Origin of the sequence: Hoeflea algicola (genome assembly GCF_026619415.1) — a bacterium.
Taxonomy (GTDB): domain Bacteria; phylum Pseudomonadota; class Alphaproteobacteria; order Rhizobiales; family Rhizobiaceae; genus Hoeflea; species Hoeflea algicola.
The window spans coordinates 2768523-2824189 of record NZ_JAOVZR010000001.1 but is presented as its reverse complement, the minus strand read 5'-3'; the positions used below and the strand labels follow the sequence as shown (position 1 = coordinate 2824189).

Genomic DNA, 55667 nt, shown 5'->3' with positions numbered 1-55667 from the left:
TGCGGGCCATGGTCAGGTGAATGTGGTAGAGCGTCATATTGGTCTCCAGTCGATTGGCTTTTTCCGGGTCAGGTCTATCGTGTGCCGACCGTGATCGATCCGCATTGATCTGGCGCAAGTTATGCTAGCGGGTTGCGCGCAGCGCCGGTTATGGTGTTGAACGTGGCATGAAACGAGGCCGCAATTGGGGCGGCGCAGGAGAGCTTATGAAGTTTGAAGGCACAGCGGCCTATGTTGCCGAAAAGGACCTTACCATCGCGGTCAATGCGGCGATCCGGCTGGAACGACCGCTTCTGGTCAAGGGCGAGCCAGGAACCGGCAAGACCGAATTGGCCCACCAGGTGGCGCAATCGCTCGGGCTCGACCTGATCGAATGGTCGATAAAATCGACCACCAAGGCGCAGCAGGGGCTTTACGAGTATGACGCGGTCAGCCGTTTGCGGGATAGCCAACTCGGAGACGAACGAGTCAACGATGTCGCCAACTACATCCGCCGCGGCAAATTGTGGGATGCGTTTGCGGCCGACAAGAAGACGGTGTTGCTGATTGACGAGATCGATAAGGCCGATATCGAATTCCCGAACGATCTGCTGCAGGAACTCGATCGGATGGAGTTCTTTGTCTACGAGACCGGCGAGACGATTCGCGCCCGGCAGCGGCCGATCGTGATCATTACTTCCAACAACGAAAAAGAGCTTCCCGACGCGTTTTTGCGACGTTGCTTTTTCCATTATATCCGGTTTCCGGAAATGGAAACGCTGCAGCGCATCGTCGATGTGCACTATCCCGGCATCAAGCAGACGCTGGTGCGCGAGGCGTTGACCCAGTTTTATGCGATCCGCGAAACCGGCGGGCTGAAGAAGAAACCCTCCACATCCGAGGCGCTGGATTGGATCCGATTGCTGGTCGCCGATGACGTGACACCCGAGACGCTGCGAGGCGACGCCAGAAATGCACTGCCGAAACTGCACGGCGCGCTACTCAAGAACGAGCAGGATGTGCACCTGTTCGAGCGGTTGGCATTTCTGGCGCGCCAGCGAGGAAATTAGGCTTCCGGCCAATTTTCTTGGTGCAGGTAATCAAATAGCGACTTTTTGCTGCCATCCTGTTCGGGAAGCGAAATAGCGAAAGGTCAGCCTGTTGCCATATGCCGACGTGTCATATCAATGGCTTGGACCTGGAATATTTATTTCCATGGCAGCGGCATTTCTGTTGTTGTTCCTGCATGACCGCAAACGCACAGCTGCCTTGCACTTCTCCGGGGCGTTTTTTTGCGCCACCGTGGGATATACGCAGATCCTGCTGATTGATGGAGACTTGAGGCGGGCCAGCGTGCTGGTGACGATGCTGACGGCATTTGGCAGCTATGTCTTGTTGCTGAAGGGGATGTCGCGGCTGCACAAGCGCCCGTTTCCGTTGCTGTTATTCCTGCTGCCATGCGTGGTCGCCGTCGGCTTTTTTGCGGCATCCAAATCCGATCCGGCTGTGTTGGGGCTAAGGATTGCGGGGGTTTACGGGTTCATGGTGGTTGTTGACATCATGTGCGGGGTTATTGCCTGGCGCAGTGCGGCCCACCACATCGACAGGGTCATCGCCGTGATCTTTCTGTGCCAGGCGGCTGTTATCAGTCTGCTCGTCGGCCAATTGCTTATGCCCGGGGCGGAAAAGTTGAATATGGCAACGTTTGGAGCCTCGCATTTTGCCATTACCATGCGAACCGCCAATGCGCTGTTCGGTATCGCGCTCGGGATCGGGTTGTTTGTCCGGTTCGGCGTAATCGAAGTCGAGCGACTGACGCGGCTGGCAGGCACCGACCCGCTGACCGGGCTTCTCAACCGGCGGGCTTTTGAAACAGCGGCGCAAACGCTCCGATCGGTTTCAGAGCCACTGCCAACCGGCCTGATTGTCTGCGATATCGATCACTTCAAGCGCATCAATGATAATTACGGGCACGAAGTGGGTGACCGGACGCTCATGGCTTTCGCCAAGCTGTTGGTCGAGGAGGCTCCTGATACAGCGATCTGCACGCGGCTCGGCGGCGAGGAGTTTTGCGTCTTGCTGACGGGGGCAACCGCCGAAATGACTCAGTTGGTCGCCACGCGGTTGCGAGTGGCGATCGAGCAGATGCAACTGGGTGTAGAGACTGGCCAGTTGACGCTGACGGCTAGTTTTGGTTGGTGTGAACTGGCGCCGGCAGACGATCTGCGCGCGGCGATGGCCAATGCCGATGCCGCTGTGTACCAGGCCAAGAATGACGGCCGTAATCTGGTGCGCATGGCCGGGTGACAGGCAGTGGCGGATCGTCGGCTGCCGCTTTTTCTTGACCCGCCCCGGGCAAGCCGCTAATTTTTACGTCGTGGTGATTTGGCCGGCCGGCTTGCAGCCACGTAAAACAACTCGCTAAATGGCCGACGGGACCACCTCCCTCCGGACCGGCAGCGTATTCCCGCAGGCCGGTTTTTTGTTGGAGGTCAGTGCGTCATGCCGATCCGTATTCCCGATGGTCTTCCCGCCCGCAAGGTGCTGGTCAAGGAAGGCGTGCAAATTCTGGATGAATCGATTGCCGTCAGGCAGGATATTCGCCCGCTGCATATCGGGCTGCTGAACCTGATGCCCAACAAGATCGCCACCGAAACGCAGATCGCCCGGCTGGTCGGGGCCTCGCCGCTGCAGGTCGAACTGACCCTGGTGCGAATTGGCTCGCATGCCGCAAAGAACACCTCGGAAGATCATCTGATCAATTTCTACCATACTTGGGAGGAAGTGAAGCACCGCAAGTTTGATGGCTTCATCATCACCGGTGCGCCGATCGAGACATTGCCGTTCGACGATGTGACCTATTGGGAAGAACTCAAGGAAATCCTCGACTGGACGACGACCCATGTGCATTCAAGTTTCTTCGTCTGCTGGGGGGCGATGGCTGCTGCCTGGCATTTCCACCGGGTGCCCAAGCGGGCGCTTGAGCAAAAAGCATTCGGCATCTATCGGCACCGCAATCTCAACCCGGCCTCGCCCTATCTGATGGGATTTTCCGATGATTTCCAGGTGTCCGTGTCGCGCTGGACCGAGGTGCGGCGCGAGGATTTGACGCCGGACTTCGAAGTGCTGATGGAAAGCGACCAGACCGGACTTTGCCTGTTGCACGAGGCGTTCGCCAATCGGCTCTATATCTTCAATCACATCGAGTATGATTCCGGCACGCTGGCGGAAGAATATTTCCGCGACACCAAGGCGGGAACGCCGGTGGCGTTGCCGCACAACTATTTTCCGGATAATGATCCTGGAAAAAAGCCGCAGAACCGCTGGCGCAGCCATGCGTTCCTGCTGTTTGGCAACTGGATCAATCAGGTTTACCAGACCACGCCTTTCAATATTGAAGACATCGGTGAAGATCGTTCGTTGGCGCAGGCGGGGGAGTGAATTGATGGCAGCGAAGCTGGAAATTCGACCGATTGCCGCTGACGATGCCGTGGCATGGCGCGCCCTGTGGAAGGCTTATCTCGAGTTTTACGAATCAAGCGTGCCCGACGAGGTCTACCAGACCACATTCTCACGGCTTGTTTCGGATCATGCGGCGGGGGACGCTTCGTTTTACGAACCCCGCGGATTGTTGGCGCTGCTCGATGGAAAGCAGGTAGGTCTGGTGCATTATTTCTATCACCGTCATTGCTGGCGTATCGAACAGGTTTGTTACCTGCAGGATCTGTTTGCTGCGCCGGACGTGCGCGGTACGGGTGTCGGACGTGCGCTGATCGAGGCTGTCTATGCCCAGGCAGATGCGGACGGGTGCCCCAATGTCTACTGGATGACCCAGGAATTCAACGCGCAGGCGCGCAAGCTCTATGACCGCATCGCCACGCTGACCCCGTTTGTCAAATACAGCCGGTAACGATGAGCCGTCATGGCTGCATCAGGGGAAGCCGGCCATGGCCGTTTTCGAGTTCTTTCCCCCGTCTGGCCTGATGCCTGCAGATATGAGAAACTGCGGGCAAGGTGTTTCTTCAATGATGACCCGTTGATGGGGTGCTTTTACGGTGGATTGCGTCGGGAGCGACGGACATGGCCGTGCGCGAAGACAGGACGTTTGAAAAAGTCGTCATCGGCTTGATCGCCATCGCCGGTGTGCTGTTTGCTTATGGCTGGGCCACGCGCGACGATCCGGCGGAAAAACCTTACCTCAAGATCGCCGGCGGCGGGTTTGTCTACAATTATAGGGTTGCCGATGTGTTTTACGGCTTCACCGCCTACGTGATGAAGCCGCTGCCGATCGGATCCTGGCTGATCGCCGAATTCGAGGATCCCGACGGCGGACCGCCGATGAGTGTCGAAACGCGGTTGCATGCGCGCAGCGTCCGCTACGGGGTTCGTTCGCCGAGCATTCGTGGTGTCATGGCAGGCAAGCCCTATCATGTCTCGATCGGGCTCTATAACCGCACCCGAACCAAGTTGTTGTGGGCGGGCGAGAAGGATTTTGTCAGCCAGCTCGACGACACGGTGGTGCCCGACAAGCCGCTCGTTATCGGCCCCGGCTATCACCCGAATCCGGAATTGGGTGGTAGCTGATTTGTGCGTCTAAAAGCTCTGAAGCGGTTGGCATTCAGCACTCGATGCGGTTAATGTCGCGCCCATGTTTCTGCCATTTTTTCTAGAACTCAAAGCCGCCAAGATCCCGGTTTCGTTGCGCGAGTACCTCACGCTGGTTGAGGCACTGGAGACCGGGCTGGCGCGTTTCGACGTCGAGGAGTTCTACTATCTGGCGCGCGCCAGCCTGGTGAAGGACGAGCGTCACATTGATCGTTTCGACCAGGTGTTCTCGCATTATTTCCGTGGTGTGGAAGCGGTTTCAGGCGAGGCCGGGATTGATGCCCGCAATCTGCCGGAGGAATGGCTGCGGCGGATGGCGGAAAAGCATCTGAGCGATGATGAAAAGAAGCTGATCGACTCGCTTGGCGGTTTCGACAAGCTGATGGAAACCCTCAAGCAGAGACTTGAAGAGCAGCAGAAGCGGCATCAGGGCGGTTCGAAATGGATCGGCACCGCCGGCACCTCGCCGTTCGGCGCCTATGGCTATAATCCCGAGGGTGTGCGTATCGGCCAGGACGAAAGCCGGCATCGACGTGCGGTCAAGGTCTGGGACAAGCGCGAGTTCCGAAATCTCGACGACACGGTGGAGCTGGGAACGCGCAACATCAAGGTGGCGCTGAGACGATTGAGACGCTGGGTGCGCGAAGGGGCGGCCGACGAATTCGACCTGCCCGGCACGATCCAGGCGACAGCCGAGCATGGCTGGCTTGATGTCAAGACCCGGCCCGAACGGCGCAACGCGATCAAGCTTTTGATGTTTTTCGATGTTGGCGGTTCGATGGACGACCACATCAAGGTGGTGGAGGAGCTGTTTTCCGCCGCCAAGTCGGAATTCCGGCACATGCAGTATTTCTACTTTCACAATTGCCTCTATGAGGGTGTCTGGCGTGACAACCAGCGGCGTCGGCAGGAACTGCTGTCAACCGAGGAACTGCTGCGCACCTACGGATCCGATTACCGTGTGATCTTTGTCGGTGATGCGGCGATGAGCCCTTACGAGATTGTCACCGCAGGCGGCTCCGTCGAGCATTGGAACGAGGAACCGGGACAGGTCTGGCTGACGCGGGTCCTTGATCATTTCCACAAGGTCGCCTGGCTCAATCCGGTCCCGGAAGCACATTGGGGCTACACCCATTCCACAGCGCTGATCAGGCAGTTGTTCTCCGACCGGATGTTTCCGATGACGCTGTCGGGCCTGGAGACGGCGACAAGACAGCTGACACGTTGATGATGACCGCGCCTCCTACGGGGTGGTGCTTGCGCGCCGGAGCGTTTCGGACCATGCCCTATTTCTCAAGAATTCCGATCCAGCTGATGGGAGACGCACCATGGCGGTAGAAGCCTTTGGACAAATGCAGAATGGCGAAACCGTGCATCGAGTGACGCTTGAAGGCGGTGGTTTGACTGCGAAAATCATGACCTGGGGGGCGACACTGCAGGACCTCAGGTTTGAGGGTCATGCTGCGCCACTGACGCTGGGATTTCCGGATTTTGCCAGTTACCCGGCGCATTCGCCCTATTTCGGGCAGACGCCGGGGCGGCACGCCAACCGTATCGCCGGCGGGCGGTTTTCGCTTGATGGCGTCGCCTATCAGCTTGAGTGCAACGAGCGTGGCATCAATCATTTGCACGGCGGCAGCGCTGGCACCGGCACCCGATTGTGGACACTTGACAGCTATGGGCCGGATTTCGCGGTGTTCTCGATTGTCGATCCCGACGGCCAATGCGGCTATCCCGGCACCATGAAGATCGAGGCGCGGTATGAGCTCAGGCCCGGTGGCTGCATGGCGATCACCTATACCAGCGTGACCGACCGGCCGACGCTCGCCAACATCGCCCATCACAGCTATTTCAATCTTGATGGATCTACTGATATTCTCGACCACGACATGATGATTGCCGCCGATCATTACCTGCCGGTCGATGCCACCCAGATTCCAACCGGCGAGATCGCCTCGGTAGAGGGCACCGATTTCGATTTTCGGGAGATGCGGCCGATCCGCCGCGAGAATGCTGCCGGGCAGGTGGAATATGACCATAATTTCTGCGTGGCTGACGCGCGCGGCCCGGTGCAGACCATCGCGCTGGCGCGGTCGATGCGCTCGGGGGTGGCCATGGAGCTACGTTCGACGGAAGCCGGCGTTCAGTTTTATACCGGTTTCAAGATCAGCCCGTCGGTGCCCGGCCTTTCGGGCAGCCCCTATCAGCCGCATGCCGGTTTCTGCCTTGAAACACAAAGCTGGCCCGACAGCCCCAACCAACCGGGCTTTGCCGGCGCGGTGCTGCGGCCCGGAGAAAAATGCGTTCAGCACACCGAGCATGTGTTTATGCGCGATTGAACCTCCGCGCTCACAGAAAAGATACAGTCTTGATAAAGGCGGCGGCGTCGGGCCGCTGACAGTTCATTCAGCCACCCATAAAGTGGCCGCGTTCTCACCGGCGGATGCGAGTGTTCGGCAAAGCTACGGTGATTTCGGCTGATGCGGCTGCCGGGTTTAGTCGAGCAGCAACCGGTTGACGACGCGCGGTATACCGCCGGGCGTGGCCGCCGGGGCGATGATCACTGCTTCGCCGACGCGCGGCATGGTTCCTGAAATGGCCCGGATCAGTTCCGGATGGGTGACCATCAGCTGGTTGCCCGCGCCATAAAATTCTTCTACCGCGGTGATCAGTTCAGGAGGAATGTCATTGGGGTCGGCGCCGCCGACAATGGAATTGAGATAGGCTTTGGTTTCTACCCGCGACTTGCCAAAACCCAGTTGCGCGGTCTGCAGCGCGCGGCAGAATTCGCCGGAATAGACCGCGTCGACGGAGACCGCGCGGGCAGCAAAGCGCATGCCGATGCGGCGGGCTTCCTGGATGCCGCGATCGGTCAGGCTTTTGCGCTTGTCGCAATCGCCGATATCCGGACGCAGCGGTTCACCCCCGGGCGAGCGCGCAAAACCGAGCAGGATTGTGTAGCCGCCCTGGTTGAGACGTGCCCAGGCAGCTTCGGTGGCGGAGCCTTTGGTGATGGGGGCAATGGCAGTAAGCGCCAAGGCGAGAATAACGGCCAAGGGCCAACGTCTTGCAAACAGGTTCATGCCAGCAATCTAGTGTTTTTAAGCGATGATGTAAGGGGGCATGGTCATGTCCGGTGAAACTGTGACAATTGGCGTGGTGCCGCCGGGGCAAACGAGGCTTGATGTGGTCATGCCGAAACGCCGGTGATCAAGATCTCCGCCAGCCAGCTTACGGTCCGGACCATGGGCGAACATGTCGATCTTGATGTCTCGGGGATCTTACGCCGCGAGATGACCATTGACGAGGCCGGGGACGCGCTGATCGAGATGATTATCCGTACCTGCAATGGCCGCAATACTGCTGCCGAAGCGCTCGGACATCGTGAATTTTCGATGACAAAGCTCTATGTTCGGCATAATTTTCCAACGTTCAACGCAGAGAGTTGTCATGGCTGACATCGTTATCACCGAATTTATGGATGAGGCCGCGGTTGCCCGCCTCGCTCACACCCACGATACGCTCTATGATTCCGGTCTCGCCGATGACTTGGCGGCCCTGCATGACCATCTCGCCGCGGCACGGGTGCTGATCGTGCGTAACCGTACCCAGGTGGATGAGACTTTGCTGAGCATGGGGCCGAGGCTCAAGGTTGTCGGCAGGCTCGGCGTCGGACTCGATAATATTGACGTGGTGGCCTGCAAGGCGCGCTCGATCAAGGTGATTCCAGCCACCGGTGCCAACAATCTTTCCGTGGCTGAATATGTGATCACTGCGGCACTGATGCTGTTGCGCGGCGCCTGGATGGGTTCTTCCGAGGTGGCTGATGGGCACTGGCCGCGGCAATCGATGATGGGGCGCGAACTGGCCGGCAAGACCATGGCCTTGGTGGGCTTTGGCGAGATTGCTCAGGAAGTGGCTTGGCGGGCGCATATGATGGGCATGCAGATCGTTGCTTACGACCCCTATCTCGCCGCCGATCATCCGGGCTGGCAGATCGCCCGCAACGTATCGCTCGATGCGGCGCTGGAACTGGGCGATGTGGTGTCGCTGCATACGCCGCTGACGGAGGCGACGCGGCACATGATAAACGCGACGACGTTGTCGAGCATGAAGTCGGACGCGGTGCTGATCAACGCAGCCCGTGGCGGTATTGTCGACGAGACTGCACTGGCCGCGGCTTTGGCTGCCAGACGGCTAGGTGGGGCGGCGCTGGACGTGTTCGAGATCGAGCCGCTGAGTGCGGAGGCAGGCGCCAGGTTTAAAGGGCTCGCCAATACCATTCTCACGCCGCATATCGCCGGGGTGACCGGCGAATCCAACCGGCGCGTCAGCGAGCTGATTGCCGACAAGGTGCTGGAAGTGCTCGGTGGCCGAGCATGAGTGCGGCCAGTATTATGACGCCGGTACTACTGTTAGCGCATTGCCGGTCAGTACAAGAGCCGGACCGCGACCAGGGTAATGGCCGGGAACATGGTCAGGATGGCCACGCGGATGACATCGGTGAGCACGAACGGAAACACCCCGCGATAGGTGGCTGACAGCGGTGTGTCCTTGGCCATCGCGTTGATGACGAACAGGTTCATGCCTACAGGTGGCGTTATCAATCCTACCTCGACGACGATCAGCACGATAATGCCGAACCAGAGGGCGAATTCCTCAGGCGTCAGGCCGAAATCCAGCGCCGACATGATCGGGAAGAAGATCGGCACGGTGAGCAGGATCATCGACAGCGAATCCATCACGCAGCCGAAAACGAGATAGAGCAGCAGCACGCACACCATCACGAGCCAGGGATTGAAGCCCTGGCTGCCGACATAGGCGGCTGCGGTCTGAGGCAACTGGCTGAGCGCCAGAAAGGCGTTGTAGACGCCGGCGCCGAAGACGATCAGGAAGATCATCCCGGTGGCACTGGCAGTGGTCAGGATCGACAGTTTCAGTGAGGATCGGGTCAGTCCTCCATTCATCAGCGCGATCACCCCGGTGCCGAAGGCGCCGATGGCGGCGGCCTCGGTGGGAGTAAAGATACCGCCATAGATGCCGCCGACGACGGCGATGAAGACGATCAATACCGGCCAGACCGCAAGCAGGCTCTGAAAGCGTTCGGGGTAGCTTGCGCGCTCGCGCTGTCCCGCCGAGCCCGGCTTGAGCCGGACATAGATGGCAATGGCGATCATGTAGCCGATCGCGGCCAGCACGCCCGGGATGAAGGCGGCAACGAACAGCTTGGCGATGTTCTGCTCGGTGAGAATGGCGTAGATGACGAGGATCACCGAAGGCGGGATCAGGATGCCCAGCGTGCCGCCGGCAGCCAGCGCCCCGGTTGCCAGCTCGCCGGAATAGCCATAGCGGCGAAGCTCGGGCAGGGCGACCTGTCCCATGGTGGCGGCGGTGGCCAGCGAGGAGCCGCAAATTGCGCCAAAGCCGGCGCAGGCGCCGACCGCGGCCATGGCAACTCCGCCCTTTCTGTGCCCGAGCCAGGTTTCTGCGGCTTTGAACAGCGACTGGGACATTCCGCCGAGCGTGGCGAACTGACCCATTATCAGGAACAACGGAATGATCGACAGCGAGTAGCCTGAAAACGTGCCCCATGTGAGGTTCTTCAATTGCGCGAAGATCATCAGGAACGAGCCGTTGATGAAATAGCTGCCGCCGATGCCGGTGATCAGCATGGCGAGACCGATCGGGATGCGCAGAAAGATCAACGCAAGCAGGACCGGAAACGACAGAAGCGCGATATCGATGTTGGTCAATGCACGATCTCCCCGTGAACCTGGTCACGCCCGGTGACAAATGCACGGATACTGAGGATCACGCACCAGAAACTGATCAATACGAAGCCGAAAGCGCCAACAAGGCCGGACGCATAGGCCCACCAGAGCGGATACTGGATGACGAAAGTGGTTTCACCATAGGCGAGCTTGTCGAGGGTGCCTTGCCAGTGCTTCCATGCCAGCAGCACGGCGATCGCAAACATCAATCCGTCGCCGACGAGATCAATCAGCCGGTTGATGACGCCGCCCATGTGCATGGTCAGGATTTCCACCGAGGCATGCTGGCGGTTGATCTGGGTCCAGGGCAGGAAGGCGAACACCGCGAAGCCGGTGCCAAGTTCTACAAGTTCGAAATCGCCACGGATCGGGCCGAGGCCGATGAAGAGCAACGCCCGGCCGCTGACGGAAGCGACGGTGGAGAGGATGACCGCGATCAGCGCGATGCCTCCGAGAATTGCCATCACGGCAGCGAGCCAACGGATCAGCCGGTCAATCCGCTCAAACATCGGACCTGCCTGCAATGGCAGCAGCGCGGTCGCCGGGAGAAATCAGCGGCGGACGGGAATTCAGCGTTTCGCGGTCGAACCCTGCCAGCGCCTTGTAGCGGGCGGCGTGATCTTCCAGTTCGCGAGCGCTGATTACATCGGTAATGGTGTCAAACATGCCTTGGCATTTCTCCTCGACCACCTGCATGATCTGGTCCGGTCCGTTGCCGCGATTGGCGGCGACGATACGACTGGTTGCGGGACGACGCTGTTCTTCATAGGTGATGAGGGCGGTTTCCGACAGCCCCCGGGCGACGATGCATTGGCCGAGCACCCTGGCATCGAGAATAGCTTGGGAGGCACCGTTGGAGCCGATCGGATACATTGGGTGCGCGGCATCGCCGATCAGGGTGGCACGGCCCTGGCGCCAATTGTCGAGTGGATCGCGGTCAACCATCGGATATTCATAGATTGTCTCGGCACTCCTGATCAGCGCCGGAACATCGAGCCAGTCAAAACGCCAGGTTTCGAAGGAGGGCAGGAAGTCGGCCAGCTTGCCGGGGCGGTTCCAGTCTTCCCGGTTCCACAACGCGTCCGGTTTTTTCTTCAGCTCGGCCACCCAGTTGATCTCGGCGAGACCGGTTTCCGGATCTGGCGCGGAAATCGGGTAGGTCACGAATTTCTGCCATTCATGGCCGGCCATCGCCATCGAGGCACCGGTCAGGAAGGTTTTGGCGTGGCTAGTGGCGCGCCACAGCACCGCGCCGCCCCAGATTGGCGGACCTTCGTCGGGGTTCATCTGCGCCCGGATCGCCGAGTGAATGCCGTCGGCGGCAATCAGCAAATGGCCGTGCTCGGTACGCGTGTCGCCCTCGCGATTTTTCAGATGCAGCGACACCTGGTCGCCATCCTGCGAGAAGCCACCGGCCTTCCAGCCGGTCTGAAGCGCGTCGGGGCCGAGTCGTTGCTGCACGGCGCGTGTGAGCATCAGTTGCAATTTGCCGCGGTGAACCGAGAATTGCGGCCAGTCGTAGCCTGCGTCGAGGCCGCGGACTTCCGACCAGATCAGATGACCATGCTTGGAAAAATAGGCGACTTCGCGGGTGCGGATGCCGATTGCCTCAAGCTCGTCGGTGAGGCCGAGTTCCACCAGTTCACGAACGGCGTGGGGCTGAAGGTTGATGCCGACGCCCAGAGGGCGGATTTCACTGACCTGTTCGAACAGTCTGGCGGTGACGCCAATCTGATGGCAGGTCAGGGCGAAAGTCAGTCCGGCGATGCCCGCACCGGCAACAAGAATGGTCATGACGGAACTCACCGATTGGGTCGAACGGAACCCGCCTCCAGGTGCAGGCTCCGTTGCAACTTTTTCAAGGCGATCGACCTATTTGGTGTATTTGGTGATCAGTTCCTGGGCCTTGGCGCGGAGCGCCTTGCCGTCGATACCCTTGGCTTCCATTTCGCCATACCAGTTGTCGACTACCTTGTCGGCGACTTCGTGCCAGCGGGCGACTTCGGCTTCATCGAGAATGACGATGTCATTGTCGGTGGCTTCGGCGATCTTGCGGCTGGGCGCATCGAAGGCGGCCTGGGTCTTGCCGGCAAAGGCAGAGAATTCGGCGCCGGTATTGTCGTCGATGACTTTCTTGAGATCATCGGGCAAGCTATCGTACTTGGCCTGGTTCATCGCCAGAACGAAGGCTGCGGTGTAAAGCGCGGTATCACCCGAGAATTCGGTGTGGGTGTTGACCAGTTCGGCGATTCTGAGCGCCGGGGTCACTTCCCACGGGATCACGGTGCCGTCGATCACGCCCTTGGAGAGCGCTTCAGGGATGGCCGGAACCGGCATGCCGATCGGCTCCGCGCCGAGCTCGGCGAGCAGCCCGTTGATGACACGGGTGGGGCCGCGCAACTTCTTGCCCTGCATGTCCTCGAGCTTGCGTACGCCTTCGCCCTTGGCGTGAATCACGCCGGGGCCATGGACCCAGGTGGCAAGGATCTTGATGCCCTTGAAATCCTGCATTTCCATGTCGGACTTGAACAGATCCCAATAGGCGCGCGAGGTGGCTTCCGCGTTGGTCATCATGAAGGGAAGCTCGAACACTTCGGCGCGCGGGAAGCGGCCGGGTGTGTAGCCGGGAAGGGTCCAGACGATATCGACCACACCATCACGGGCCTGATCCATCAACTGCGGCGGGGTGCCGCCGAGCGACATTGCGGAGAACACCTCGACCTTGATGCGGCCTCCTGATTCAGTGCCGATCTTCTCGGCCCAGGGGATCAGAACCCCGGCTGGAACATTGGCCTGCGGCGGCAGAAACTGGTGCATGCGCAGCGTGACTTCCTGCGCCATGGCGCCAGCGGATGACAGGCCAAGAGCGGAAACCGCCAATGCCGCGGCTGCGGCAGACTTCAGGAAATTGCGTTTTTTCATAGTATCCTCCCAGATTGACTACGCGGTTTTCATTCCGCGGTTCCCCCGAAACTAGGGGCTATTTTTGTAACTGCCTAGAGCCCGACCCATCCGCCGGCCTCACGGTGTCTTGCGGTGCCATTCGGAGCCCGCCGATATGAGACCATGCCCGTTCAGGACGCGACAGGGAAGGCGGAAAACAACGACCAACTGCCACATGCGGCGCCATCAGGTTTACCGCATGCCATTCCAGAACCTCCTCCCGGATGGCACGCGCAATCCAATTGACCGACCGCCCGGTCAGTTTATAGGGGCAATAACCTGCAGTCACAAGATTTTTATTTTTTGCCGGATCGTCACCAGTCAGAATCCACTGCGGCAGATCGATGCAACGGCTGCGGATGGCGGCTGTAGGCATTTGGGGTTCGACCATGAGGTTGGTCGGGTGTGACCGGCCGCGGGCAGGGATTGGGTGCAAATCCTGATCTTAATGGTTGATCCTTTTGGAAAAAAGGAAAATGATGCAGCCTTGGGTAATTGAGGATTGTACCCCAAGGGAGGAATTTCATGGCGAATGTATCGATGACCGTGAACGGAAGATCCGTTTCCGGCCACTGCGAAGACCGGACATTGTTGGTCCAGTTTATCCGCGAGAATCTCGGCCTGACGGGAACCCATGTCGGATGCGACACATCCCAGTGCGGTGCTTGCGTTGTCCATGTCGATGGCAAGGCAGTGAAGTCCTGCACCATGCTTGCGGCGCAAGCCAATGGCTCGGAAGTGGTTACCATAGAAGGCCTGGCCTCGGGCGGGGAGTTGCACCCGGTGCAGGTGGCATTTCGCGAAAATCACGGACTTCAGTGCGGCTTCTGCACACCGGGAATGATCATGTCCACGGTTGATATGATCAAGCGGCATGGAGGCCAGCTCGACGAGAAGACAGTTCGCGCCGAGCTTGAAGGCAATATCTGCCGCTGCACCGGTTATCACAACATCGTCAAAGCCGTTCTCGATGCCGCCTCGAAAATGGGTGACAGCGCGAAAGTGGCCGCCGAGTAGGCAACGCCGTAACAGGCGAGGGCTTGCGGTGGTGACCCGGAGTGACATCGGAAGATGGGAACCGTGACAACACGATGAGGGCAGCAAAGCGCGACAGAACGGCGCAGCAGCCTTACGGTTCCTGACATTGGTGATGAGACGCCGGATTGGCCCCGACTTTTTCGCCTGCACTCAATCGGAGGAGTTTGAGATATGGGAATTGAAGGCATTGGCGCCCGCGTGGAGCGCAAGGAAGACAAAAGATTTATTACAGGCAAGGGTCGCTATACCGACGATATGGTGGTGCAGGGTATGCGGCATGCTCATTTCGTGCGGTCGCCGCACGCGCATGCCAAGATCAAGAGCATCGACACCTCGGAAGCTGAAAAAATGCCAGGTGTCATCGGCATCCTCAACGGCGCCCAGCTTACAGAGGACGGCATTGGCAACATTATTTGCGGCTGGATGATCCACTCCAAGGACGGCTCGCCGATGAACATGGGGGCCTGGCGACCACTGGCGCGGGATACGGTGCGCTATGTCGGCGACGCGGTTGCCATCGTGGTGGCCGATACCAAGGCGCAGGCGCGCGACGCTGCGGAAGCCGTGGTCGTTGATTACGAGACGTTGCCAGTGGTGGTTTCTGCTGTTGACGCCTTGAAAGATGGCGCACCGCAGCTTCACCCCGAAGCCAAGGGTAACCTAATTTTCGATTGGGAGATCGGCGACAGCGCCGCCACCGATGCGGCGATTGCCTCGGCCGCCCATGTCACCGAGATGAGGATCGTCAACAACCGTCTGGTGCCCAACCCGATGGAGCCGCGCGCGGCACTTGGCGTCTATGACGAGGGCGAGGATCACTACACGCTGTGGACCACTTCGCAGAACCCGCATGTGGCGCGGCTGGTGCTCAGCGCGTTCTACAATGTGGCGCCTGAAAACAAGCTTCGGGTGATCGCGCCCGATGTTGGCGGTGGCTTCGGCTCGAAGATCTATATCTATCCCGAGGAGATCGTCTGCCTGTGGGCCTCCAAGCGCACCGGTGTTCCGGTCAAGTGGAATTGCGACCGGACGGAAGCCTTTTTAACCGACGCCCATGGCCGCGACCATGTCTCGACCATCAAGATGGCGTTTGACGCCGACAACAAGGTGACCGGGTTCAAGGTCGATACGATTGCCAATCTGGGCGCCTATATGTCGTTGTTTTCGAGCTCGGTTCCGACCTATCTCTACGCGACGTTGTTGTCGGGCCAGTATGCGATCCCGGCGATCCACGCCAATGTGCGCACAGTCTACACCAACACCGTGCCGGTCGACGCCTATCGCGGCGCCGGGCGACCCGAGGCCTGTTTCCTGGTCGAGCGGGTGATGGAAACCGCAGCTCGAGAGTTGGGTGTTACGCCCGCTGAGTTGCGGCGCAAGAACTTTGTCCGCGAGTTTCCATACCAGACCCCGGTGATCATGAATTATGACGCCGGCGACTTCGATGCCTCGCTCGACGCGGCGATGAAGGCGGTTGACTATGACGGCTTCGCCGCGCGCAGGGCGGAAGCCGAGGGGCGCGGCAAGAAACGCGGCATCGGCATGAGCTGCTATATCGAAGCCTGCGGCATCGCGCCGTCGGCTGCGGTGGGGTCGCTCGGGGCCGGCGTCGGCCTTTGGGAATCTGCTGAAGTGCGGGTCAATGCAGTGGGCACGGTTGAAGTTCTGACCGGTTCGCACAGCCACGGGCAAGGCCACGAGACGACGTTCTCGCAACTGGTCGCCGAGCGCTTCGGCGTCGGCATCGACAGTGTTTCGGTGGTTCACGGCGATACCGACAAGGTACAGATGGGCATGGGCACCTACGGCTCGCGTTCGGGTGCTGTCGGCATGTCGGCGGTGGTCAAGGCGCTTGACAAGGTCGAGGCCAAGGCCAAGAAAATCGCCGCTCATCTGATGGAAGCGGACGAAAGCGACATCGTCATCGAGAACGGTGAACTCAAGGTCGCCGGCACCGACAAGAGCGTGCCGTGGTTCCAGATGGCGCTGGCGGCCTATACCGCGCACAATCTGCCGGGCGGAATGGAGCCGGGTCTGAAGGAGGGCGCGTTCTATGACCCGGCCAACTTCACCTTCCCGGCCGGCTGCTACATCTGCGAAGTCGAAGTCGATCCGGAGACGGGCAAGACTGAGATTGTGCAGTTCGTGGCGGCTGATGATTTCGGCAATATCATCAACCCGATGATCGTCGAAGGCCAGGTGCATGGCGGGGTCGCGCAAGGCATTGGCCAGGCGCTGCTGGAAGCCGCGCATTACGATCCCGAGACCGGTCAATTGCTGACGGCGAGCTACATGGATTACACCATGCCCCGCGCAGACGACCTGCCATTTTACAAGGTCTCGACCACGGCAACGCCAAGCCCGTCCAATCCGCTTGGTCTCAAGGGCTGTGGAGAAGCCGGAGCGATCGGTTCGCCACCGGCAGTCATCAACGCCATCACCGATGCAATCGGCAACAATGACCTGGCAATGCCTGCGACCCCCGAACGGGTCTGGGCGGCGCTGCGGTCGGCACAGTAGGAAAGGGAGGCAGACATCATGTATGCAACCAATTATCACCGCGCCTCCTCGGTGGAGGAAGCCGTCAAACTGGTCTCGGGCTCGGACGAAGCCAAGTATCTGTCGGGCGGGCAAACTCTGCTTCCGACGATGAAGCAACGGCTGGCCGCGCCTTCGGACTTGGTCGACCTGCGTCATGTCAGCGACATGAAGGGCATTTCGGTCAACGGCAATTCCATCCGTATCGGTGCGGGGACGACCCATGCCGAAGTGGCGGGATCGTCAGAGATCGCGAACGCCTGTCCGGCGCTTGTGCATCTGGCAGCCCATATCGGCGACCCGCATGTGCGGCACATGGGCACGATCGGCGGGTCGATCGCCAACAACGATCCGGCGGCGGATTATCCGGCGGGTCTGCTGGCGCTCAATGCCACCATCGTCACCAGTAAGCGCTCACTGACGGCCGGTGATTTTTTCACCGGTATGTTCGACACGGCGCTTGACGAGGGCGAACTTATCGTTGCTGTGGAAATCACCGCACCTGCCAAGAGCGGTTATTCGAAGTTCCCCAATCCGGCGTCACGTTACGCCATGGCCGGCGTGTTCGTGGCCAAGGCGGGTGACGGGTCGGTGCGGGTGGCTGTCACCGGCGCAGGCTCGGATGGCGTATTCCGCCATGCGGGCATGGAACAGGCGCTGACGTCAGATTTCTCTGCTGCGGCGCTTGATGGTGTCGAGGTCGATGATTCTGATTTGATGTCAGACATGCATGCCTCGTCGGTGTATCGCGCCAGCCTGGTCAAGGTAATGGCCAAGCGGGCGGTGGCTGCGGCCGGATAAGGCTGTTTCGAAGCGTTTTCGGTTTGAGCCCGAATTAACTATTATTGAGGGCGGATCATCGCGATCCGCCCTTTACATTTCAAGAAATTGCGCGGGTCCCGGTGAATACGAAAGGAAACGAGCTTGCATTGAAATGACGTTTGGCGTTTGATCGCGTCCAAGCTGGGGGGCTTGGTTACTCGGTCCCCGGTGAAAACACAAAAACAATGCGTACAACCATAGGGGATGCGCCATGAAAAGAATAAGCTCACTTCTGGCCACGACGGTTCTTGCGACCATGCTGGTCTCGACCGCTCAGGCCAAGACGCTGGTTTATTGCTCGGAAGGATCGCCGGAAGGCTTCGACCCCGCGCTCTACACATCAGGCACCACCTTCGACGCCTCGTCGAAAAACATCTACAACCGTCTGGTCGAATTCAACATCGGCACCACCGAGACCAAGCCCGGCCTGGCCGAGAGCTATGAAGTCTCCGAGGATGGCCTTGAATACACCTTCAAGCTTCGCCCCGGTGTGAAGTTTCACACAAGCGATTTCTTCACACCGACGCGAGATCTCAATGCAGACGACGTGATCTTCTCGTTCGAGCGCCAGCTCAAGGAAGACAATCCCTTCAACAAGTATGTCGAAGGCGCGAGCTGGGAATATTTCAACGGCATGTCGATGCCGGACCTGCTGAAGTCGATCGACAAGGTTGACGACATGACGGTCAAGTTCGTACTCAATCGCCCGGAAGCACCGTTTATCGCCAACATGGCGATGGATTTCGCGTCGATCATGTCGAAGGAATATGCCGACAAGCTCGAAGCTGAAGGCAAGGCCTCTGACCTCAACCAGAAGCCGATCGGCACCGGTCCGTTCCAGTTCGTGGCCTATCAGCCCGACGCCGTGATCCGCTTCAAGGCACATCCGGACTACTGGGCCGGCAAGGAGAAGATCGACGATCTGGTATTTGCCATCACCACCGACGCATCCGTGCGCCAGCAGAAGCTGATGGCTGGTGAGTGCCACGTGGCACCTTACCCGAACCCTGCCGATCTGGATGCGCTCAAGGCCAATGCAGATCTTGAGGTGATGGAACAGGAAGGCCTGAATGTTGGCTACCTGGCCTATAACGCGCTTGTGCCGCCGTTCGATAACGCCAAGGTCCGCAAGGCGCTCAACATGGCGATCAACAAGCAGGCCATTCTGGACGCCGTGTTCCAGGGCTCCGGCCAGGCCGCCAAGAACCCGATCCCGCCGACCATGTGGTCCTACAACAAGGCCATTGAAGACGACGCCTTTGACCCCGAAGCCGCCAAGGCAATGCTTGAGGCAGAGGGCGTGAAGGATCTGTCGATGAAGATCTGGGCGATGCCGGTACAGCGTCCCTACAACCCGAATGCCCGTCGTATGGCAGAGGTGATGCAGGAAGACTTCTCGAAGATCGGCGTCAATGTGGAAATCGTCTCCTATGAATGGGGCGAGTATCTCGACAAGTCGAAGGCCAAGGACCGTGACGGCGCAGTGCTGCTCGGCTGGACCGGCGACAATGGCGATCCGGACAACTTCCTGGCTGTGCTGCTTGGTTGTGACGGTGTTGGCGGTTCGAACCGTGCACAATGGTGCAACGACGAGTTCGAAGCGTTGATCCAGAAGGCCAAGACCGTTTCCGACAAGGCCGAACGGACCAAGCTCTATGAAGAAGCACAGGTTGTCTTCAAGCGTGAAGCGCCGTGGGCCACCATCGCTCATTCCGTGGTCTTCATGCCGATGAGCAAGAAGGTTAGCGGCTACGTGATGGATCCTCTCGGTGGCCATTGGTTTACCGGCGTCGATATCGCCGAATAACCTCAAAGGGAAAGACGGGGGCGTTGTTCAGACGCCCCCGTTGCTATTGATCATATGCTGCGTTTTTTCCTTACACGTGTGGGCCTGCTGATCCCGACCTTCATCGGGGTTTCGATCGTGGCCTTCGCCTTCATCCGGTTGCTGCCGGGCGACCCGATCATGCTGCTTGCTGGCGAGCGCGGCGTTGACCCCGCGCGCTATGCGGAACTGCAGGCAATGCTCGGTTTCGACAAGTCGATCCCGGTCCAGTACTACAATTATCTCGTCGATATTTTGCAGGGCGATTTCGGCACCTCGATCGTCACCAAGCGACCGGTGCTTGATGAATTCCTGACGCTTTTCCCGGCGACCATTGAACTGGCGCTGTGCGCGATCATCCTGGCGACGCTGATTGGCATTCCCGCCGGTGTGGTTGCTGCCGTGAAGCGCGGCTCGTGGCTCGATCAGGGCCTGATGGGCACCGCGCTGGTTGGTTATTCGATGCCGATTTTCTGGTGGGGACTTTTGCTGATCATCCTGTTTTCAGGCATTTTGCAATGGACCCCGGTGTCGGGGCGGATCTCGCTGATCTATTTCTTTCCGCAGGTGACCGGCTTCATGCTGATCGACAGCCTGCTGTCGGGCCAGTCCGGCGCCTTCAAATCGGCGCTGAGCCACCTTGTGCTGCCGACCATCGTGCTGGCAACGATTCCGCTGGCGGTGATTGCACGGCAGACGCGTTCGGCAATGCTGGAGGTTCTGGGCGAGGATTATGTCCGCACCGCCCGCGCCAAGGGGCTGCCGCCACGGCGGGTGATCGGGGTGCATGCGCTGCGCAATGCGCTGATCCCGGTGATCACCACGATCGGTCTTCAGGTCGGCGTTCTGCTTGCCGGCGCCATTCTCACCGAAACGATCTTTTCCTGGCCGGGCATCGGCAAGTGGATGGTCGATCTCGGTGTTCAAGCGCGATTATTCGGTGGTGCAGGGCGGCCTGCTGTTGATCGCCGGCGTCATCATGATCGTCAATCTCATTGTTGATTTGCTGTATGGGCTGATCAATCCACGCATCAGACATTGAGGGTGGGCCATGACTGACACAACAGTTGCTTCTCCTGACCAGACGCCGCTGCGCCGCGGCCGGTTTTCCGAGTTCTGGTATTATTTCAGCCAGAACCACGGTGCCGTGCTTGGTCTGGTGGTGTTCTCCATCATCGTTTTTGTCGCGATTTTTGCCCCTCTTATCGCGCCGCATTCGCCGAGCGTGCAGAACCGCGAAGCCTTCCTGCTGCCGCCATTCTGGCAGGAGGGGGGTAACATGAGCTACCTGCTGGGAACCGATGCCGTGGGCCGTGATATTCTATCGCGGCTGATGTACGGATCGCGGTTTTCGTTGTTCATCGGTCTGTTCGTGGTGGTGCTTTCGGTTTCCAGTGGCGTGATGATCGGTCTTATCGCCGGTTATTTCCGTGGCTGGGTCGACACCGTGATCATGCGCATCATGGATGTGATCCTGGCGTTCCCGTCGCTGCTGCTGGCGTTGGTGCTGGTGGCCATTCTGGGCCCGGGCCTGCTTAACGCGATGATTGCCATCGCGCTGATCCTGCAGCCGCATTTCGTTCGGCTGACGCGGGCATCGGTGATGTCGGAGCGTGACCGGGAATATGTCATCGCTTCGCGGGTGGCGGGCGCCGGCAAGATGCGGCTGATGTTCCTGACCATCCTTCCCAATTGCCTGGCACCGTTGATCGTGCAGGCAACGCTGTCGTTTTCGTCGGCCATTCTCGACGCTGCGGCGCTCGGCTTCCTGGGCATGGGCGCACAGCCGCCAACGCCCGAATGGGGCACGATGCTGGCCGAGGCGCGCGAATTCATCCTGCGGGCCTGGTGGGTGGTTACCTTCCCCGGTGTCGCGATCCTGGTCACAGTGCTGGCGATCAATCTGATGGGCGACGGTCTGCGCGACGCGCTCGATCCGAAACTGAAGAAAAGCTGATGTCCCTGCTCGAAATCAAGAACCTGACCGTGAGCTTCGACACTGCGTCCGGACCGTTCCGCGCCGTGGACGGGGTGGACTTGAATGTCGATGGTCGCGAAATCCTGTCGATCGCCGGTGAATCCGGATCCGGGAAATCGGTGGCGATGCTGGCGCTGATGGGGTTGTTGCCCGACACCGCATCGGTAACAGCCGATGTCATGCGGTTTGACGGCAAGGACCTGCTGACCATGTCCGCACGGGACAAGCGCAGCATCATCGGCCGCGATATCGCCATGATCTTCCAGGAACCGATGTCGAGCCTCAATCCGTGCTTCACGGTTGGCTTCCAGATTGGCGAGATGCTCAAGCGCCATACCGAGCTTGGCCGCGCCGAGCGCAAGGGGCGGGCAATCGAGCTGATGCGGGCGGTGGGTATTCCTTCGCCTGAGCAGCGGCTGTCAGCGTTTCCGCACCAATTGTCAGGCGGCATGAGCCAGCGGGTGATGATCGCCATGGCGGCCTCGTGCCGGCCGAAACTGCTGATTGCGGACGAACCGACAACGGCGCTGGATGTGACCATTCAGGCGCAGATCCTCGATCTGCTGCGGGATTTGTGCGCCGAGTTCGACATGGCGCTGGTGCTGATCACCCACGACATGGGCGTGGTCGCGCAGATGGCGCACCGGGTGCAGGTGCAATATGCCGGCCAGAAGGTCGAGGAGCAGAAGGTGGAGGAGCTGTTTGCCGATCCGCATCATCCCTATACTGCGGCACTGCTGTCGGCTCTGCCGGAACGGGCCACCGGACGCGGGCACCTGCCTTCGATCCCGGGTGTGGTTCCCGGCCAGTTCGACCGGCCGCCGGGTTGCCTGTTCGAGCCGCGGTGTACGTTTGCCACCGACAGTTGCCGCGCCGGCGCGGTGCGGCAGGGACAGGAGATGGGGCTCGCCTTGTGCAATCACCCGCTTGCAAACGGCGTTCCTGTCGATGGCACTCCGACGCGGGAGGTGCTGGCATGAGTATCGTTCTTCACGCCACTGACCTGACTCGCAATTATGAAGTCAAGCGCGGCATGTTCGGCAAGCCTGCGCTGGTGCGCGCGCTCAATGGTGTGAGCTTTAACCTAAGTTCCGGCAAGACGCTTGCCGTGGTGGGTGAATCGGGTTGCGGAAAGTCGACGCTGGCGCGCCTCGTCACCATGATCGAGGAACCAAGTTCGGGCGCGCTGACGATCGATGGCAAACCGGCGGCGCTCACCGACAAGAGCCTTCGGCGCACCGTTCAAATCGTGTTCCAGAACCCTTATGGCTCGCTCAATCCGCGCCAGAAGGTCGGCGCCATTCTGGAGGAACCGCTCAAGGTCAACACCAGGGATGATGCTGCGACGCGGCAGGAAAAGGCCCGCGCCATGATGCAGCGGGTGGGGCTAAGGCCGGAGCATTACGACCGTTACCCGCACATGTTTTCGGGCGGCCAGCGGCAACGCATTGCCATCGCCCGGGCGCTGATGCTCAATCCGAAGATCCTGGTGCTGGATGAACCGGTGTCGGCGTTGGACCTGTCGATTCAGGCGCAGGTACTGAATCTGTTGATCGACCTGCAGAAAGAATTCGGGCTTGCCTATCTGTTCATCAGCCACGATCTTTCGGTGGTCAAGCACATCGCTGATGATGTGATGGTGATGTATCTCGGTCGTCCGGTGGAATCGGGTTCCGCAGAAACGGTGTTTGCTGCCCCGAAGCACCCCTATACTCAGGCGCTGCTGTCGGCGACGCCGGTTGCTGATCCGACCAAGAAGCGGGAACGGGTGCAGCTGGAAGGCGAATTGCCGTCACCGCTCGATATCCCCAGCGGCTGCGCATTCCATCCGCGCTGTCCGATCGCGGTGTCAAAATGCGCTGAAGCGATCCCGCCGGAACGCCTTGTCGCCGGCCGTCAGGTGGCCTGCATTCTGGCCGAATGATACCGGCAAAGACTGTGGAGCAGATCAGGCAACCCGGTTTTTGATTACGCCCTTCAGGCCGATTTGCGCATCATGGACGCGGCAATCTGGCGGGCCTCGCTGTCAGCCGCGTAGACATCCTCGATGCTGTTGGCGCCGCGGCCATCATCGAGCTGGTCCATCACCCTGGCGACCACATCAGCCATGTCGAGAAAGCCGATGTGACCCGAGATGAAGGCATCGAGCGCTGCCTCCTTGGCGCCATTGAGCGCGGCGCCCTGCAGGCCACCGCGCTGCATGGCGATGCGGGCCAGGGCCAGCGCCGGAAACCGCGTCTCGTCGGGGGCAATGAAATCGAGACGGGCGAGTTTAGCCAGATCCAGCCGTTCGACCGGCAGGCTGGCGCGGCGGGGATGGGAGATGGCATAGCCGATGGCGGTGCGCATGTCGGGCGCGCCAAGCTGCGCCAGCACCGATCCATCGCTGTAGCCGACCATCGAATGAACCACCGATTGCGGATGAACGATCACCTCGATCTGCTCGGGGCGCATGTTGAACAGGTGCCGAGCCTCGATCATTTCCAGCGCCTTGTTGAACATCGAGGCGCTGTCGATGGAGATCTTCAGGCCCATCGACCAGTTCGGGTGATCGGCGGCCGATTCCGGCGTGACCCGCGCCATCTGCTCGCGCGTGTGATTGCGGAACGGTCCGCCCGAGGCTGTCAGAATGATGCGCTCGACAGCGTGCCGCTGATGTTGATCGAGAACCTGAAAAATGGCGTTGTGCTCGCTGTCGACAGGCAACAGCTTGCCGCCGCCCCGGGCCATGGCCGCGCCGAACAGGTCGCCGGCAGAAACCAGGCATTCCTTGTTGGCAAGCGCGATATCGGCGCCTTTTGCGACCGCAGCCAAAGTCGGCGCCAGTCCGGCAATGCCGACAATGCCGGCCATCAAGAGGTCGGTATCGCGTTCAGCCGCCTCGATCAGCGCCGATGGCCCGGCGCCGATTTCGATGCTTGAGCCCGAAAGTGCCGATTTGAGATCGTTGTAGCGGCGCTCGTCGGCGGTGACGGCGAAACCCGCGCCGGTTGCGCGGGCCTGCTCGGCGAGCAATTCGATGTTGCCCATGCCGGTGATGGCCGGGACCTCGAAGGTTGTGCTGCCGCCAAGATGAGCCATCACATCAAGGGTATTGCAGCCAATCGAGCCGGTGGAGCCCAGGATGGTTATACGGCGTCGTTGCGGGGCGGTTGCATTGCTCATTTTCTCATGCCGATGGCTTGCGGTTTCTGATCAGCCAAAGTCAACGGCCGGTCCGGTTATTAAGATCTAGCAGTTCCAGATACAAGGCGGAATGATCCAGATCGGCGCCTGCCAGCGGGCCGACAAGGCGCGCAAACCGGTCCCGCACCGCCGTGACAAGCGGCAGCCGGATGCCGAATTCTTCTGCTTCCAGCAGAATGTTGTCGAGATCCTTCAGCTGCACTGAAGCGCGGCCCCGCGGCGCGAAATCGTCGGTCTGCATGCGCTGGCCGTGCAATTGCAGAATTGTTGAATCGGCAAAGCCGCCGCTGAGCGCAGCGCGGAAGGCGTCGAGATCGCCACCACCTTCGCTGACCAGCAGCGTTGCCTCGGCGACAGCGCCGATGGCGATGCCGACTATCGCCTGGTTTGCGAGTTTGGCAAGCTGGCCGGAGCCGGAAGGGCCGACCCGAATGGCACGGCCCAGTGGCTCGAAAACGGCACTAGCGCTGTCGAAAACGGTTTGATCGCCGCCGACCATAATCGCCAGCGTACCCGCTTCCGCCCCCTTGGTGCCGCCGCTGACCGGTGCATCGAGATGGGCGACGCCCTGTTTGGCCAGCCGCGTGGCGTGGTCACGCGCCTGGGAAGGCCGGATCGAACTCATGTCGATGACGGCGACCCCCGAGTGCAGCGCTTCGGCGACGCCTGATTCGAACAGCACTTTCTTGACCACCGTCCCCTCGGTAAGCATGGTGATGACGTGGGATGCGGCCCGGACAGCATCGGCGGGTGTATCAGCGACATGGGCGCCTTCGGCTGCCAGGACCTCCGCCTTGGCGCGATCGCGGTTCCACACGGTAAGGTCGTGGCCCGCAGCCAACAGCCGTCTGGCCATTGGCAGGCCCATCAGCCCGACGCCCAGCAGCGCTATTGATTTTGTCATGAATGGCCCTCTCGATTCGTCGCGTATTGTCTACCTGAAACCAGGCGGGCATATCGTATGTTTACATTGCTTCGCACCCAGCGCACTCCAAGGCTACACTTTTTGTGCGTAGGGCAAAGCATTTCAATGTCATTTTTCGGAGGCAGGAGGGCGCGCGCATGGCCTGCGATAAGTCAGTACCGGGTAGCAGATGGCAGCGCATTTGAGGCTGCGGCGGGCGCTGTGAATTCGAAAGCAGCGAAAACTCGCTAGGGGCTTGCAGATTTGATCGTGCCGGTTGTACGTAGGATGGTGCATCCAACAGCGTGATGATGATGACTGGTTCCGATATTCTTGACGGTCGCTATTCCTGGACCAGGCTCGCGGTGACGCTGGCGATCGCCGTCACCGGCAATGTCGGGATGTGGTCGATTATTGTCATCATGCCGGCGGTGCAGGCGGAATTTGCTGTCGCCCGGGCGGATGCATCGCTCCCCTACACCTTGACGATGATTGGTTTTGCGCTGGGCAATCTGGTGATCGGGCGGGCTGTCGACCGGTTTGGCGTGACCATCGCATTGATCTTATCGGCGATTACCATGGCAACGGGCTTTGCGCTTGCGGCGGCAAGCGGGTCAGTTGTGATGCTGTCGGTGATGCAGTTCATCATCGGATTTGGCACGGCGGTCGGCTTCGGACCGCTGATTGCTGATATCTCGCACTGGTTCTATCGGCGGCGCGGCATAGCCGTGGCGGTGGCAGCAAGCGGAAATTACCTGTCGGGTGCGATCTGGCCACTTCTGTTGAGCGGCGTCCTGAGTGAGTATGGCTGGCGCACTGCCTATGTGGTGCTGGCGATCGTGCCGGTGGTGCTGATTATTCCGCTTTCGCTTCTGCTCAGACGCCGGGTTCCCGAAGAGGCAACGGCACATGCCAACAGGCTGTCGCTGGCCAATGCGCGGTCAGTGCGGTTTTCGCCGACCGCGCTGCAATGGATGCTCGGCTTGGCCGGCATCGGCTGTTGCGTGGCGATGTCGATGCCTCAGGTTCATATCGTGTCTTACTGCACAGACCTTGGCTATGGCCCCACCGTCGGTGCGGAAATGCTGTCGCTGATGCTGATGGGTGGTGTCGTGTCGCGGCTGGTGTCCGGGCTGGTTGCCGACAGGCTGGGCGGGGTGATGACGCTGCTGATAGGTTCAACGCTTCAATGTATCGCGCTGTTTTTGTATCTGCCGTTTGACGCGATGGTGCCGCTTTATATCGTCAGCCTGATCTTCGGTTTGTCACAGGGCGGCATTGTTCCAAGCTATGCGCTGATCGTGCGCGAATACCTTCCGGCGAAGGAAGCCGGTCAAAGGGTCGGATTCGTCATCATGGCGACCATCATCGGCATGGCCTTGGGCGGCTGGATGTCGGGCTGGATCTACGATCTGACCGGATCCTACCAGGCCGCCTTCCTCAACGGGATCGCCTGGAACTTCCTCAATATCGGCATTATGGTGCTGATATTGCTCAAGTCGCGGGCAAGACGGGGGAGGCCGTGCTGGCCTGAGGGGCTGTCGTGGAGCGGGTCTGTTTTCGGAATGGACTTAAGCAGGGTGGTGATCCCGGAAGGATTCGAACCTTCGACCCCAGGATTAGGAATCCTGTGCTCTATCCCCTGAGCTACGGGACCACGCGCGAATGTGCATACAGAAAACCGCAACGTTCCACAATATGCGAACGACGCCATTGCGCCGCGCCGGTATCTGCCGGAGCGATGGTGGCGGTGTGGAGGTTTTGCACTGCCGACAGGTGCGGTCTGCCGGTATCAGGGAGAGGTGGCGGCAGGGCGGTCATGCGCCCTCCTACCTGAAAAATCCTGTCAGGCAGCCAGTGCCTTTTCGGCGAGATTGACCCAATAGGAAACGCCGTGCGGGATCGCTTGATCGTTGAAATCATAGGCGGGGTGATGAAGGTTGGCGGTGTCGCCATTGCCGACCCAGATAAAGGCGCCGGGACGGGCCTCGAGCATGAACGAGAAGTCCTCGCCACCCATGGACGGCGCCACGGAACGGTCGACCTTGCCGGGGCCGGCAGTCTGTTCGGCCACATCGGCGGCGAAATCGGTTTCATCGGCGTGATTGAAGGTTACCGGGTAATTGCGCAGGTACTCCAGTTTCGCCTCGGCGCCATGTGCGATCGCGACGCCGCGAATAATGTCGCCGATCCGGGCTTCGGCCATGTCACGCATTTCGGGTGACAGCGTGCGCACGGTACCAGCCATTTCAACGGTTTCGGGAATGACATTGTAGGCGGAGCCGCCGATAAATTTGGTGATCGAGACGACTAACGGCTCCAGCGGATTGGCCTGGCGCGAGGCGATCGATTGCAGCGAGGAGACGATGGCGGCGCCGGCGACGATCGGATCGACGGTCTGGTGCGGCATGGCAGCGTGGCCGCCGCGCCCGGTAATGGTCACGTCGAAGATGTCGGTTGCCGCCATGATCGGACCCTTGCAGATGGCAAACTGACCGACAGGCAAGCCTGGCAAATTGTGCATGCCGAACACTTTTGTGATGCCGAAACGCTCCATCATGCCGTCATTGACCATTTCGCGGCCACCGCCGCCGCCTTCTTCGGCGGGCTGGAAAATCACCGCCACAGAGCCGGTGAAATTGCGGGTTGCGGCCAGATGCCTTGCCGCGCCCAGCAGCATGGCGGTGTGGCCGTCATGGCCGCAGGCATGCATCTTGCCGGGCGTGCGCGAAGTCCAGGGTGCGCCGGTCACTTCCTCGATCGGCAAGGCGTCCATGTCGGCGCGCAGGCCGATTGCCGGACCGTTGCCGCCGGGGCGACCGTGGATGATCCCGACCACGCCGGTGCGGCCGATACCGGTGACGACTTCATCGCATCCGAAGGCCTTGAGCTTGTCGGCAACAAAAGCGGCCGTGTTATGTACATCGAACAGCAATTCGGGAGCGGCATGAAGCGCGCGGCGCCACTCGGCAATTTCGTCCTTGTTGGCAACAACGCCATCAACCAGTTGCATTCTCCACCCCTATGGTTGTTGTATCGGTGTTCCTGCGGCAAAGGCTGCACCCTTGATATCGCCTTTTGCCATCTATCTGCCATATAGGCTAAGTAGGCGCAGTTGACGAGAGTAAAGCGTCGGGTGGAACGGCCTTGAAGGTGCGTGGATTCACCAGGCGGCGACAGGAAATCACTGAAAAATCATGGAAAACCGGAAGTCCAGAATGAACTTGTTGTCGCAAATGCGCCGAACTGTTGCCGGATTGACCTTGCTGGCGTTGGCGTTGCTGCCGGCGCTTCAGGCCTCGGCCGAGCCGAAAATTGTCGTCGATGCCGGTTCGGGCCGTGTGATCGAGCATGAAGAGGCATTCCAGCGCTGGTACCCTGCCTCGCTGACCAAGATCATGACCGCCTATGTCACCTTCCGTGCCGTCAAATCCGGCCAGATGACGCTCGATACGCCGATCACGATGTCAGTTCGGGCGGCTAAGGAAAAGCCGAGCAAGATGTATTTCAAGCCGGGGGAACGGTTTCCGCTGGATTCGGCGTTGAAATTCCTGCTGGTCAAATCGGCCAATGATGTTGCCGTGGCGCTCGCTGAAGCGGTGTCGGGCTCGGAAGAGGCGTTTGTTGCTGAAATGAATGCGACGGCGCTGCGGCTGGGCATGCGATCGACCCGGTTCATCAATCCCAATGGGATGCCGGGCGAGGGCCAGTACACGACCGCGCATGATCTCGCGTTGCTGGCCGTTGCCGTACGCCGCGACTTCCCTGAATTCGCACGCTATTTCGGCTATGAAGGCTTTGCCGTCGGCAAAAAGGCCGTCACGAACTACAATTTGCTGATCGGTCGGTTTGACGGCGCCAATGGCATGAAGACCGGTTTTATCTGCGCCTCCGGCTTCAACCAGGTCTCTTCGGCGACGCGGAATGGCAAGACCGTGATCTCGGTGGTGCTGGGAGCGCCGTCGCAGGAGGCCCGTGCAGATGAATCCGCACGGTTGCTGCAGGAGGCGCTGACTGCGCCCGTTCTGGGTAGCCCGACGCTGTCGACCCTTGCACCCTACGGTGAAGGGCGTGACGTGGTAGCCGATATTTCCGGCGAGATCTGCACGGCGGAGGCGCGCGCGAAGCGTTATGACGGCCGCGATGTCGATGGGAAAATTGTCTTCAAATCACCCTATATCGTGACGATGACCCGCGAGCCGAGATTGGCTCAAGCCCAGATGAGTCCGGCACTGAAGCCTTCTGAATTGGCGCTCGCTCGAATCCCGATCCCGGTTCCGCGTCCTCGGGACACGCTGGCGGGAAGCGAAGCGCCGTTTTCGGCCTCCGCCTTCACAACGCCGGCCGCGGCTGCGGAAACCATGCCGTTACGCCCCGCCAAGACAGTGCCGGTTCCGGTTCCGCGGCCTGAAATCTGATTGCGCAAAAAGGCCTGACAATGACCAGCGATACGTCAACCGCCCCGTCATGGAGCGCACCCCGCGCCGTTCCGGTGTCGATCCTCACCGGGTTTCTTGGCGCCGGCAAGACCACCCTGCTCAACCGGCTGATCGGCGATCCCTGGCTCAGTGACGCGGCGCTGATCATCAACGAGTTCGGCGACGTCGGCATTGACCATCTGCTGGTCGAGCGGTCGGCGGACGGGGTTATCGAACTCTCCGATGGCTGCCTGTGCTGCACGGTGCGCGGCGAACTGGTCGACACCCTGGCGGATCTGATGGACCGCATGCAGACCGGCCGAATTCGCCCGTTCTCGCGGGTGGTGATCGAGACCACCGGCCTGGCCGATCCGGTGCCGGTGATGCAATCGGTGATCGGTCATCCGGCGTTGGGGCAGTCCTATCGGCTTGAAGGTCTGGTAAGCGTGGTCGACGCCGTCAATGGCCTGGCAACGCTTGATGCGCACGAGGAAGCGCGCCGGCAGGTGGCGGTGGCCGATACGCTGGTGATTTCAAAGATCAGTCTTGCGGCCAACACCGAGGCTTTGCGGGCCCGGCTTTCAGCGCTCAATCCGCTGGCGCGGGTGGTGGACGCCGAAGATCCCGATCTCGACGCCAAAAGCCTGTTTGACAGCGGTGTGTATGATCCGGCGACACGCTCGATGGATGTGACGCGCTGGCTTGCAAGCGAGAGCGGCGCTCATCACCATTCCCATGAGGGGCATGAGCACGGGCACCACCATGATGTGAACCGGCACGATTCGCATATCCGTGCCGATACGTTTGTCAGTGAGCAGGCGATCTCGCCGGAAACACTGGCGATGTTTCTCGACCTGCTGCGCTCGGCGCATGGACCCAATCTGTTGCGGATGAAGGCGATCGTTCGGTTGTCGGACGATCCATCGCGGCCGTTGCTGCTGCATGCGGTTCAGAGCCTGATGTCGGAACCGCAACGGCTATCGGCCTGGCCCGAAGGGGCAGAAGAGAAAACCCGGCTGGTGGTGATCACGCGGGACATGCCGGAGGGATTTGTCGCTGAATTGTTTGCTGGCTTTGCCGGAGATCCGGGCATCGGCCGTGCCGACCGGGCGGCGCTGGTTGAAAACCCGCTGGCGATTCCCGGAGCGCCTGTGCGGCGTTGATCTGGCCTCAGGTCTTGGTGATCACGAAGATGTGACCGCCGTCAACTGGCCCGGCACTGATGAGGGTGTGGCCTTCCTCGCGGCAAAAATGCGGGATGTCGATTACTGCAAGCGGATCGGTGGTTTCAACCCGGATGCGGGCACCACTCTTCAAGCCGCGCAGATACTTGCGGGCGCGCAGCACCGGCAGTGGGCATTTCAAACCGCGCAAGTCGAGTTCGTCGTCTTCGTTGCCGCTCAATTGCGGCTCCATATTTTCCAGAGCGGCTTTTTCGGTTGCGAATCCGCGGTGGCACCAACTACCGGCGCGGGTGCCAGCGGGTTTGCCGCCGGTACCGGCACGTCAGCCGCCACGGCCATCTGATCAGCCGGCATGGTGGTTTCTGCAGCGACAGGTGCCGCAGGTGCTGCGCTTTGGGGAGCAGGCGTGGGTTGAGCCGCCAGCGCCTTCAACGGGTTGCCGGTTGAAAACAGGCTCAGAACCGCGGGAGCGGACTGCCCACCATTGGCGGCGATTTTTGCTTCCCGTGCGGCTTCGCGTTCGGCGCGCTTTTGTTCAGCTTCGGCTTTGGCCTGAGCGGCAGCGAGTTGCTTGGCATCATCATTCTCATATTTGGCAACCGCCTTGGCAAAGTTCTGGTTCCAGGTCTTCTCATAGCCGGAATAGGCCGAGGCCAAGCTTGGCGGCAGGCTTGCCGGCGGGCAGGCTTCGGTTGACCGGAACGCTGCATTCTCGATCTGCGGCACCTGGTTGAAGACGTAGCGCCGCTCGCAGACTTCGACCTTGGCGGGCCGCTTGGTGAGTTCGAACTGGTCGTAGCCGGCCTTCAGCATCTTCCAGAATTCGAAATGTTCGTTGTCGCGGTGGCGGGCCATGTTCTCCGGTGTCATTCGGAACGGGAAGGCTTCGACCATGAAGTATTCCTGGCCGCCCTTGAAGGCGTCGCGGGCAAAGCCGTAAATTTCGAGCACCTGTTCATCGGTCATGGAGTAGCACCCGGCTGAAGAGCAGGCGCCATGGACCATCAGATTGCTTCCGTTGCGGCCATGGGCCCGGTCATAGCTGTTGGGGTAGCCCATGTTGAAGGAGAGGTAGTAGCTCGATCGCGGGTTCATCTGCGACGGGTAGATCCGGTAATAGCCTTCCGGTGCCTGGCGGTCGCCTTCCTTGAACTTGGGGCCGAGCTTGCCCGACCATTTGCAAATTTCGTAGGAGGCGATCAGGTCGAAGCGGCCATTGCCCTTCTGCTTCCAGATCTCAAGCGTGCCTTCCTCCTTGAAGATGCGCATCATGATCGGCGAGCGCGTGCTCATGTCGTTCGCCTTCATCTTGTTGACGAGCTTGGCAGGCAGCGGGTGCTCAACCTTGTTGGCAACCGAATCCAGCGCATCCTGACAGCCGGTCAGCCCCAGCAAGAGGAGGGGAACAAAGCGCAATGTTCTGATCGACATCATCGGAGCTCTCGGATTTTGCAATATGCCATTGCTGTTGCGGATTGACGGCCCTGCCGGTGCCACCGGGCCTGAGAAATCAACGCAATATTATAACCAACATGGTTCATGAAGCCTTACCACCACAGCCTGCCCCGAGGGAAGACCATTTCAAGCGGCTACAAATGGCTTGGAAATTGTGGCCCGAATGCGGCGCCGATCAACCGATCTGGCGTCCGATCTTGAGAAATTTCTCACGGCGGTCGGTGCGCACCTCGTCACCCGACAGACTTGCGAGTTCTTCGAGCGCTGCGAAAATCGTCTCGCCGGTGCGCGCAATGACGCTGTCGCGGTCGCGGTGCGCCCCGCCGACCGGTTCGGGGATGATGCCGTCAATGATGCCAAGGCCGCGCAAATCTTCCGCGGTAATCTTCATCGAGGTGGCAGCATCGCGGGCACGGGTGGAATCGCGCCACAGGATCGAAGCTGCGCCCTCGGGTGAGATAACCGAATAGATCGCGTGTTCAAGCATGTAGACGCGGTTGCCGGTGGCAATCGCGATGGCGCCACCGGAGCCGCCTTCGCCGATCACGATCGATACCAGCGGGACACGAAGGTTGAGACAGGTTTCGGTCGAGCGGGCGATGGCCTCGGCCTGGCCGCGTTCCTCGGCGCCAATGCCGGGATAGGCGCCAGCGGTGTCGACCAGGGTCACCACCGGGATGGCGAACCGGTCGGCAAGTTCCATCACGCGGATTGCCTTGCGGTATCCTTCGGGGCGGGCTGAGCCGAAATTGTGACGGATACGGGTCTTGGTATCATGGCCCTTTTCCTGGCCGATGACAGCCACAGGCTGGCCGCGGAACCGCGCAAAACCAGCCTGGATGGCAGGGTCCTCGGCGAATTTGCGGTCGCCGGCCAGCGGTGTGAAGTCCTCGAAAAGCGCCTTGGCGTAATCCTTGAAATGGGGTCGGTCGGGATGCCGGGCAACCTGGGTTTTCTGCCAGGGATTAAGCTTGCTGTAGATCTCGGCCATGGCGTCGCGCGCCCTGGTTTCCAGCCGCGTGATCTCGTCACCGGTGTCGATGCTCTCGTCCTCGGCGGCCAGCTTCCTCAACTCGAGGATCTTGCCATCCAGATCGGAGATGGATTTTTCGAAATCAAGGTAATTATGCATTGAGTTCTTTTCCGAGCGGGTATCCGCAATTTCGTTCGCTGCACACAGTCAAGCGCAGTTAAGTGCATCTGTCACGTAGTGATCGATATGTCGCGAGCGGGCTTAATCGCGATTCTTTGTGGCATTTGCAAGGGGGTGATGCTGATTGACGAGCTGCTTGAGCCGTTCATCGAGCACATGGGTGTAGATTTGGGTGGTTGAAATGTCGGCATGGCCCAGCAATTCCTGAACCGCACGCAGGTCGGCACCGCCGGCGAGAAGATGGCTTGCGAAAGCATGCCGCAGCACATGCGGAGATATTTTGGCGACAGGAAGGCCGGCGCGGGCGGCGGCATCCTTGAGCTCGCGGGCAAACACCTGCCGCGACAAATGGCCCTCGCTGGAATTGGCCGGAAACAGAAACCCCGATTGCTCTGCGGTCTCGCCGATCTGGGCCAGCCAGGTCTCGAGAGCGGCACGTGCCGGGCGCGACATCGGCACCATGCGCTCCTTGGCGCCCTTGCCGCGGACAATCAGAAACCGGCCACCATCGGCGAGCACCCGGTAGGGCAGGCCTACCAGTTCGCTTACCCGCATGCCGGTGGCGTATAGCAATTCCAGCAGGGCGCGAAAGCGAATGCGCTGCAGCCGTTCGGGATCATTCTGTGCCAGGGCAATGTCGGTCTCGGCCTGGCCAAGAAGCCGGGTGACTTCATCGATGCTGAGGATCTTTGGCAGAGATCGCGATTTGCGCGGGGAATCAACCACGCCGGTCGGGTCGTCTTCGCGCAGGCCTTCGGCGTGCAGGAACTTGTAGAACTGCCGCAGGGCGGAAAGCCGCCTCGCCTGAGAGGCAGGTGAGAAGCCACGGTTGGCGAGATCGCCGATGAAGGCCCGGATGTCAGCGGCCTGCGCACGCCCCAATGTGGTTCCCAGCCCGGCAAGCACCATGGAGGCGTCATCGAGATCGCGCCGATAGGCATCGAGCGTGTTGACTGCCGCGCCGCGCTCGGCGCTCATCATTTCGAGGAATGCTTCGGCATGGGCGGCGCTGAGATCGCGCATTGTGTGGGGTGGCCCCGGCTAGTTGTTGAGTCTGTCGGTGGGGACGCGGATGGTCACGTCACGCTCCACCGGTTCGACATAAATGATCAAGGCAAACATGGCGCCGTAAACAAGCCCGGCAAGCACGGCGCACAAGACTAGAAATCGAAACAGGGATGGCATGGAGACTCCGGCGAACTGATATCCACGCTGTTATGCGGCAGTGCGGCCGCCGTTTCAAGGCAATGTGGCAGGGGAGGCAAGCTTGACGCGCCGCCGGACATGGCCAATAGAAGGCCCGACCATGGACCAGAAGCCGGGGGAGCCAGGTGACGGAAGAGCAGACAAGCGCGCTGGAGCAGGATATCGCCAAGGCGCGGCGTGTGCTTGGCCGCCGCAATCTGGTATTTGTAGGCCTGATGGGCGCAGGCAAATCCGTCATTGGCAGGCTGGTTGCGCAGATGCTCGATATTCCCTTTGTCGATTCCGATCACGAGATCGAACGGGTATCGCGGATGACCATAGAGGAATTGTTCCAGACCTATGGCGAACCGGAATTCCGGGCACTGGAGGCGCGGGTGATCAAGCGGCTCTTGAAAAGCGGGCCGCGGGTTCTTTCCACCGGTGGCGGCGCCTTCATGAACGACGCCACACGGACCATGGTGCTGAGCAGCGGTCTGTCGGTATGGCTGAAGGCGGATCTGGAGATATTGTGGGCGCGGGTTTCCAAACGCGACACGCGGCCGTTGCTGAAGACGGCAAACCCGAAGCAGACTCTGTCGATTTTGCTCGATCAGCGCTATCCTGTCTATGCGCAGGCCCGGCTTACGGTACAGTCGCGGGACGAGCCCAAGGAAATCATCGCCGCTGAAGCCATTGCCGCCATCGCGCTGCTGGATTGCGGTCAGAACACGGTAGCAACGCCATGAACCAAACCACCCCCTCGCAAACTGTCCGCGTCGATCTGGCAGACCGCAGCTATGACATCGTCATCGGCTCCGGTCTGATTGCCGGCGCCGGCGCCGAGATTGCCGCGCGTGAGCCCGGCATACGTTGCGCGGTGGTGACGGACAGGAATTTGGCGGCGGTTCATCTCGATAGTCTGCTCGAAAGCCTTGCCGGCGCAGGCATTGATGCGGCACCGCTGGTGCTGGAGCCAGGCGAGAAAACCAAACGCTTCGAGGAATTGATCCATGTCTGCGATCACGTGCTCGGGGCGAAGCTCGAACGCGGCGACGCGGTGATCGCGCTTGGCGGCGGAGTGATTGGTGATCTGACAGGCTTTGCCGCCGGAATCGTCCGGCGCGGCATGAAATTTATCCAGATTCCGACCAGCCTGCTGGCCCAGGTGGATTCTGTCGGTGGGCGGCAAGACCGGGATCAATGCGAGCCAGGGCAAGAACCTTATCGGGGTGTTTCACCAACCCGACCTGGTGCTGGCCGACAGCGACGTGCTCGACACATTGCCAATTCGCGAGTTTCGCGCAGGCTATGCGGAAATGGCAAAATACGGCCTGATCGACCGGTCGGAATTCTTCGACTGGCTCGAAGCCAATTGGCGTGAGGTGTTCGCCGGTGGTCCTGCACGGATACGGGCGATCGCCACCAGCTGCCAGGCAAAGGCCGAGGTGGTTGCCGCCGATGAACGCGAACACGGCGCACGAGCGCTACTCAATCTCGGTCACACATTCGGCCACGCGCTGGAGGCTGCGACCGATTATGACGGCCGGCGACTGGTGCATGGCGAGGGGGTGGCGATCGGGATGGTGCTGGCGCATGAGTTCTCGGCCCGGATGAACCTCGCAAGCCCGGATGATGCGGCGCGGGTCGAGCACCATCTCAGAGAGGTTGGTCTGCCAACCCGAATGCAGGATATTGAAGGTTCGCTGCCGGCAACCGATATACTGATGAAACACATCGCGCAGGACAAGAAGGTCCAGCGCGGTGCGCTGACCTTCATCCTGACCCGCGGCATTGGCCAGTCCTTCATCGCCAATGATGTGCCGCAGGATGAGGTTTTTCGATTCTTGGAAGACAAGCGAGCATGATGATGCTGGAATATGCAGGCGAATTGCTGATTGAGCACGGGCTGACGATCCTGGCGATCATCGTGCTGATTGCCCTGTCGGGGTTTTTCTCCGGCTCGGAAACCGCGTTGACGGCGGCTTCGCGGGCGCGGATGCATTCGCTGGAAACCAGCGGCGAGGTTCGTGCGGCCACGGTAAATGGGCTGATCGAACGCAAGGATCGGCTGATCGGGGCCCTGTTGATCGGCAACAATCTGGTCAACATCCTGGCTTCGGCGCTGGCCACCAGCGTGCTGCTGTCGATATTCGGCGATTCCGGTGTTGCCGTGGCGACGCTGACGATGACGCTGCTTTTGGTGATTTTTGCCGAGGTGCTGCCCAAGAGTTGGGCGATCTCGCGCCCTGACCGGTTCGCCATGGCGGTTGCGCCGATGGTCAAGGCCTTTGTCGTGGTGGTCGGTCCGATGTCGAGTTTCGTCAACTGGATCGTCCGCCACATCATGTCGCTATTCGGCGTCACCTTCGCCTCGGAAACCTCGATGCTGTCGGCGCACGAAGAAATTCGCGGCGCTGTCGACCTGCTGCATCGCGAGGGGGCAGTGGTCAAGGCCGACCGGGACCGCCTCGGCGGGGTGCTCGACCTGGGTGAGCTTGAAGTTTCCGATGTGATGATTCACCGCACCTCGATGCGCATGCTCAACGCTGACGAACCCCCGGAAGTCAATGTTCGGGCGGTGCTGGAAAGCTCCTACACGCGGATGCCGATCTGGCGCGGGTCGATGGACAACATCATCGGCATCGTCCACGCCAAGGATGTGCTGCGGGCGCTGGCGGACGCCTCCAATGATCCGCAGCGGATCGATATCGTCAAAATCGCGCAAAAGCCGTGGTTCGTACCCGATACCACCAGCGTGCCGGATCAGCTCAACGCCTTTCTCCGCCGCAAGGCGCATTTCGCCATCGTCGTTGATGAATATGGCGAGGTCGAAGGCCTGGTGACGCTTGAGGATATTCTGGAAGAGATCGTCGGCGAGATTGCCGATGAGCATGATACCGAAGTGCAGGGTGTTCACCAGGAGGCTGACGGATCGGTTGTGGTAGATGGCTCGGTGCCAATTCGCGATATCAACCGGGCGCTTGACTGGTCGCTGCCCGATGACGAGGCCACCACGGTGGCCGGATTGGTGATTCACGAATCCCAGACGATCCCGGAGGAAAAACAGGCATTCACCTTTCACGGCAAGCGGTTCATTGTCATGAAACGTGACCGCAACCGGATCACCAGGCTGCGAATCAAACCAGCCGACAAGCTTTAAGGATGCGCGGTGCCGATGCCGGCAGCGCGGCAACGGCTACCAGCGGGTCGTTTCGCCGGGGGATGAAGCTTCGATGGCCATGGCATGCAGGCCGCTTTCAAGCTCGTCCTTGAGTGCCGCGTTGACCGCGCGGTGGCGATCGATGCGGCTGGCCCCGGCAAAGGCTGCGGCGACGATGCGAATCCGGAAATGGGTTTCGCCGGCGCCGTCAAAGGTTGCGTCGCCCTCGCTGTCGGTGTTGTGATGGCCGGCGTGCAAATGGCTTTCGTTGACCACCGAAAGTCGCTCAGGTTGAAAGTGTTCTGTCAGCCTTGTTTCGATGCGGCTCTGTCGGGACATGGTGTCGCTCCTGGCGGTTGAACCGGTCATAAAATCAGTTCGTGTTGATTTGCGAGGTGGCATTCGGGATCAAGACGGGGTACGCAGCTTGAATCATCCTTGTCAATCCTTGTTCGTTAACGTTCAGAGCAGCATAATCGAGGCCATGGAATTGGATTCGAAATATTTTGACCGTATCCGGGTGCGTCGCCGCGGCGAGCGCCCAGCCGAACCCAGCACGCCACAGTGCCAATGGGATGGATGCGAAAAGCCGGGCGCCCACCGCGCACCGGTCGGCCGTGACGCCGAGGGGCAGTACTTCATGTTCTGCTTCGAGCACGCGCGTGACTACAACAAAGGCTACAACTATTTTTCGGGCCTCTCCGATGGAGAGATCGCGCGCTATCAAAAAGAAGCGCTGACCGGTCACCGGCCAACCTGGAAAATGGGTGTGGACCGCTCGGCAGGAAGTGGGCCGACACAATCGACCGCCCGCTCCGGGTCGGCCGGCGCCCAAGCCCGGATGAAGGACCCGTTTGGGTTCTTCAACGACCCCAAGGCCAACAAGCCGGTGCGGGCGCGCAAGATCAAGGCGCTGGAGTCCAAGGCGTTCGAAACGCTCGGATTGGCCGCAAACGCAAAGACGGCGGAGATCAAGGCGCGCTACAAGGATCTGGTGAAGCAGCACCACCCCGACGCCAATGGCGGCGACAGGGGCTCGGAGGACCGTTTCCGCGAGGTCATCCAGGCCTACCAATTGTTAAAGCAGTCCGGTTTCTGCTAAGCGATAAACTACTGAGTCCGGCGGTTGTGCGGGACCCGACATGAGAGACGGCCTGTGGGCTTAACACGCCGGGCCTTGGAGACATGATGAGCAAGATCGACCTCGACATTACCAACTTGCCCGACACCACCGTGAAGGTGGGGGACGTATTCGGCATCGATTCGGATCTGGTGGTCCCCGCCTACAAGGAACGGGACGCCTATGTGCCGGACCTGGATGAGGATTACCTGTTCGACCGTGACACCACGCTGGCGATCCTGGCGGGCTTTGCCCACAATCGCCGGGTGATGGTTTCAGGCTATCACGGCACCGGCAAGTCGACCCATATCGAACAGGTCGCGGCACGGCTCAATTGGCCGTGCGTGCGCGTCAACCTCGACAGTCATGTCAGCCGTATCGATCTTGTCGGCAAGGATGCGATCGTCGTGCGCGACGGGCTTCAGATTACCGAATTCAAGGACGGCATCCTGCCCTGGGCCTATCAGCACAATGTCGCACTGGTGTTTGACGAGTACGATGCCGGTCGTCCGGACGTGATGTTCGTGATCCAGCGGGTGCTCGAATCTTCCGGCCGCCTGACATTGCTCGACCAGAGCCGTGTCATCAGGCCGCACCCGGCATTCCGGCTGTTTGCGACCGCCAACACGGTTGGCCTGGGCGACACCACCGGGCTGTATCACGGTACCCAGCAGATCAACCAGGCGCAGATGGACCGTTGGTCGATCGTCACCACGCTGAACTATCTGCCGCATGACCAGGAAGTCGCCATTGTCGCTTCCAAGGTCAAGAAATTCGCCGAAGGCGAAGGCCGCGACACGATTTCGCGGATGGTTCGGGTGGCCGACATGACCCGTTCGTCCTTCATCAATGGCGATTTGTCGACGGTGATGAGCCCGCGTACGGTGATAACCTGGGCGGAAAACGCCGAGATCTTTGGCGATGTGGCGTTTGCTTTCCGGCTGACCTTCCTCAACAAATGCGATGAACTGGAGCGGGCGCTGGTGGCTGAACATTACCAGCGTGCCTTTGGTGTCGAGTTGAAGGAAAGCGCCGCCAATATTGTTCTCAGTGCAACCGCCTGACGGGTTTCGCCATGGCCGGACGCGGCGACAACATCAGATCAAAACCCACAGGCGTGGTTGACGCCGAACCGTTCAAGCAAGCACTGACCGGCTGTATCCGGGCGATCGCAGGCGACAACGAGCTTGAGGTCACGTTTGGCAATGACCGGCCGGGCCTTGCGGGCGATCGGGCGCGGCTGCCTGATCTGCCGAAACGGCCGACCCTGCATGATTTTGCGGTAACCCGCGGCGTGGGCGATTCAATTGCGCTGCGCAAGGCCTGCCATGACGACGCCGTGCACAATCGCATGGCGCCGGAGGGGCCGGATGCGCGTGCCGTCTATGACGCGGTCGAACAGGCGCGGGTCGAGGCAATCGGCGCCCGGCAGATGACCGGCATCGGCGACAACATCACCTCGATGCTCGAAGACAAATACCAGCGCGCCAATTACAGCGGCATCACCAACCGCGAGGATGCGCCGCTGCAAGAGGCGTTGGCGCTGATGGTGCGCGAAAAACTGACCGGACGGGCGCCGCCCGAGGCTTCCGGCCAGGTTGTCGAGCTGTGGCGCGACTTCGTCGAGGGCAAGGCCGGCGATATTCTGCAATCGCTGGAAAGCTCGGTCGATAACCAGCAAGCTTTCGCCCGGGTGATCCGCGAGATGCTGTCGGCCATGGAGATGGCCGAGGATTACGGCGATGACGACAACGAGCAGGACGAACTGGACGATGTTTCCGACGACGACCAGCCGAGCAGCGACGAGCAGAACGAGCAGTCTTCCGAGGAAGAGGCCGGATCGGACGCCGCCCCCGCTGAAGAAAGCGAATCATCGGAAGAGCAGATGGACGCCGGCGAAATGGACGGCGCGGAAGTCGGTGACGACGATACGATCGACGACAGCGACGAGGATGCCGACACGCCGGGCGAAACCCGCAAGCCGGGCGATCAGTTTTCCGATCTCAACGAGAAGATCGACTACAAGGTGTTCACCACCGAATTTGACGAGGAGATCCTTGCGCAGGAATTGTGCGAGGAGGCCGAACTGGACCGGCTGCGCGCGTTTCTCGACAAGCAGCTGGCGCATCTGCAGGGCGTGGTCGGGCGGCTTGCCAACCGGTTGCAGCGGCGGTTGATGGCGCAGCAGAACCGGGCCTGGGATTTCGATCTCGAGGAAGGCTATCTCGACCCGGCGCGACTGACGCGGATGATCATCGACCCGATGCAGCCCCTGTCGTTCAAGATGGAGCGCGACACCAGCTTCCGCGATACCGTCGTCACCCTGCTGATTGACAATTCAGGCTCGATGCGTGGCCGGCCGATCACCGTGGCTGCCACCTGCGCCGATATTCTGGCACGGACGCTGGAACGCTGCGGCGTCAAGGTGGAGCTGCTGGGCTTTACCACCAAGGCCTGGAAGGGCGGACAGAGCCGCGAGAAATGGCTGACTGGCGGCAAGCAACCGACGCCGGGCCGGCTCAATGATTTGCGCCACATCATCTACAAGTCGGCGGACGCACCCTGGCGGCGCGCCCGGCGCAATCTCGGGCTGATGATGCGTGAGGGCCTGCTCAAGGAAAACATCGACGGCGAGGCCCTGATCTGGGCGCATTCGCGACTGCTCAAGCGGCCCGAGCAGCGGCGCATCCTGATGATGATCTCGGATGGCGCACCGGTTGATGATTCGACCCTGTCGGTCAATCCGGGCAATTATCTCGAGCGGCACCTGCGCGCCGTCATCGAGGAAATCGAAACCCGCTCTCCGGTGGAACTGCTGGCGATCGGCATTGGCCATGACGTAACCCGCTACTACCGCCGTGCCGTCACCATCGTCGATGCCGAAGAGCTGGCCGGCGCCATGACAGAGCAACTGGCAGCACTGTTTGCCGATGAAGGCGGGGATCCGAAAGCCCGTCGCGGCCGCAAACGGGCGTGAGCAAAACCGGCTCGATGATGCGGTTTTCTGCTGCGGCAGGTGCGCTGGCCGTGATCGTTGCTTTGCTGTCTCCGCTGGTTCGCGCCGATGAGAGTGCGATTGATATCCGCTCGCGGTTGATCGAGACCTTCAAGGTCGGATCCGACCAGACCCGCTTTGGGGATTTCGAATTTGTCGGCGGGCTTGAGCTGAGCTCATCCAATTCAGCGCTTGGAGCGATGTCGGCCATTCGCCTGTCCGCCGATAGGCAACGCTTTCTCGGAGTGATGGACACCGGTTTCTGGTATGCCGGGCGACTCGATCGCGATGAGCAGAACCGGATGGTCGGGGTTCGCGATTTCAAAGTATCGCCAATTCTGGGTTTGGATGGTCAGCCTTCACGGGAAAAGTGGCGGTTCGATGCCGAAGGCATGGTGCTGCGCGGCGATGAGGTGCTGGTCAGTTTCGAGCGGCTTCACCGGGTGGATATCTATCCCGCCAATGCGCCGGGCAACGCCAAGCCGACCGGTTCGTTGCCGCTGCAGATCCCGCTTTCCGAGTTTCGCGGCAACCGTGGCCTGGAAGCGGTGATGGTGGCGCCCGATAGTTCATCCCTCGCCGGCGCGGTTGTCGCCGTATCGGAGATGAGTCTCGATACCAACGGCAATATTTTCGCGGCGATCCTGACCGGACCGTCGAAAGGCGTATTCCACGTCAAGCGTGATCCACCCTACAACGTCACCGATGGTGATTTCCTGCCCAATGGCGACCTGTTGCTGCTGGAACGCCGGTTTTCGATCGCCGAAGGGGTCGGCATGCGGATCCGTCGGATCGACGGCAGCCGGATTGGTGTTGGCAATCTGGTTGATGGCGAAGTCGTTCTGGAAACCGATTACGGCTACCAGATCGACAATATGGAAGGGTTGGACGTGACCACGGACGATCAGGGCCAGGTGTTTGTCACGCTGGTCTCGGATGACAATCATTCGATCCTGCAGCGCAACCTGCTGCTTGAATTCCGCTATCTGGGCGACGAGAAGTAAACTTTCCTGAATGCCTTCTTTGACAGCTCCGGGCTTTGCTCGAAATCAGGTGCGGGGCTGCGGCGCCAGAACCGGTATTAGCGCGCCATAAGGCGCCAGCATGGCAAGGCCTACCAGCAGCTTGACCGAGAGGTCACCCAGCGCCCAGGACAGCCAGCGTGGTGCCTCCAGGGCGAAAAGACCGAGCAGGGGCGCTGCCTCGCTGGCAAAGCTGTCGCCGGGGCCGATCACGATGGCTGCTTGCGAAAAGGCAAGGCTGAAGAACACCAGCGTATCCAGGCTTGAACCGATGATGGTCGAGACCAGCGGCGGCAGCCACCAGACCTTGTTGCGCAGACGATCGAAGATTGCGACATCAAGCAACTGCGCCATCAGGAAGGCTGTGCCGGAGGCGACGGCGATCCGCGGCGTGGCGAGCCAGATCGACAGAACGACGGCGATCACGAAGCCGCAGAATACCACCATGCGCGCGGCGCTGGCGCCAAACCGACGATTGGCGAGGTCGGTCACCAGAAACGCCACCGGGTAGGTGAACGCGCCCCAGGTCAGAAGATCGGCGAGGTTGAGAGCGCCAAGCGTCAGGTCAACCGGGAACTGCACGAGGAAGTTCGAAGCAACGACAACGGCGGCCATGACGGCCATGAACGGCAATACAGAAGGGAAATAGCGCATTTTTTTATCCTGGGTTGATGCCACCAGTTAAACGGAAGAAGGCGGGCCCAAGCCCGCCATCATGATGAGTAAGAACCGCGCCGTGATTAGGCGGCGGCGCTTTCGTCAAGCTTCTTGGCGATCTGGCGCTTGAGCAGACGTGCGCGCATCGACAGTTCGCCATCCTTGGCCTTGGTCAGGAATGCGTCGAGGCCGCCACGATGTTCAACCGTGCGCAAGGCATAAGCCGTAATACGCAGGCGGAACCGCTGGCCGAGAGCATCGGAAATCAGCGTAACGTTGCACAGGTTGGGCAGAAACCGGCGACGGGTCCTGTTATTGGCGTGGCTGACATTGTTTCCAGACTGGACGGCCTTGCCGGTCAATTCGCAGCTGCGGGACATCTTGCACCTATTATCTCTTCGCCAGCGGACGGGCTGAGCCACATCGAGGGCTCACCCAAAGGACCACAGGCCTTTATTGGAAAGTCGCGTGTCTATAATCAGCCACGCGAGCCGCGTCAAGTCGGGATGGCGGATAAACGGGCAGAACAGCGCGTCTGTAGCCGTATCTCTCAATTTATATCGCCGCAGGCATCGAAATGCCGCATTGTACGTTGAGCTATCTGCAATAACAGGATCGGCGGCGACCGTCGAGCCGGAGGCTTTGAGAGGTGCGCATGACCCGACTTCGTGGTGTATTCTGCATCGGAATGCTTGCGCTGGCGCCTTATATGGCGCTGCAGCCAACAGCGATCGCCGAGCCGGTTCAGGTCTTCACCGACTATTCGGTATCGCTGATCGGCCTGCCGGTGGCCTATCTGAGCTTCAAGACCGAGATTGATGGCGCTTCCTACCAGATTTCGGGCAGCCTGCGCACGTCGGCGCTTTCCGATATCGTCAGCAAGACCCGTGGCAATGCCAGCGTCTCGGGCAGGTTCGGCAAGGATCGGTTGCGGGCGTCGCGTTTCTCGGTGGCCTATTCGACCGATGCCAAGGACCACCGGACCGAGGTCCGGTTCAACAATGGCAATGTCAGTTCGGCGACCAGTACGCCCAAGCGCAAGCGGACGGCTGCCGACTGGGTGCCGGTCAGCGCGGACGACATGCGCGCGGTGCTTGATCCGCTATCGGGCCTGGTGTTTCCAGCGGGCGCCCGGGTGTGCCCCAGCAGTCTGCCGATTTTTGACGGCGAGTCGCGGGTGACGTTACATCTTGCAGAAAAAGGGGTGCGGCCGTTCCGGACGAAGGGATTTGTGGGTGACGCCATCGTCTGCGCGGTCCGGTTCGAGCCGAAAGCCGGATACCGGAAAGGCTCCTCGACGATCCGGTATCTGCAAAAGCTCACGAGCATGGAAGTGTGGTTCGCCAAGCATGAGGAGGGCGGGTTCTATGCCCCGGTCTACGCCAAGGTGCCGACCAAGATTGGCCAGGTGGTGGTTGCGGCAACCCGGTTTGGCGGCTAAAGGCCCAAGGGTGCGTACGCGCACTTGAAGGGGACTGAGCATGCATAAACTTCCCACGCTTGTCGGTTTTTCGGCGATCATCATGTGGTCTTCCCTGGCGGTGCTGACGGCGGCCTCGGGCACGATGCCGCCATTCCAGCTGTCTGCAATCTGTTTTGCCATCGGATCGGTGATCGGTGTTTCGGCAATGCTGAGGCAGCCATCGCGATTTCGGGCATTGCGGCAGCCGGCCAAGGTCTGGGCGCTGGGGCTGTTTGGCCTGTTCGGCTATCATTTTCTCTATTTCACCGCGCTCAGGAACGCCCCGGCGGTCGAGGCCGGCCTGATTGCCTATGTCTGGCCGCTGCTGATCGTCGTCGGCTCGGCGCTGCTGCCGGGCGAGCGGCTCGGCTGGCACCGTGTTGCTGGCGCGCTTCTGGGACTGTCGGGAACGGCGCTGATCCTGTTGCAGGGTGCGGATGGCGGGTTTGGCGGTGGTAGCCTGATCGGCTACGGCGCGGCGGTGCTCGCGGCACTCACATGGTCGAGCTATTCGTTGCTGTCGCGGCGTTTTGGCTCCACGCCTACGGATGTGATCACCGGGTTCTGCATGATTTCGGCGGTGGCGTCGCTTCTGTTCCATCTGCTGATGGAGACCACGGTCTGGCCCGATAACACTGGGCAATGGTTCGCCGTCATCGGTCTCGGGCTGGGGCCGGTGGGGCTGGCGTTCTACGCTTGGGATTATGGTGTGAAGAACGGCAATATCCAGTTTCTGGGCGTGGCCAGTTATGCGGCGCCTTTGCTGTCGACGCTGATTCTGATCGGCTTCGGCTATGGTGAGGCGACGCTCACAATTGCGGTGGCGGCGATGCTTATTACCGGCGGTGCCTTTCTGGCAGCCAAGGATCTGTTGAAGCGGAAAAAGCGAAAATGAGCGCTTTCTTCGAGAACCATAATGGTGTCGTCCTTGCCTGCTTGCTGATTTCGCTGGTGGGTTTTGTGATCTATTTACTGATGCTTCAACGGCCGACGTCGCTGATGCGAACTCTGGCCAAGACCGCAGCCGTTGCAGCCCTGTCGGTGATGGCTTTGGCCGTCGGCGGGCCGCTGCTGCTGATCTTCGCGCTGGCGCTCTCGGCGCTTGGCGACGCGTTTCTGGCACATGAGGGCGAGGCGGCGTTTCTCGGCGGGCTCGGCAGCTTCCTGCTGGCTCATATTTTCTATGCGGTGCTGTTCATATCGTCGGGGCCCGGTTTCAGTCTTGATGTGCTGCCTGGTCTGGCCGCGGTTGTGGTCTTTGCGCTGGTCGTCGGTTTCGTGATGGTGCGCGGGGCAGGGCCGCTGGCGTTGCCGGTGGCAGCCTATGCGCTGGCGATTGCCAGCATGGGACTTGGCGGCGTGACGCTTGGCGGGCAGGTGCTGGCGGGCGTGGTGTTGTTCATGGCTTCGGACGCGATTCTGGGCACGGAAAAATTCCTGATGACAAAAGACAGTCCAGCCCGGCGCGCCAGCAGCATTGCTGTCTGGGTGCTCTATTATTCAGGACAGGTGCTGATTACCCGCGGCCTTCTGGTTTGAGCGGTGCTCCGTCATAGGGTGAAGGCCGCCAGTCGGGCGCGGCCATCTCGAAACTGGAAAATTCAAAACCCGGCGCCACGGTGCAGCCAACCAGGGTCCATGCGCCCAGAGATGCGGCAGTTTGCCAACATCCGGCAGGAACCACCAGTTGCGGCCGCTCGCCTGCGGCCAGGTTCATTCCCAGGCGATGGGATTGGGCGTTGCATCCGTCGGGAGACAGGGTCAGCGCCAGCGGTCCGCCACCATGCCAGTGCCAGATTTCGGTGGCGTCGGTAACGCGGTGCCAATGGGAGCAGTCGCCGCCTTCGAGCAGATAGTAGATAGCGGTCGAATGGCCGCGCGGGCCACCCTCGGTGTCTCGAAAGGTTTCACGGTACCAGCCACCCTCGGGATGTTCCTTCATATCCAGCAGGGCGATGATGTCGCGCGCAGTGAGTGCCGGATCCATTCTCAAAAACCATCCTTGCGCCGACGCAGCTCGGCAAACACCGCGACATCGCTGGCGGTTTCCATGCCGAGCTGTTTGCGGATGCCGGCATCGCTGGTGCGCATGAATGGATTGGTGCGTTTTTCATAGCCGATAGTGGTGGGCAAGGTTGGCAGACCCTTGGCACGCAAATCGACGATATCCTTCATGCGGTCTGCCAGTTCCTGGTTGTCGGGGTCGACGGTGACGGCGAAATTGGCATTGGACTGTGTGTATTCGTGGCCGCAATAGACTCGGGTCTCGTCAGGGAGTTCCCCGAGCCGGGAGAGGGAGCCGAACATATCTCCCGGCGACCCTTCGAAAAGTCGACCGCAGCCGAGTGCGAACAGGGTATCGCCGGCAAACAGCAATCCCTCATCGGGAATATAAAAACAGATATGACCTGCGGTATGGCCCGGTGTCGAGATGGCTTTCACGGTCCGGCCGGCAAACTTGAAGGTGTCGCCATCGCCAACTGTCTGGGTTAGTCCGGAAATCGTTTCCGCCTCGGCTTTCGGACCGATGATCCTTGGCGAATAGGGAAGAGCAAGGGCTGGGATGCCTTCGACATGATCGGCGTGGTGGTGGGTAATGAACAGGTCCGTCAGCGCCCAACCACTTTGCCTGAGGCGGTTGGTAATTATGGCCCCGTCGGGCGCATCGATGCTCGCCGTGTCGCCGGTGAGTGGATCGTGCAGGATTATCCCGAAATTATCGCTCCGGCAGGTGAATTGTTCGATCATCAAGCTGCTCACCGCACTCTCCTTCGACGTTGGAATCAGTTCTCAAATCATAACGGCAGCTGCCTGATCCGTCACCTTAGCGGTATGTCTCGGTTCCTTCCTGCGGGATACAGGATGATTTTACTGGCAATTGCGCCATGTTGAGGGTGTAAAGTCATTGCAACGGCCAATTGATGGGCTCGGGACACCAAACATGCATACCGATATTGTGGAGCTGCGACAGTTTTATCATTCCCGCCTCGGGCGGTTCGCGGAGCATTCGGTGGCGATGGCGTTGTCCTCGATCTGGGCCAGCCTGCCGGGTGAGCGGCTGATGGGGATGGGATACGCGGTGCCCTATCTCGACCGGTTCCGCCCCGATGCCGAACGGACTTTCGCGTTCATGCCTGCCGGGCAGGGCGCGGTGAACTGGCCATCGGGAGGGCCCTCGGCCACTGCCCTGGTGTTTGATGAGGAACTGCCGCTGCCCGACGCCTCGCTCGACCGGATTCTGATGGTGCATTCGCTGGAATTTGCCGAAAATCCACGGGAAACGCTTATGGAGCTTTGGCGGGTGCTGGCGCCGGGCGGCAGGCTGGTGATTGTTGCGCCCAACCGGCGCGGTGTCTGGGCCCGGTTCGAGCACACGCCCTTCGGCGCTGGGCGGCCCTATTCGCGTGGCCAATTGGTGCGGCTGTTGCGGGAAAGCAATTTTACTCCGGGAGCGTTTGCCGAGGCGCTGTTCTTCCCGCCATCGGACCGCGCAGTGGTGTTGCGTCTGCGCGGGATATTCGAACGGCTTGGCCGCAGGATGTGGCCGGTTTTTTCGGGCGTGATCGTGGTCGAAGCGCAGAAGCGGCTCTATCAGGGCCTGCCGGTGGCTGCGCGGGCGTCGCGTCGGGTGTTCGTGCCGGTGCTATCGCCGCAGACTTCGCGTGCGGCGCATCGTCGGCGCAATTCAGCCGATACCGCTGCGCACTGAGCGCAGTCTCTCGACAAGATCGCCGCAAGGGGTTATTTCCGCCCCATTATTTTCGGCCTTCCGCAAGCAAGGAGCCTTTCCCATGAACAGCACCGACATGCCACGTCCAAAACCGGGTGTTTTAGATATCGCAGCCTATGTTCCGGGCCGCGAGACTGCCCATGGCGTGGCCAAGGTCTACAAGCTGTCCTCAAACGAATCACCGCTGGGGCCGAGCCCGAAGGTCGCCGAGGCGATTGCAGCCAGAAGCGCCAACCTGGCGATCTACCCGGATGGTTCCGCGCATGTGTTGCGAGAGGCGATCGGACGCGCCTATGGACTTAATCCCGGCAATATCCTGTGTGGCAACGGTTCGGATGAATTGCTCGGCCTTCTTTGCCAGACCTATCTCGGCCCCGGTGACGAAGGCCTGTTCACCGAACACGGGTTCCTGGTCTACAAGATCCAGATCATGGCCGCCGGTGCCACCCCGGTGACGGTTGCCGACAATGATGATCTCAATGCCGATGTCGACCGAATCCTGGCTGCCGTTACCGAGCGGACCAAGCTGGTTTTCCTTGCCAATCCGAACAATCCGACCGGCACCTATGTTCCGGTCAATGAAGTCAAGCGGCTGCATGCGGCGCTGCCGCGTCACGTGATTCTGGTGCTGGACGCGGCTTACGCGGAATATGTCCGCCGCAATGATTACGAAGCCGGCATCGAGTTGGTTTCAGCCAGTCCCAATGTGGTGATGACCCGGACGTTTTCAAAGATCCATGGTCTTGCTGGTCTCAGGATCGGCTGGATGTATGCCCATGAGGCGATCATCGACGCCTGCAACCGGGTGCGCGGACCGTTCAACGTCAACGCTCTGGCGATCGTTGCCGGCGCGGCGGCGATCGGCGATCGCGAACATGTCGAACGGGCGGTGGAGCATAACGAAGCCTGGCTCGGACGGGTCAGCGAGGGGCTGCAAGCACTGGGCCTGTCGGTGACACCGTCGGTGGGCAATTTCGTGCTGGTGCATTTTCCGACGACGCCGGGCAAAACCGCAGCGGAGGCTGACGAATACCTATGTGCGCGCGGTTATGTGCTGCGCCGGGTTTCGGGGTATGGCCTTCCTGATGCGCTGAGGATGACGATCGGTGAGGCGGAAGCCAATCTCGGCGTGCTCGAGGCCTTGAGAGAGTTCATGGCTCAAGCGTCATGAGCACACCCATGTTCGAGAATGTCGCCCTGATCGGCATCGGGCTTATCGGCTCGTCGCTGGCGCGGGTGATTGCTGCCAAAGGATTGGCCGGTCACGTGACGATTGCCACCAGAAGCGCCGAGACGCTCGCTCAGGCGCAGGCGTTGGAGCTTGGCGATGACTATTGCCAATCCAACGCCGAGGCTGTGAGGGACGCTGATCTGGTGATTGTCTCGGTGCCGGTCGGCGCGTCGGAAGCGGTGGCGATTGAAATCGGTCCGCATCTCAAACCCGGCGCGATCGTCACCGACGTCGGTTCGACCAAGGCGTCTGTGGTGCGCCAGATGGCGCCGCATATCCCGGCCCACGCGCATTTCATCGCCGGGCACCCGGTTGCCGGTACCGAGCAGAGCGGTCCGGCTGCGGGGTTTGCCGAATTGTTCCAGGACCGTTGGTGCATCTTGACGCCGATGGAAGGAACCGATGCCGACGCGATCGACAGGCTTAGCCAGTTCTGGCAGGCCTGCGGTTCGACAGTCGACCGGATGGATCCCGACCATCATGATCTGGTGCTGGCGATCGCTTCGCATCTGCCGCACATTATTGCCTACAACATTGTCGGCACTGCCGATGATCTGGAAGCGGTGACCAAATCCGAGGTGATCAAATATTCGGCCTCGGGTTTCCGCGATTTCACGCGTCTGGCAGCGTCGGACCCGGTGATGTGGCGCGATGTCTGCCTGCACAACAAGGATGCCATCCTGGAAATGCTGGCGCGGTTTTCCGAAGATCTGTCGTCGCTGCAACGGTCAATCCGCTGGGGTGATGGTGACAAGCTGCTTGAGCTGTTCACGCGGACGCGCGGCATCCGCCGCTCAATCATCGAGGCGGGTCAGGATACGGATGAGCCGGACTTTGGCCGTCACACGCACAAGACGGAGCCTTCTGCAGCTCCCGAATGAGTCCGGGGGTGTCGACGGGAATGCCACGAGCCGGGCTTGCCCGCCGGAAGCTGGTTATAGCGCCGGCAGCCGACCCAGTGGAAACAGTCCCATGGAAACGTTGCCGTTGCGAATCGTCAACGGCAGGGTGATGGCGTCGTCGCCCGGCACGCTGTCGAGCGCGGCGAGCATCGGGCCGAACCGGCGCAGATTTTCGCCCATCTCCGGATTGAGCCTTGCGACAATCTCGGCGATCTCGCTCCTGACCGCGGATGGCTAGCTGCAAATCGCCGGATATCAGTCCGTCGGCAGAGATGCGAACCGGGCCGGTGATTTCGAGCGAGGCATCTCCGTCAAAGCCGATCGATAGCTGATGGATTTGTGCCTGATAGGGCGGCAGCAGCGGTGCATACGGCATGTCCAGCAAACCGGCCCGGCCCGGCAGTGTTGCCTCTAGCGTAAGTGCAGTGGTGCCGGTGTCGGCGATGATGTTGCCCCGCACGTTTTCACCATAGGCGGCGATGTCGAGGTCGGGGCCATTCTTGCGGGCATGGGCGGTGAAGCGCTCGGCCGCCATTGCGAGTTTTTGCGGCAGGCCGGCGCCGTCGATGTCGAGGCTGACATTGCGGCTGTCGATCGATCCGCGATCAAGCCCCGATGGTGTCGCCCGGATGCTTGATTGCAGGCTTTTCCAATCGATGTGCAGATCCAGCCCGGGCGCCGAAATCAACAGTGGTCCGTCGATTTCCGAGACGACATGGCCGGGGTGGTAGAATTGTGCCGCCGATCGCAGCGCCCCCGCTTCCAGTGTCAAGGCTTCCTGCGGGTTGGTGTAGCCCATCCGGTCGCAGAACAGGCCGAAACGGAACGGATAGCCGCGAACTTCGGCATTGGCGCATTCCGCGCTGGCGTCGTTTCCGGCAATCTGCTGCATTGTTGTGGGCAGATGCGCCTCAATCCGGTTGGCGACGAGATACCAGCCGATGGTCCACAGCGCGATGGCAGCGAGGATCGCCACCCCGAGCCAGACAAACCGCCGCGAAGATGAGCGGGCGGCCGGATTGGTGGATGGCATTGCGTTCTCCCTGCGGGCCCTGCCATAAGGGCGGGCGCGGTGACTGGATGCGCCGGCGGCAGAACCGACACGAGGTGCGCGCTGCCGGTTCCGGACGCCGGATCGATTTGGCATGCCCGCGTGTGAGCATGGTGGCGACACGCGGAGTGCAACATGGGCGCGGATATGGACGATTTTTGGGTGTTTGGCTATGGGTCGCTGATGTGGCGGCCGGGCTTTGATCACGAGCAAGCCCTGCAGGCGCGGTTGTTTGGTCATCACCGCGCGTTATGTGTTCGATCCTTCGTTCATCGTGGCACGCCGCAACGGCCGGGACTGGTGCTCGGGCTTGACCGTGGCGGCTCCTGCCATGGCGTTGCCTTCCGGGTCCGGCCGGAAAACCGCGAGGCGGTGATAGATTACCTGCGGGGACGGGAACTGGTGACCCATGTCTACCGTGAGGCGACGCGACGGCTGCGGCTCGACACCGGACAACAAGTGACTGCGCTGACCTATGTGGTCGACCGGGCACACCAGCAATATGCAGGCGGGCTGTCGGTGGATGAGGCGCTGTCAGCTGTGCATGGGGCCAAGGGTCAATCCGGACCCAACGAGGCCTACGTGCTCAACACCGTGGCGCATCTGCGGACGCTGGGTATCCGCGATCAGCATCTCGAGGCCATCGCTTACAGGCTTGAGTCCGAGAAACTTGCGGGATCAGTCCGCCTGCGCGCCTGACGGGGCAGCTCCGAGTTCGGCGAGCCTGCGGCGGGCGTCCTCGCGCAGCGGCAGATGCGGATTGGCGGCCACGGTTTCGACCAGCAGCTTGTCGCTGGCCGTTTCCATCACCTCGGTGAGATGATCCATGAAAGCATCGGGGTCCATGCCGGCAGGGATCGCCGGCAGGATCTGCACCTTGAAATGACCGGGAAAACGCAGGAACTTGCGCCGCGGCCAGAACAGACCGGGGTGCATAACAACGGGCACGACCGGCACCTGCAGATCGCGGTAAAGCCGGGCGATGCCATATTTGTAGGACGGCGGAGCACCCGGAGAGCGGCGGGTGCCTTCGGGGTAGATGATCAGCTGACGGCCGCTTTCCATCTCGCGTTTAGTCCGCTCCAGCACAGCCGCCATGACCTTGCCACGGGCGCCGCGATTGACCGGAATCATCCGCATTTTCCGGATGTACTGGCCAAACAGCGGTATCCAGGTGAGTTCCCGCTTGAGAATATAGACCGGATCATCAAGCCAGGGCAGCAGCCCGTAGGCGTCCCAGAAAGACTGGTGCTTGGGGGCAAAGATGTAGCTGCCCTCGGGGATGTTCTCCAATCCCTCGATCTCGAAGGTGGTGCCGGCAATCTTTGCCTGCAGCCAATGGTTGGCCCGCACCCAGTTTTTGGGGACACTCCATGCCGCCTTGCGATTTACCAGGAAAAAGTAGGGCGAGAAGATGATCATCCGCCCGACCAGGTTCAGGTAAAACGCGATGTTGAACAGAATGGAGCGGAAAACGATCATGGCAGGATCCGGTTTGGCGTTCGCCGTCGCCGAGGGTCTCGGCGGGGCCGTTGCTTCCGGTTACACCATCGGCGCGCTATCGAAAACCGGTTACCCTGGGAAATCAGTTGAGCGTGGCGGTTATTGGCCGCTGTGCGGTGACATCGGCGCGCAATCCGCTTGCTGTTTTGGCCCCGGTCCAGTTACGCAGCCTTGCCAGCGAATATTTGGCATATTCGGTAAACAGGGTGCGCAATGCCACCGGGTCTGACAGCCACGCCTCGGTCTTCAGGTCCGCATGGGTGACCGGATAGGCAACGAAGGTGACGTCAGGGCTGGCCTGCGAGAGTTCGAGCAGGCTGCGCGGCATATGGTAATTGTTGGTCACCACCAGAATCCGCTCGTAGCCACGCTGGCGGATCCAGCTGGCAGTTTCATTAGCGTTGCCGATGGTGTCGAGCGCCTCGTAGCCGATATCGACACAGCAGTTGAAGGTGGCGCTTTTGGTGCCGGTGGCGCGGCGCAATGCGGCGCTTGTGGTCGAGGGATTGACGCCGGAGATCAGTAGTCGCTTGCCGACGCCTTGTTCGAGCAGCGCCAGGGCCTGGTCTACGCGCTGGTAACCGCCGGTCAGCGCGACGATGGCATCGACTTCCTCGGGCACTCCGGATGCCTTCAGATCGGCGATGGTGTCAGTGAAGCGGAAAAATCCCATCGCCGCCAGTGTGATGCCAACGATGGCGGCAATGGTGAATATGCGCAGGCCATGGTGACCCACCCGCCGGAGACGATGGATCGCATCGGTCTTGGCGGCCTCCGGCCGGGCCGGGCTGGGCTGGGCGGATTCCATGCTCATCAAGCATGAATACCCTGAGATTCCGGCAAGGACCAGACGGATTTGCGGCAAAAAGCAGGCGAATTAACCGATTTCCGACAGCGAAGGGTCGGCGCGCTGGCGATCAATCTCGCCGATCGTGCGAATCACCGTGAGACGGGTGGTGAGTGCCGTCATGCCAGCGATCAGCACAACGATGCCGATAATGCCGAAATAACCGGCGCTGCTCAACGTGAAGCGCCCGAACAAGGCGGTTACCTGGTCATTGAGTGCCGTGGCCAGGCTGTTGGATTGCCAAAAGCCGAGAAGCAGGAAGGCGATGGTCGCCAGGCCTCCGCCGACTGCTGCGCCCTTGAGGCCGATGATCAGAAAATGCTTCTGGAATTCGGCGGCGATGAAACCGGTCTCGGCGCCGACGAAATGCAGCACCTCGACGATATGGCGATTGCCGACCATCGCGCCGCGCGTCGCGAAAATCACCGTCAGCATGGTGGTGGCAAACATCAGCGCCAGAATGCCGACGCCGACAAAAACGGTAATCCGGGCCATGGATATCAGTCGACTGGCCCAAGCGCGGTGATCATCAAGTGTGGCTGCGGGAACGGTCTCGGCAAGGGACTGGCGGATGGCGCCAAAATCAGGTGGTGCGGCTTCGTCAATGGTGACGATCACCAGCCGCGGCACAGGAAGCTCGTCCATGTCGAAGCCTTCGCCAAGCCAGGGTTCAAGCAGTCTGGCGGTCGAGCGGCGATCAACGATCTCAGCTGTCAGTGCACCGGGATACGATAGCGCAACGGCGCGGACTTCGAGTAGCGCCTTCTCCATGTCAAGGCCATCGACGGGTTTGACCTGGATGGTGATTTCGCTGGCCACGTCGCCCTGCCAGGCTTGTGCCTTTTCCTGCACCATTGTCACTGTGCCCAAGGTCACCGCACAAAGAAACGACATGATGGCGATCACCACCATCAATGCGCGGCCTGATACGTTGACCGGCGGCACGATCGGTGCGGTCGGACGTAGGCTGACCAGGCGCTCCTTTTTCTGGGTGTCGGTCTGG

General features: G+C 60.6%; 54 protein-coding genes, 1 tRNA gene, 4 pseudogenes and 1 riboswitch (2 of these 60 cut by a window edge). Of the genes and pseudogenes, 34 read left to right on the top strand and 25 right to left on the bottom strand.

Going from position 1 to position 55667, the window contains the following annotated elements; all coding sequences use genetic code 11:
• Positions 1-37, bottom strand: the 5' end (the start) of a protein-coding gene (locus OEG84_RS13870; protein WP_267654289.1) for a hypothetical protein. The gene continues 338 nt to the left of window position 1, outside the view; 37 of the gene's 375 nt are visible here — the first part of the coding sequence; its start codon is at positions 35-37; the stop codon falls past the left edge of the window.
• 169 nt (positions 38-206) lie between these two features.
• Here OEG84_RS13870 and OEG84_RS13865 point away from each other — a divergent pair, with 169 nt between their 5' ends.
• The 7 genes from OEG84_RS13865 (at position 207) to OEG84_RS13835 (ending at position 6923) form a co-directional block, all read left to right on the top strand.
• Positions 207-1049 carry an AAA family ATPase gene (locus tag OEG84_RS13865; protein ID WP_267654288.1) on the top strand — a complete coding sequence of 281 codons (843 nt, stop codon included), beginning with the start codon at positions 207-209 and terminating at the stop codon, positions 1047-1049.
• A 145-nt stretch (positions 1050-1194) separates the two neighbouring features.
• Entirely contained in the window at positions 1195-2286 is a 1092-nt protein-coding gene (locus OEG84_RS13860; RefSeq protein WP_267654287.1) for a GGDEF domain-containing protein, read from the top strand.
• A gap of 60 nt (positions 2287-2346) precedes the next feature.
• A riboswitch (SAM riboswitch) is annotated at positions 2347-2424 on the top strand.
• 57 nt (positions 2425-2481) lie between these two features.
• Positions 2482-3420 (top strand): homoserine O-succinyltransferase, encoded by a 939-nt coding sequence (locus tag OEG84_RS13855; RefSeq protein WP_267654286.1) that lies wholly within the window; start codon positions 2482-2484, stop codon positions 3418-3420.
• Positions 3421-3424: 4 nt separating this feature from the next.
• The gene (locus tag OEG84_RS13850) at positions 3425-3889 is read left to right on the top strand and encodes a GNAT family N-acetyltransferase (RefSeq protein ID WP_267654285.1); all 465 of its coding nucleotides are present in this window, start codon (positions 3425-3427) and stop codon (positions 3887-3889) included.
• A 170-nt stretch (positions 3890-4059) separates the two neighbouring features.
• A complete protein-coding gene (locus tag OEG84_RS13845) occupies positions 4060-4563 on the top strand; it encodes a hypothetical protein (protein ID WP_267654284.1) in 504 nt (167 codons plus the stop codon).
• A 64-nt stretch (positions 4564-4627) separates the two neighbouring features.
• Entirely contained in the window at positions 4628-5812 is a 1185-nt protein-coding gene (locus tag OEG84_RS13840; protein WP_267654283.1) for a vWA domain-containing protein, read from the top strand.
• 100 nt (positions 5813-5912) lie between these two features.
• The gene (locus tag OEG84_RS13835) at positions 5913-6923 is read left to right on the top strand and encodes an aldose epimerase family protein (RefSeq protein WP_267654282.1); all 1011 of its coding nucleotides are present in this window, start codon (positions 5913-5915) and stop codon (positions 6921-6923) included.
• A gap of 156 nt (positions 6924-7079) precedes the next feature.
• On the opposite strand, the gene OEG84_RS13830 is transcribed toward OEG84_RS13835, so the two are convergent.
• Positions 7080-7640, bottom strand: coding sequence for a histidine phosphatase family protein (locus OEG84_RS13830; protein ID WP_267654281.1), 561 nt, complete (start codon positions 7638-7640; stop codon positions 7080-7082).
• 132 nt (positions 7641-7772) lie between these two features.
• Here OEG84_RS13830 and OEG84_RS13825 point away from each other — a divergent pair.
• Positions 7773-8042: pseudogene (locus OEG84_RS13825) on the top strand (hypothetical protein); the annotation flags it as partial.
• Positions 8035-8967 carry a hydroxyacid dehydrogenase gene (locus OEG84_RS13820; protein WP_267654280.1) on the top strand — a complete coding sequence of 311 codons (933 nt, stop codon included), beginning with the start codon at positions 8035-8037 and terminating at the stop codon, positions 8965-8967. The pseudogene OEG84_RS13825 and the gene OEG84_RS13820, both read left to right, overlap by 8 nt.
• 47 nt (positions 8968-9014) lie before the next feature.
• Here the strand turns inward: OEG84_RS13820 and OEG84_RS13815 are convergent, their stop codons facing one another.
• The 5 genes from OEG84_RS13815 to OEG84_RS13795 all read right to left on the bottom strand — a co-directional run bounded on the left by OEG84_RS13815 (position 9015) and on the right by OEG84_RS13795 (position 13689).
• Complete coding sequence (locus OEG84_RS13815) at positions 9015-10337, bottom strand: TRAP transporter large permease (protein ID WP_267654279.1); 1323 nt, start codon at positions 10335-10337, stop codon at positions 9015-9017.
• Positions 10334-10864: a TRAP transporter small permease gene (locus OEG84_RS13810; protein WP_267654278.1), complete on the bottom strand. Its 531-nt coding sequence runs from the start codon at positions 10862-10864 to the stop codon at positions 10334-10336. Before OEG84_RS13810 ends, OEG84_RS13815 begins: the two co-directional genes overlap by 4 nt.
• A complete protein-coding gene (locus tag OEG84_RS13805; protein ID WP_267654277.1) occupies positions 10857-12149 on the bottom strand; it encodes a flavin-dependent oxidoreductase in 1293 nt (430 codons plus the stop codon). The genes OEG84_RS13810 and OEG84_RS13805 overlap by 8 nt, the downstream gene beginning before the upstream one ends.
• 78 nt (positions 12150-12227) lie before the next feature.
• Positions 12228-13277 (bottom strand): TRAP transporter substrate-binding protein, encoded by a 1050-nt coding sequence (locus OEG84_RS13800; protein WP_267654276.1) that lies wholly within the window; start codon positions 13275-13277, stop codon positions 12228-12230.
• Positions 13278-13335: 58 nt separating this feature from the next.
• A complete protein-coding gene (locus OEG84_RS13795; protein WP_267654275.1) occupies positions 13336-13689 on the bottom strand; it encodes a hypothetical protein in 354 nt (117 codons plus the stop codon).
• Positions 13690-13823: 134 nt separating this feature from the next.
• Here OEG84_RS13795 and OEG84_RS13790 point away from each other — a divergent pair, with 134 nt between their 5' ends.
• The 8 genes and pseudogenes from OEG84_RS13790 to OEG84_RS13755 all read left to right on the top strand — a co-directional run bounded on the left by OEG84_RS13790 (position 13824) and on the right by OEG84_RS13755 (position 23423).
• Positions 13824-14315 carry a (2Fe-2S)-binding protein gene (locus OEG84_RS13790; RefSeq protein WP_267654274.1) on the top strand — a complete coding sequence of 164 codons (492 nt, stop codon included), beginning with the start codon at positions 13824-13826 and terminating at the stop codon, positions 14313-14315.
• A 192-nt stretch (positions 14316-14507) separates the two neighbouring features.
• Positions 14508-16856 (top strand): xanthine dehydrogenase family protein molybdopterin-binding subunit, encoded by a 2349-nt coding sequence (locus tag OEG84_RS13785; RefSeq protein WP_267654273.1) that lies wholly within the window; start codon positions 14508-14510, stop codon positions 16854-16856.
• Positions 16857-16874: 18 nt separating this feature from the next.
• Positions 16875-17675: an FAD binding domain-containing protein gene (locus OEG84_RS13780; RefSeq protein ID WP_267654272.1), complete on the top strand. Its 801-nt coding sequence runs from the start codon at positions 16875-16877 to the stop codon at positions 17673-17675.
• A gap of 232 nt (positions 17676-17907) precedes the next feature.
• On the top strand, positions 17908-19503 hold the full coding sequence (locus tag OEG84_RS13775) for an ABC transporter substrate-binding protein (RefSeq protein ID WP_267654271.1): 1596 nt from the start codon (positions 17908-17910) through the stop codon (positions 19501-19503).
• A 54-nt stretch (positions 19504-19557) separates the two neighbouring features.
• Positions 19558-20563, top strand: a pseudogene (locus OEG84_RS13770) (ABC transporter permease subunit).
• A gap of 9 nt (positions 20564-20572) precedes the next feature.
• Positions 20573-21478 carry an ABC transporter permease subunit gene (locus OEG84_RS13765; protein ID WP_267654270.1) on the top strand — a complete coding sequence of 302 codons (906 nt, stop codon included), beginning with the start codon at positions 20573-20575 and terminating at the stop codon, positions 21476-21478.
• Positions 21478-22479, top strand: a complete 1002-nt coding sequence (locus tag OEG84_RS13760) for an ABC transporter ATP-binding protein (protein ID WP_267654269.1) — start codon at positions 21478-21480, stop codon at positions 22477-22479. Before OEG84_RS13765 ends, OEG84_RS13760 begins: the two co-directional genes overlap by 1 nt.
• Positions 22476-23423, top strand: a complete 948-nt coding sequence (locus tag OEG84_RS13755; RefSeq protein WP_267654268.1) for a peptide ABC transporter ATP-binding protein — start codon at positions 22476-22478, stop codon at positions 23421-23423. Before OEG84_RS13760 ends, OEG84_RS13755 begins: the two co-directional genes overlap by 4 nt.
• Positions 23424-23476: 53 nt before the next feature.
• Here OEG84_RS13755 and dxr read toward each other — a convergent pair whose 3' ends face one another.
• Together dxr and OEG84_RS13745 are read right to left on the bottom strand one after the other, a co-directional pair.
• Positions 23477-24664 (bottom strand): 1-deoxy-D-xylulose-5-phosphate reductoisomerase, encoded by a 1188-nt coding sequence (gene dxr, locus OEG84_RS13750; protein WP_267654267.1) that lies wholly within the window; start codon positions 24662-24664, stop codon positions 23477-23479.
• Positions 24665-24704: 40 nt separating this feature from the next.
• Positions 24705-25589: an NAD(P)-dependent oxidoreductase gene (locus OEG84_RS13745; RefSeq protein ID WP_267654266.1), complete on the bottom strand. Its 885-nt coding sequence runs from the start codon at positions 25587-25589 to the stop codon at positions 24705-24707.
• A 308-nt stretch (positions 25590-25897) separates the two neighbouring features.
• Here OEG84_RS13745 and OEG84_RS13740 point away from each other — a divergent pair.
• Positions 25898-27094 (top strand): annotated as a pseudogene (locus OEG84_RS13740) (MFS transporter); the annotation flags it as partial.
• Positions 27095-27170: 76 nt separating this feature from the next.
• Here OEG84_RS13740 and OEG84_RS13735 read toward each other — a convergent pair.
• Both OEG84_RS13735 and OEG84_RS13730 read right to left on the bottom strand, forming a co-directional pair.
• Positions 27171-27246, bottom strand: a tRNA-Arg gene (locus OEG84_RS13735).
• Positions 27247-27435: 189 nt separating this feature from the next.
• Entirely contained in the window at positions 27436-28602 is a 1167-nt protein-coding gene (locus OEG84_RS13730) for a M20 aminoacylase family protein (RefSeq protein ID WP_267654265.1), read from the bottom strand.
• A 205-nt stretch (positions 28603-28807) separates the two neighbouring features.
• On the opposite strand from OEG84_RS13730, the gene OEG84_RS13725 reads away from it, so the two are divergent.
• On the top strand, positions 28808-30007 hold the full coding sequence (locus OEG84_RS13725) for a D-alanyl-D-alanine carboxypeptidase family protein (protein WP_267654264.1): 1200 nt from the start codon (positions 28808-28810) through the stop codon (positions 30005-30007).
• 20 nt (positions 30008-30027) lie between these two features.
• Positions 30028-31170 carry a CobW family GTP-binding protein gene (locus OEG84_RS13720; RefSeq protein ID WP_267654263.1) on the top strand — a complete coding sequence of 381 codons (1143 nt, stop codon included), beginning with the start codon at positions 30028-30030 and terminating at the stop codon, positions 31168-31170.
• Between the two features lie 7 nt (positions 31171-31177).
• On the opposite strand, the gene OEG84_RS13715 is transcribed toward OEG84_RS13720, so the two are convergent.
• From OEG84_RS13715 to OEG84_RS13695, 5 genes are all read right to left on the bottom strand, one after another.
• A complete protein-coding gene (locus tag OEG84_RS13715; protein WP_425602853.1) occupies positions 31178-31423 on the bottom strand; it encodes a sulfurtransferase TusA family protein in 246 nt (81 codons plus the stop codon).
• Positions 31408-32622, bottom strand: a complete 1215-nt coding sequence (locus OEG84_RS13710) for a L,D-transpeptidase family protein (RefSeq protein WP_425602915.1) — start codon at positions 32620-32622, stop codon at positions 31408-31410. The genes OEG84_RS13715 and OEG84_RS13710 overlap by 16 nt, the downstream gene beginning before the upstream one ends.
• A gap of 199 nt (positions 32623-32821) precedes the next feature.
• The gene (locus tag OEG84_RS13705) at positions 32822-33778 is read right to left on the bottom strand and encodes an acetyl-CoA carboxylase carboxyltransferase subunit alpha (RefSeq protein ID WP_267654260.1); all 957 of its coding nucleotides are present in this window, start codon (positions 33776-33778) and stop codon (positions 32822-32824) included.
• A gap of 102 nt (positions 33779-33880) precedes the next feature.
• A complete protein-coding gene (locus OEG84_RS13700) occupies positions 33881-34822 on the bottom strand; it encodes a site-specific tyrosine recombinase XerD (RefSeq protein ID WP_267654259.1) in 942 nt (313 codons plus the stop codon).
• An 18-nt stretch (positions 34823-34840) separates the two neighbouring features.
• Positions 34841-34984, bottom strand: a complete 144-nt coding sequence (locus OEG84_RS13695) for a histidine kinase (protein WP_267654258.1) — start codon at positions 34982-34984, stop codon at positions 34841-34843.
• A 146-nt stretch (positions 34985-35130) separates the two neighbouring features.
• Between OEG84_RS13695 and OEG84_RS13690 the strand changes: the two genes are divergently transcribed.
• The 3 genes and pseudogenes from OEG84_RS13690 (at position 35131) to OEG84_RS13680 (ending at position 38144) form a co-directional block, all read left to right on the top strand.
• On the top strand, positions 35131-35730 hold the full coding sequence (locus OEG84_RS13690) for a shikimate kinase (RefSeq protein WP_267654257.1): 600 nt from the start codon (positions 35131-35133) through the stop codon (positions 35728-35730).
• Positions 35727-36849: pseudogene (gene aroB / locus OEG84_RS13685) on the top strand (3-dehydroquinate synthase). Before OEG84_RS13690 ends, aroB begins: the two are co-directional and overlap by 4 nt.
• Positions 36846-38144, top strand: coding sequence for an HlyC/CorC family transporter (locus OEG84_RS13680; protein ID WP_267654256.1), 1299 nt, complete (start codon positions 36846-36848; stop codon positions 38142-38144). Before aroB ends, OEG84_RS13680 begins: the two are co-directional and overlap by 4 nt.
• Before the next feature lie 36 nt (positions 38145-38180).
• Here OEG84_RS13680 and OEG84_RS13675 read toward each other — a convergent pair whose 3' ends face one another.
• Positions 38181-38483 (bottom strand): BolA family protein, encoded by a 303-nt coding sequence (locus tag OEG84_RS13675; protein WP_267654255.1) that lies wholly within the window; start codon positions 38481-38483, stop codon positions 38181-38183.
• 136 nt (positions 38484-38619) lie between these two features.
• On the opposite strand from OEG84_RS13675, the gene OEG84_RS13670 reads away from it, so the two are divergent.
• The 4 genes from OEG84_RS13670 (at position 38620) to OEG84_RS13655 (ending at position 43263) form a co-directional block, all read left to right on the top strand.
• Positions 38620-39246 carry a J domain-containing protein gene (locus OEG84_RS13670; RefSeq protein ID WP_267656185.1) on the top strand — a complete coding sequence of 209 codons (627 nt, stop codon included), beginning with the start codon at positions 38620-38622 and terminating at the stop codon, positions 39244-39246.
• 86 nt (positions 39247-39332) lie between these two features.
• Positions 39333-40328 carry a cobaltochelatase subunit CobS gene (cobS, locus tag OEG84_RS13665; protein WP_267654254.1) on the top strand — a complete coding sequence of 332 codons (996 nt, stop codon included), beginning with the start codon at positions 39333-39335 and terminating at the stop codon, positions 40326-40328.
• 11 nt (positions 40329-40339) lie between these two features.
• Positions 40340-42241 (top strand): cobaltochelatase subunit CobT, encoded by a 1902-nt coding sequence (gene cobT / locus OEG84_RS13660; RefSeq protein WP_267654253.1) that lies wholly within the window; start codon positions 40340-40342, stop codon positions 42239-42241.
• A 14-nt stretch (positions 42242-42255) separates the two neighbouring features.
• The gene (locus tag OEG84_RS13655) at positions 42256-43263 is read left to right on the top strand and encodes an esterase-like activity of phytase family protein (protein WP_425602914.1); all 1008 of its coding nucleotides are present in this window, start codon (positions 42256-42258) and stop codon (positions 43261-43263) included.
• 45 nt (positions 43264-43308) lie between these two features.
• On the opposite strand, the gene OEG84_RS13650 is transcribed toward OEG84_RS13655, so the two are convergent.
• Both OEG84_RS13650 and rpmB read right to left on the bottom strand, forming a co-directional pair.
• Entirely contained in the window at positions 43309-43935 is a 627-nt protein-coding gene (locus OEG84_RS13650; RefSeq protein ID WP_267654251.1) for a queuosine precursor transporter, read from the bottom strand.
• Between the two features lie 86 nt (positions 43936-44021).
• Positions 44022-44318, bottom strand: coding sequence for a 50S ribosomal protein L28 (rpmB, locus tag OEG84_RS13645; protein ID WP_267654250.1), 297 nt, complete (start codon positions 44316-44318; stop codon positions 44022-44024).
• Positions 44319-44593: 275 nt separating this feature from the next.
• Here rpmB and OEG84_RS13640 point away from each other — a divergent pair, with 275 nt between their 5' ends.
• The 3 genes from OEG84_RS13640 to OEG84_RS13630 are packed head-to-tail and all read left to right on the top strand — an operon-like array spanning position 44594 to position 46939.
• Positions 44594-45379, top strand: coding sequence for a DUF3108 domain-containing protein (locus tag OEG84_RS13640; protein WP_267654249.1), 786 nt, complete (start codon positions 44594-44596; stop codon positions 45377-45379).
• Between the two features lie 40 nt (positions 45380-45419).
• On the top strand, positions 45420-46295 hold the full coding sequence (yddG, locus tag OEG84_RS13635) for an aromatic amino acid exporter YddG (protein WP_267654248.1): 876 nt from the start codon (positions 45420-45422) through the stop codon (positions 46293-46295).
• Positions 46292-46939 (top strand): lysoplasmalogenase, encoded by a 648-nt coding sequence (locus OEG84_RS13630; protein WP_267654247.1) that lies wholly within the window; start codon positions 46292-46294, stop codon positions 46937-46939. The genes yddG and OEG84_RS13630 overlap by 4 nt, the downstream gene beginning before the upstream one ends.
• On the opposite strand, the gene OEG84_RS13625 is transcribed toward OEG84_RS13630, so the two are convergent.
• A complete protein-coding gene (locus OEG84_RS13625; protein ID WP_267654246.1) occupies positions 46917-47387 on the bottom strand; it encodes a cupin domain-containing protein in 471 nt (156 codons plus the stop codon). The genes OEG84_RS13630 and OEG84_RS13625 overlap by 23 nt on opposite strands.
• 2 nt (positions 47388-47389) lie before the next feature.
• Entirely contained in the window at positions 47390-48160 is a 771-nt protein-coding gene (gene gloB / locus OEG84_RS13620) for a hydroxyacylglutathione hydrolase (RefSeq protein WP_267654245.1), read from the bottom strand.
• Between the two features lie 181 nt (positions 48161-48341).
• On the opposite strand from gloB, the gene OEG84_RS13615 reads away from it, so the two are divergent.
• The 3 genes from OEG84_RS13615 to OEG84_RS13605 all read left to right on the top strand — a co-directional run bounded on the left by OEG84_RS13615 (position 48342) and on the right by OEG84_RS13605 (position 51242).
• On the top strand, positions 48342-49109 hold the full coding sequence (locus OEG84_RS13615; RefSeq protein ID WP_267654244.1) for a class I SAM-dependent methyltransferase: 768 nt from the start codon (positions 48342-48344) through the stop codon (positions 49107-49109).
• Positions 49110-49191: 82 nt separating this feature from the next.
• Positions 49192-50301: a histidinol-phosphate transaminase gene (hisC, locus tag OEG84_RS13610; RefSeq protein WP_267654243.1), complete on the top strand. Its 1110-nt coding sequence runs from the start codon at positions 49192-49194 to the stop codon at positions 50299-50301.
• The gene (locus tag OEG84_RS13605) at positions 50298-51242 is read left to right on the top strand and encodes a prephenate/arogenate dehydrogenase family protein (RefSeq protein ID WP_267654242.1); all 945 of its coding nucleotides are present in this window, start codon (positions 50298-50300) and stop codon (positions 51240-51242) included. Before hisC ends, OEG84_RS13605 begins: the two co-directional genes overlap by 4 nt.
• On the opposite strand, the gene OEG84_RS13600 is transcribed toward OEG84_RS13605, so the two are convergent.
• Positions 51160-52296, bottom strand: coding sequence for a DUF2125 domain-containing protein (locus tag OEG84_RS13600; protein ID WP_267654241.1), 1137 nt, complete (start codon positions 52294-52296; stop codon positions 51160-51162). The genes OEG84_RS13605 and OEG84_RS13600 overlap by 83 nt on opposite strands.
• Before the next feature lie 153 nt (positions 52297-52449).
• On the opposite strand from OEG84_RS13600, the gene OEG84_RS13595 reads away from it, so the two are divergent.
• Positions 52450-53013: a gamma-glutamylcyclotransferase gene (locus tag OEG84_RS13595; RefSeq protein ID WP_267654240.1), complete on the top strand. Its 564-nt coding sequence runs from the start codon at positions 52450-52452 to the stop codon at positions 53011-53013.
• On the opposite strand, the gene OEG84_RS13590 is transcribed toward OEG84_RS13595, so the two are convergent.
• The 3 genes from OEG84_RS13590 to OEG84_RS13580 form a co-directional block, all read right to left on the bottom strand.
• Positions 52993-53796 (bottom strand): lysophospholipid acyltransferase family protein, encoded by an 804-nt coding sequence (locus tag OEG84_RS13590; protein WP_267654239.1) that lies wholly within the window; start codon positions 53794-53796, stop codon positions 52993-52995. The two genes, OEG84_RS13595 and OEG84_RS13590, sit on opposite strands and share 21 nt — an antisense overlap.
• A 103-nt stretch (positions 53797-53899) precedes the next feature.
• Entirely contained in the window at positions 53900-54631 is a 732-nt protein-coding gene (locus OEG84_RS13585) for a YdcF family protein (RefSeq protein ID WP_267654238.1), read from the bottom strand.
• 63 nt (positions 54632-54694) lie between these two features.
• A protein-coding gene (locus tag OEG84_RS13580) for a cell division protein FtsX (protein WP_267654237.1) crosses the window boundary here: on the bottom strand, positions 54695-55667 show its 3' portion. 20 nt of this gene lie beyond the right edge of the window; only the last 973 of its 993 coding nucleotides appear in the window; its start codon lies off the right edge, out of view; its stop codon occupies positions 54695-54697.

Excerpts from the sequence above, each read along its gene's own strand:
- OEG84_RS13805 (WP_267654277.1), bottom strand. The coding sequence starts at position 12,149 with ATGACCATTCTTGTTGCCGGTGCGGGCATCGCCGGACTGACTTTCGCC.
- OEG84_RS13640 (WP_267654249.1), top strand. The coding sequence starts at position 44,594 with ATGACCCGACTTCGTGGTGTATTCTGCATCGGAATGCTTGCGCTGGCG.
- OEG84_RS13785 (WP_267654273.1), top strand. The coding sequence starts at position 14,508 with ATGGGAATTGAAGGCATTGGCGCCCGCGTGGAGCGCAAGGAAGACAAA.
- rpmB (WP_267654250.1), bottom strand. The coding sequence starts at position 44,318 with ATGTCCCGCAGCTGCGAATTGACCGGCAAGGCCGTCCAGTCTGGAAAC.
- OEG84_RS13675 (WP_267654255.1), bottom strand. The coding sequence starts at position 38,483 with ATGTCCCGACAGAGCCGCATCGAAACAAGGCTGACAGAACACTTTCAA.
- OEG84_RS13630 (WP_267654247.1), top strand. The coding sequence starts at position 46,292 with ATGAGCGCTTTCTTCGAGAACCATAATGGTGTCGTCCTTGCCTGCTTG.
- OEG84_RS13820 (WP_267654280.1), top strand. The coding sequence starts at position 8,035 with ATGGCTGACATCGTTATCACCGAATTTATGGATGAGGCCGCGGTTGCC.
- OEG84_RS13695 (WP_267654258.1), bottom strand. The coding sequence starts at position 34,984 with ATGCCATCCCTGTTTCGATTTCTAGTCTTGTGCGCCGTGCTTGCCGGG.
- OEG84_RS13840 (WP_267654283.1), top strand. The coding sequence starts at position 4,628 with ATGTTTCTGCCATTTTTTCTAGAACTCAAAGCCGCCAAGATCCCGGTT.
- OEG84_RS13850 (WP_267654285.1), top strand. The coding sequence starts at position 3,425 with ATGGCAGCGAAGCTGGAAATTCGACCGATTGCCGCTGACGATGCCGTG.
- hisC (WP_267654243.1), top strand. The coding sequence starts at position 49,192 with ATGAACAGCACCGACATGCCACGTCCAAAACCGGGTGTTTTAGATATC.
- OEG84_RS13745 (WP_267654266.1), bottom strand. The coding sequence starts at position 25,589 with ATGACAAAATCAATAGCGCTGCTGGGCGTCGGGCTGATGGGCCTGCCA.
- OEG84_RS13795 (WP_267654275.1), bottom strand. The coding sequence starts at position 13,689 with ATGGTCGAACCCCAAATGCCTACAGCCGCCATCCGCAGCCGTTGCATC.
- OEG84_RS13780 (WP_267654272.1), top strand. The coding sequence starts at position 16,875 with ATGTATGCAACCAATTATCACCGCGCCTCCTCGGTGGAGGAAGCCGTC.
- cobT (WP_267654253.1), top strand. The coding sequence starts at position 40,340 with ATGGCCGGACGCGGCGACAACATCAGATCAAAACCCACAGGCGTGGTT.
- OEG84_RS13720 (WP_267654263.1), top strand. The coding sequence starts at position 30,028 with ATGACCAGCGATACGTCAACCGCCCCGTCATGGAGCGCACCCCGCGCC.
- yddG (WP_267654248.1), top strand. The coding sequence starts at position 45,420 with ATGCATAAACTTCCCACGCTTGTCGGTTTTTCGGCGATCATCATGTGG.
- OEG84_RS13700 (WP_267654259.1), bottom strand. The coding sequence starts at position 34,822 with ATGCGCGATCTCAGCGCCGCCCATGCCGAAGCATTCCTCGAAATGATG.
- OEG84_RS13835 (WP_267654282.1), top strand. The coding sequence starts at position 5,913 with ATGGCGGTAGAAGCCTTTGGACAAATGCAGAATGGCGAAACCGTGCAT.
- OEG84_RS13605 (WP_267654242.1), top strand. The coding sequence starts at position 50,298 with ATGAGCACACCCATGTTCGAGAATGTCGCCCTGATCGGCATCGGGCTT.
- OEG84_RS13600 (WP_267654241.1), bottom strand. The coding sequence starts at position 52,296 with ATGCCATCCACCAATCCGGCCGCCCGCTCATCTTCGCGGCGGTTTGTC.
- OEG84_RS13625 (WP_267654246.1), bottom strand. The coding sequence starts at position 47,387 with ATGGATCCGGCACTCACTGCGCGCGACATCATCGCCCTGCTGGATATG.
- OEG84_RS13810 (WP_267654278.1), bottom strand. The coding sequence starts at position 10,864 with ATGTTTGAGCGGATTGACCGGCTGATCCGTTGGCTCGCTGCCGTGATG.
- OEG84_RS13765 (WP_267654270.1), top strand. The coding sequence starts at position 20,573 with ATGACTGACACAACAGTTGCTTCTCCTGACCAGACGCCGCTGCGCCGC.
- OEG84_RS13650 (WP_267654251.1), bottom strand. The coding sequence starts at position 43,935 with ATGCGCTATTTCCCTTCTGTATTGCCGTTCATGGCCGTCATGGCCGCC.
- OEG84_RS13790 (WP_267654274.1), top strand. The coding sequence starts at position 13,824 with ATGGCGAATGTATCGATGACCGTGAACGGAAGATCCGTTTCCGGCCAC.
- cobS (WP_267654254.1), top strand. The coding sequence starts at position 39,333 with ATGAGCAAGATCGACCTCGACATTACCAACTTGCCCGACACCACCGTG.
- OEG84_RS13655 (WP_425602914.1), top strand. The coding sequence starts at position 42,256 with ATGATGCGGTTTTCTGCTGCGGCAGGTGCGCTGGCCGTGATCGTTGCT.
- OEG84_RS13595 (WP_267654240.1), top strand. The coding sequence starts at position 52,450 with ATGGGCGCGGATATGGACGATTTTTGGGTGTTTGGCTATGGGTCGCTG.
- OEG84_RS13590 (WP_267654239.1), bottom strand. The coding sequence starts at position 53,796 with ATGATCGTTTTCCGCTCCATTCTGTTCAACATCGCGTTTTACCTGAAC.
- OEG84_RS13865 (WP_267654288.1), top strand. The coding sequence starts at position 207 with ATGAAGTTTGAAGGCACAGCGGCCTATGTTGCCGAAAAGGACCTTACC.
- OEG84_RS13860 (WP_267654287.1), top strand. The coding sequence starts at position 1,195 with ATGGCAGCGGCATTTCTGTTGTTGTTCCTGCATGACCGCAAACGCACA.
- OEG84_RS13585 (WP_267654238.1), bottom strand. The coding sequence starts at position 54,631 with ATGAGCATGGAATCCGCCCAGCCCAGCCCGGCCCGGCCGGAGGCCGCC.
- OEG84_RS13615 (WP_267654244.1), top strand. The coding sequence starts at position 48,342 with ATGCATACCGATATTGTGGAGCTGCGACAGTTTTATCATTCCCGCCTC.
- OEG84_RS13705 (WP_267654260.1), bottom strand. The coding sequence starts at position 33,778 with ATGCATAATTACCTTGATTTCGAAAAATCCATCTCCGATCTGGATGGC.
- OEG84_RS13680 (WP_267654256.1), top strand. The coding sequence starts at position 36,846 with ATGATGATGCTGGAATATGCAGGCGAATTGCTGATTGAGCACGGGCTG.
- OEG84_RS13800 (WP_267654276.1), bottom strand. The coding sequence starts at position 13,277 with ATGAAAAAACGCAATTTCCTGAAGTCTGCCGCAGCCGCGGCATTGGCG.
- OEG84_RS13775 (WP_267654271.1), top strand. The coding sequence starts at position 17,908 with ATGAAAAGAATAAGCTCACTTCTGGCCACGACGGTTCTTGCGACCATG.
- OEG84_RS13715 (WP_425602853.1), bottom strand. The coding sequence starts at position 31,423 with ATGGAGCCGCAATTGAGCGGCAACGAAGACGACGAACTCGACTTGCGC.
- OEG84_RS13855 (WP_267654286.1), top strand. The coding sequence starts at position 2,482 with ATGCCGATCCGTATTCCCGATGGTCTTCCCGCCCGCAAGGTGCTGGTC.
- OEG84_RS13725 (WP_267654264.1), top strand. The coding sequence starts at position 28,808 with ATGAACTTGTTGTCGCAAATGCGCCGAACTGTTGCCGGATTGACCTTG.
- OEG84_RS13760 (WP_267654269.1), top strand. The coding sequence starts at position 21,478 with ATGTCCCTGCTCGAAATCAAGAACCTGACCGTGAGCTTCGACACTGCG.
- OEG84_RS13755 (WP_267654268.1), top strand. The coding sequence starts at position 22,476 with ATGAGTATCGTTCTTCACGCCACTGACCTGACTCGCAATTATGAAGTC.
- OEG84_RS13730 (WP_267654265.1), bottom strand. The coding sequence starts at position 28,602 with ATGCAACTGGTTGATGGCGTTGTTGCCAACAAGGACGAAATTGCCGAG.
- OEG84_RS13845 (WP_267654284.1), top strand. The coding sequence starts at position 4,060 with ATGGCCGTGCGCGAAGACAGGACGTTTGAAAAAGTCGTCATCGGCTTG.
- dxr (WP_267654267.1), bottom strand. The coding sequence starts at position 24,664 with ATGAGCAATGCAACCGCCCCGCAACGACGCCGTATAACCATCCTGGGC.
- OEG84_RS13710 (WP_425602915.1), bottom strand. The coding sequence starts at position 32,622 with ATGTCGATCAGAACATTGCGCTTTGTTCCCCTCCTCTTGCTGGGGCTG.